Annotated in this window: 57 protein-coding genes (2 of these 57 only partly in view); 18 read left to right on the top strand and 39 right to left on the bottom strand. The window is 62.4% G+C overall.

Annotated elements, in window-relative coordinates; genetic code table 11:
* From NKH05_RS17610 to NKH05_RS17595, 4 genes are all read right to left on the bottom strand, one after another.
* Window positions 1-977, bottom strand: the 5' portion of a protein-coding gene (locus NKH05_RS17610; protein WP_023719534.1) for a type II and III secretion system protein family protein. 550 nt of this gene lie to the left of the window's left edge; 977 of the gene's 1527 nt are visible here — the first part of the coding sequence; the start codon lies at window positions 975-977; the stop codon falls past the left edge of the window.
* On the bottom strand, window positions 974-1789 hold the full coding sequence (gene cpaB / locus NKH05_RS17605) for a Flp pilus assembly protein CpaB (RefSeq protein WP_023719535.1): 816 nt from the start codon (window positions 1787-1789) through the stop codon (window positions 974-976). Before cpaB ends, NKH05_RS17610 begins: the two co-directional genes overlap by 4 nt.
* A gap of 191 nt (window positions 1790-1980) precedes the next feature.
* Window positions 1981-2499 carry an A24 family peptidase gene (locus NKH05_RS17600; protein WP_023719536.1) on the bottom strand — a complete coding sequence of 173 codons (519 nt, stop codon included), beginning with the start codon at window positions 2497-2499 and terminating at the stop codon, window positions 1981-1983.
* Window positions 2500-2648: 149 nt separating this feature from the next.
* Complete coding sequence (locus NKH05_RS17595; protein WP_023719537.1) at window positions 2649-2822, bottom strand: Flp family type IVb pilin; 174 nt, start codon at window positions 2820-2822, stop codon at window positions 2649-2651.
* Window positions 2823-3167: 345 nt separating this feature from the next.
* Here NKH05_RS17595 and NKH05_RS17590 point away from each other — a divergent pair, with 345 nt between their 5' ends.
* From NKH05_RS17590 to NKH05_RS17580, 3 genes are all read left to right on the top strand, one after another.
* Window positions 3168-3590 carry a pilus assembly protein N-terminal domain-containing protein gene (locus NKH05_RS17590; protein WP_023719538.1) on the top strand — a complete coding sequence of 141 codons (423 nt, stop codon included), beginning with the start codon at window positions 3168-3170 and terminating at the stop codon, window positions 3588-3590.
* Between the two features lie 150 nt (window positions 3591-3740).
* Window positions 3741-4301: a TadE/TadG family type IV pilus assembly protein gene (locus NKH05_RS17585; RefSeq protein WP_031194173.1), complete on the top strand. Its 561-nt coding sequence runs from the start codon at window positions 3741-3743 to the stop codon at window positions 4299-4301.
* Between the two features lie 30 nt (window positions 4302-4331).
* Entirely contained in the window at window positions 4332-4952 is a 621-nt protein-coding gene (locus NKH05_RS17580) for a TadE/TadG family type IV pilus assembly protein (RefSeq protein WP_023719540.1), read from the top strand.
* Window positions 4953-4980: 28 nt separating this feature from the next.
* Here NKH05_RS17580 and NKH05_RS17575 read toward each other — a convergent pair whose 3' ends face one another.
* Window positions 4981-5907 (bottom strand): phosphate/phosphite/phosphonate ABC transporter substrate-binding protein, encoded by a 927-nt coding sequence (locus tag NKH05_RS17575; RefSeq protein WP_023719541.1) that lies wholly within the window; start codon window positions 5905-5907, stop codon window positions 4981-4983.
* A gap of 159 nt (window positions 5908-6066) precedes the next feature.
* On the opposite strand from NKH05_RS17575, the gene NKH05_RS17570 reads away from it, so the two are divergent.
* The 9 genes from NKH05_RS17570 to NKH05_RS17530 all read left to right on the top strand — a co-directional run bounded on the left by NKH05_RS17570 (window position 6067) and on the right by NKH05_RS17530 (window position 15616).
* Window positions 6067-7308 carry a phosphopentomutase gene (locus NKH05_RS17570; RefSeq protein ID WP_352483230.1) on the top strand — a complete coding sequence of 414 codons (1242 nt, stop codon included), beginning with the start codon at window positions 6067-6069 and terminating at the stop codon, window positions 7306-7308.
* Window positions 7301-8191, top strand: a complete 891-nt coding sequence (mutM, locus tag NKH05_RS17565) for a bifunctional DNA-formamidopyrimidine glycosylase/DNA-(apurinic or apyrimidinic site) lyase (protein ID WP_023719543.1) — start codon at window positions 7301-7303, stop codon at window positions 8189-8191. The genes NKH05_RS17570 and mutM overlap by 8 nt, the downstream gene beginning before the upstream one ends.
* Window positions 8192-8214: 23 nt before the next feature.
* A complete protein-coding gene (locus NKH05_RS17560; protein WP_023719544.1) occupies window positions 8215-8988 on the top strand; it encodes an enoyl-CoA hydratase in 774 nt (257 codons plus the stop codon).
* Window positions 8989-9148: 160 nt separating this feature from the next.
* Entirely contained in the window at window positions 9149-9415 is a 267-nt protein-coding gene (gene rpsT, locus NKH05_RS17555; RefSeq protein ID WP_023676922.1) for a 30S ribosomal protein S20, read from the top strand.
* An 838-nt stretch (window positions 9416-10253) separates the two neighbouring features.
* Window positions 10254-11801 carry a chromosomal replication initiator protein DnaA gene (gene dnaA / locus NKH05_RS17550; RefSeq protein WP_031194174.1) on the top strand — a complete coding sequence of 516 codons (1548 nt, stop codon included), beginning with the start codon at window positions 10254-10256 and terminating at the stop codon, window positions 11799-11801.
* A gap of 199 nt (window positions 11802-12000) precedes the next feature.
* Window positions 12001-13119 carry a DNA polymerase III subunit beta gene (gene dnaN / locus NKH05_RS17545; protein ID WP_023719546.1) on the top strand — a complete coding sequence of 373 codons (1119 nt, stop codon included), beginning with the start codon at window positions 12001-12003 and terminating at the stop codon, window positions 13117-13119.
* 25 nt (window positions 13120-13144) lie between these two features.
* Window positions 13145-14293, top strand: coding sequence for a DNA replication/repair protein RecF (gene recF / locus NKH05_RS17540; protein ID WP_353025804.1), 1149 nt, complete (start codon window positions 13145-13147; stop codon window positions 14291-14293).
* Window positions 14294-14369: 76 nt separating this feature from the next.
* Complete coding sequence (locus NKH05_RS17535) at window positions 14370-15131, top strand: molybdopterin-synthase adenylyltransferase MoeB (protein ID WP_353025803.1); 762 nt, start codon at window positions 14370-14372, stop codon at window positions 15129-15131.
* Window positions 15128-15616 carry a GNAT family N-acetyltransferase gene (locus tag NKH05_RS17530; protein WP_352549140.1) on the top strand — a complete coding sequence of 163 codons (489 nt, stop codon included), beginning with the start codon at window positions 15128-15130 and terminating at the stop codon, window positions 15614-15616. The genes NKH05_RS17535 and NKH05_RS17530 overlap by 4 nt, the downstream gene beginning before the upstream one ends.
* Window positions 15617-15680: 64 nt before the next feature.
* On the opposite strand, the gene NKH05_RS17525 is transcribed toward NKH05_RS17530, so the two are convergent.
* Window positions 15681-16682 carry a 2-hydroxyacid dehydrogenase gene (locus tag NKH05_RS17525; protein WP_023719550.1) on the bottom strand — a complete coding sequence of 334 codons (1002 nt, stop codon included), beginning with the start codon at window positions 16680-16682 and terminating at the stop codon, window positions 15681-15683.
* A gap of 157 nt (window positions 16683-16839) precedes the next feature.
* Between NKH05_RS17525 and NKH05_RS17520 the strand changes: the two genes are divergently transcribed.
* Window positions 16840-17397 (top strand): SH3 domain-containing protein, encoded by a 558-nt coding sequence (locus NKH05_RS17520; RefSeq protein WP_023719551.1) that lies wholly within the window; start codon window positions 16840-16842, stop codon window positions 17395-17397.
* Between the two features lie 82 nt (window positions 17398-17479).
* Here the strand turns inward: NKH05_RS17520 and NKH05_RS17515 are convergent, their stop codons facing one another.
* Window positions 17480-17839 carry a DUF4260 domain-containing protein gene (locus NKH05_RS17515; protein ID WP_023719552.1) on the bottom strand — a complete coding sequence of 120 codons (360 nt, stop codon included), beginning with the start codon at window positions 17837-17839 and terminating at the stop codon, window positions 17480-17482.
* Between the two features lie 10 nt (window positions 17840-17849).
* A complete protein-coding gene (gene irrA / locus NKH05_RS17510) occupies window positions 17850-18281 on the bottom strand; it encodes an iron response transcriptional regulator IrrA (protein WP_023676913.1) in 432 nt (143 codons plus the stop codon).
* A 240-nt stretch (window positions 18282-18521) separates the two neighbouring features.
* Between irrA and fabA the strand changes: the two genes are divergently transcribed.
* The 3 genes from fabA to fabI all read left to right on the top strand — a co-directional run bounded on the left by fabA (window position 18522) and on the right by fabI (window position 21208).
* The gene (gene fabA, locus NKH05_RS17505; protein WP_352483234.1) at window positions 18522-19040 is read left to right on the top strand and encodes a 3-hydroxyacyl-[acyl-carrier-protein] dehydratase FabA; all 519 of its coding nucleotides are present in this window, start codon (window positions 18522-18524) and stop codon (window positions 19038-19040) included.
* 121 nt (window positions 19041-19161) lie between these two features.
* Complete coding sequence (gene fabB, locus NKH05_RS17500) at window positions 19162-20382, top strand: beta-ketoacyl-ACP synthase I (protein ID WP_023719554.1); 1221 nt, start codon at window positions 19162-19164, stop codon at window positions 20380-20382.
* A gap of 13 nt (window positions 20383-20395) precedes the next feature.
* Window positions 20396-21208 carry an enoyl-ACP reductase FabI gene (gene fabI, locus NKH05_RS17495; RefSeq protein ID WP_023719555.1) on the top strand — a complete coding sequence of 271 codons (813 nt, stop codon included), beginning with the start codon at window positions 20396-20398 and terminating at the stop codon, window positions 21206-21208.
* 36 nt (window positions 21209-21244) lie between these two features.
* Here fabI and NKH05_RS17490 read toward each other — a convergent pair whose 3' ends face one another.
* From NKH05_RS17490 to rimP, 10 genes are all read right to left on the bottom strand, one after another.
* Window positions 21245-22258, bottom strand: coding sequence for a class I SAM-dependent methyltransferase (locus tag NKH05_RS17490; protein WP_352493775.1), 1014 nt, complete (start codon window positions 22256-22258; stop codon window positions 21245-21247).
* Between the two features lie 104 nt (window positions 22259-22362).
* Window positions 22363-24510: a polyribonucleotide nucleotidyltransferase gene (gene pnp / locus NKH05_RS17485; protein ID WP_023719557.1), complete on the bottom strand. Its 2148-nt coding sequence runs from the start codon at window positions 24508-24510 to the stop codon at window positions 22363-22365.
* 409 nt (window positions 24511-24919) lie between these two features.
* Complete coding sequence (gene rpsO / locus NKH05_RS17480) at window positions 24920-25231, bottom strand: 30S ribosomal protein S15 (protein WP_280940423.1); 312 nt, start codon at window positions 25229-25231, stop codon at window positions 24920-24922.
* A gap of 140 nt (window positions 25232-25371) precedes the next feature.
* Window positions 25372-26466 (bottom strand): magnesium/cobalt transporter CorA, encoded by a 1095-nt coding sequence (corA, locus tag NKH05_RS17475; RefSeq protein ID WP_023719558.1) that lies wholly within the window; start codon window positions 26464-26466, stop codon window positions 25372-25374.
* Window positions 26467-26612: 146 nt separating this feature from the next.
* Complete coding sequence (truB, locus tag NKH05_RS17470) at window positions 26613-27572, bottom strand: tRNA pseudouridine(55) synthase TruB (protein WP_353025802.1); 960 nt, start codon at window positions 27570-27572, stop codon at window positions 26613-26615.
* On the bottom strand, window positions 27572-27997 hold the full coding sequence (gene rbfA / locus NKH05_RS17465) for a 30S ribosome-binding factor RbfA (protein ID WP_292653998.1): 426 nt from the start codon (window positions 27995-27997) through the stop codon (window positions 27572-27574). Before rbfA ends, truB begins: the two co-directional genes overlap by 1 nt.
* Before the next feature lie 124 nt (window positions 27998-28121).
* On the bottom strand, window positions 28122-30689 hold the full coding sequence (gene infB, locus NKH05_RS17460; RefSeq protein ID WP_023719561.1) for a translation initiation factor IF-2: 2568 nt from the start codon (window positions 30687-30689) through the stop codon (window positions 28122-28124).
* Window positions 30686-31336, bottom strand: a complete 651-nt coding sequence (locus NKH05_RS17455; RefSeq protein WP_023719562.1) for an RNA-binding protein — start codon at window positions 31334-31336, stop codon at window positions 30686-30688. Before NKH05_RS17455 ends, infB begins: the two co-directional genes overlap by 4 nt.
* A 38-nt stretch (window positions 31337-31374) precedes the next feature.
* Window positions 31375-32970 carry a transcription termination factor NusA gene (nusA, locus tag NKH05_RS17450; protein WP_023719563.1) on the bottom strand — a complete coding sequence of 532 codons (1596 nt, stop codon included), beginning with the start codon at window positions 32968-32970 and terminating at the stop codon, window positions 31375-31377.
* Between the two features lie 46 nt (window positions 32971-33016).
* Window positions 33017-33649, bottom strand: a complete 633-nt coding sequence (rimP, locus tag NKH05_RS17445; RefSeq protein WP_023719564.1) for a ribosome maturation factor RimP — start codon at window positions 33647-33649, stop codon at window positions 33017-33019.
* Window positions 33650-33932: 283 nt separating this feature from the next.
* On the opposite strand from rimP, the gene NKH05_RS17440 reads away from it, so the two are divergent.
* Window positions 33933-34097, top strand: coding sequence for a hypothetical protein (locus NKH05_RS17440; protein ID WP_023719565.1), 165 nt, complete (start codon window positions 33933-33935; stop codon window positions 34095-34097).
* Between the two features lie 46 nt (window positions 34098-34143).
* On the opposite strand, the gene trmB is transcribed toward NKH05_RS17440, so the two are convergent.
* The 18 genes from trmB to NKH05_RS17350 all read right to left on the bottom strand — a co-directional run bounded on the left by trmB (window position 34144) and on the right by NKH05_RS17350 (window position 51401).
* The gene (gene trmB / locus NKH05_RS17435; RefSeq protein WP_352493771.1) at window positions 34144-34845 is read right to left on the bottom strand and encodes a tRNA (guanine(46)-N(7))-methyltransferase TrmB; all 702 of its coding nucleotides are present in this window, start codon (window positions 34843-34845) and stop codon (window positions 34144-34146) included.
* Window positions 34846-34856: 11 nt separating this feature from the next.
* Window positions 34857-36146 carry a methionine adenosyltransferase gene (metK, locus tag NKH05_RS17430; protein ID WP_023719567.1) on the bottom strand — a complete coding sequence of 430 codons (1290 nt, stop codon included), beginning with the start codon at window positions 36144-36146 and terminating at the stop codon, window positions 34857-34859.
* A 300-nt stretch (window positions 36147-36446) separates the two neighbouring features.
* Window positions 36447-36866: a helix-turn-helix domain-containing protein gene (locus NKH05_RS17425; RefSeq protein ID WP_023719568.1), complete on the bottom strand. Its 420-nt coding sequence runs from the start codon at window positions 36864-36866 to the stop codon at window positions 36447-36449.
* A gap of 137 nt (window positions 36867-37003) precedes the next feature.
* Window positions 37004-38590, bottom strand: a complete 1587-nt coding sequence (gene lnt, locus NKH05_RS17420; protein ID WP_352790818.1) for an apolipoprotein N-acyltransferase — start codon at window positions 38588-38590, stop codon at window positions 37004-37006.
* 93 nt (window positions 38591-38683) lie between these two features.
* Window positions 38684-39148, bottom strand: a complete 465-nt coding sequence (locus NKH05_RS17415; protein ID WP_352483240.1) for a VOC family protein — start codon at window positions 39146-39148, stop codon at window positions 38684-38686.
* A gap of 17 nt (window positions 39149-39165) precedes the next feature.
* A complete protein-coding gene (locus tag NKH05_RS17410; protein ID WP_352483241.1) occupies window positions 39166-40239 on the bottom strand; it encodes a hemolysin family protein in 1074 nt (357 codons plus the stop codon).
* A 28-nt stretch (window positions 40240-40267) separates the two neighbouring features.
* Window positions 40268-40765 (bottom strand): rRNA maturation RNase YbeY, encoded by a 498-nt coding sequence (gene ybeY / locus NKH05_RS17405; RefSeq protein WP_352483242.1) that lies wholly within the window; start codon window positions 40763-40765, stop codon window positions 40268-40270.
* Between the two features lie 17 nt (window positions 40766-40782).
* Window positions 40783-41775: a PhoH family protein gene (locus tag NKH05_RS17400; RefSeq protein ID WP_023719573.1), complete on the bottom strand. Its 993-nt coding sequence runs from the start codon at window positions 41773-41775 to the stop codon at window positions 40783-40785.
* A gap of 83 nt (window positions 41776-41858) precedes the next feature.
* Complete coding sequence (gene miaB / locus NKH05_RS17395) at window positions 41859-43268, bottom strand: tRNA (N6-isopentenyl adenosine(37)-C2)-methylthiotransferase MiaB (protein ID WP_352549156.1); 1410 nt, start codon at window positions 43266-43268, stop codon at window positions 41859-41861.
* Window positions 43269-43331: 63 nt separating this feature from the next.
* Entirely contained in the window at window positions 43332-44132 is an 801-nt protein-coding gene (gene olsA / locus NKH05_RS17390; RefSeq protein ID WP_353025801.1) for a lyso-ornithine lipid O-acyltransferase, read from the bottom strand.
* Window positions 44133-44153: 21 nt separating this feature from the next.
* Window positions 44154-44648 carry a ribosomal protein S18-alanine N-acetyltransferase gene (gene rimI / locus NKH05_RS17385; protein ID WP_023719576.1) on the bottom strand — a complete coding sequence of 165 codons (495 nt, stop codon included), beginning with the start codon at window positions 44646-44648 and terminating at the stop codon, window positions 44154-44156.
* Complete coding sequence (gene tsaB, locus NKH05_RS17380; protein WP_023719577.1) at window positions 44648-45325, bottom strand: tRNA (adenosine(37)-N6)-threonylcarbamoyltransferase complex dimerization subunit type 1 TsaB; 678 nt, start codon at window positions 45323-45325, stop codon at window positions 44648-44650. The genes rimI and tsaB overlap by 1 nt, the downstream gene beginning before the upstream one ends.
* A gap of 160 nt (window positions 45326-45485) precedes the next feature.
* The gene (locus NKH05_RS17375) at window positions 45486-46592 is read right to left on the bottom strand and encodes a DUF1513 domain-containing protein (RefSeq protein WP_023719578.1); all 1107 of its coding nucleotides are present in this window, start codon (window positions 46590-46592) and stop codon (window positions 45486-45488) included.
* Between the two features lie 2 nt (window positions 46593-46594).
* Complete coding sequence (locus NKH05_RS17370; RefSeq protein WP_023719579.1) at window positions 46595-47671, bottom strand: imelysin family protein; 1077 nt, start codon at window positions 47669-47671, stop codon at window positions 46595-46597.
* Window positions 47671-49194 carry a di-heme oxidoreductase family protein gene (locus NKH05_RS17365; RefSeq protein WP_502897175.1) on the bottom strand — a complete coding sequence of 508 codons (1524 nt, stop codon included), beginning with the start codon at window positions 49192-49194 and terminating at the stop codon, window positions 47671-47673. Before NKH05_RS17365 ends, NKH05_RS17370 begins: the two co-directional genes overlap by 1 nt.
* A 96-nt stretch (window positions 49195-49290) precedes the next feature.
* Window positions 49291-49776, bottom strand: coding sequence for a bacterioferritin (gene bfr, locus NKH05_RS17360; RefSeq protein WP_023719581.1), 486 nt, complete (start codon window positions 49774-49776; stop codon window positions 49291-49293).
* Window positions 49742-50053: a (2Fe-2S)-binding protein gene (locus NKH05_RS17355; RefSeq protein ID WP_084642720.1), complete on the bottom strand. Its 312-nt coding sequence runs from the start codon at window positions 50051-50053 to the stop codon at window positions 49742-49744. Before NKH05_RS17355 ends, bfr begins: the two co-directional genes overlap by 35 nt.
* Before the next feature lie 55 nt (window positions 50054-50108).
* The gene (locus tag NKH05_RS17350; RefSeq protein ID WP_502900363.1) at window positions 50109-51401 is read right to left on the bottom strand and encodes an imelysin family protein; all 1293 of its coding nucleotides are present in this window, start codon (window positions 51399-51401) and stop codon (window positions 50109-50111) included.
* A 423-nt stretch (window positions 51402-51824) separates the two neighbouring features.
* Between NKH05_RS17350 and NKH05_RS17345 the strand changes: the two genes are divergently transcribed.
* Window positions 51825-53078 (top strand): NAD(P)/FAD-dependent oxidoreductase, encoded by a 1254-nt coding sequence (locus tag NKH05_RS17345; RefSeq protein WP_352918025.1) that lies wholly within the window; start codon window positions 51825-51827, stop codon window positions 53076-53078.
* 1 nt (window position 53079) lies between these two features.
* Here NKH05_RS17345 and NKH05_RS17340 read toward each other — a convergent pair whose 3' ends face one another.
* The 3 genes from NKH05_RS17340 to NKH05_RS17330 form a co-directional block, all read right to left on the bottom strand.
* On the bottom strand, window positions 53080-54357 hold the full coding sequence (locus NKH05_RS17340) for a 4-aminobutyrate--2-oxoglutarate transaminase (RefSeq protein WP_352483248.1): 1278 nt from the start codon (window positions 54355-54357) through the stop codon (window positions 53080-53082).
* A gap of 142 nt (window positions 54358-54499) precedes the next feature.
* On the bottom strand, window positions 54500-55249 hold the full coding sequence (locus NKH05_RS17335) for an ABC transporter ATP-binding protein (protein ID WP_352483249.1): 750 nt from the start codon (window positions 55247-55249) through the stop codon (window positions 54500-54502).
* Window positions 55246-55902 carry the 3' portion of an ABC transporter ATP-binding protein gene (locus tag NKH05_RS17330; protein WP_352483250.1) on the bottom strand. It continues 177 nt past the right edge of the window, so the window shows 657 of its 834 coding nt (coding positions 178-834); its start codon lies off the right edge, out of view; the stop codon is at window positions 55246-55248. The genes NKH05_RS17335 and NKH05_RS17330 overlap by 4 nt, the downstream gene beginning before the upstream one ends.

The following is a 55902-nucleotide window of genomic DNA, read 5'->3' as shown; positions in this document are numbered from 1 at the left end:
CCTGTCTGGTTATCGTTGGAGACGGCTTCGGAAACGCCGGTCACCATGTTATATTCACCGCCGACCTTGAAGGTCGCCTTCTCGCCGGATACGGCCGTCAATGTTGGCTCGGCGAGAGTCTTCATGACGCCGGACTGTTCCATGGCGTTGATATAGGCCTGCAGCGTCGAGCTGCTGATAGAGAGGCCCGAGTTCGACAGCGACTTGCCTAAACCGGTGAAATTGTCGCTTAACGCGCTCCAGCTGATGCCGTTGCTGCTGCCGCTGCCGATCATGTTGACGCCGAGCTGCTTCATCACCGAGCGGCTGACTTCGGCAACCGTCACCTTGAGCGTCACCTGGTCGTCGCCGATAATCTGCAGCAGGTTGACGATCTTGCTGACGCGGCGCTCGGTGTCCGGATTGTTGATGTCGACGCCGGCATCGGCGGAGCCGCCGGCAGCGGTCTGCGAATATTGACCCGTGGTCGCTTCGCCGCCTGAGACGAAGATCTCCGCCAGGTCTTGCGCACGCTTGGCGTCCAGCGGAGTGTCAACGGTTCCGGTCAGAACGACATTGTCGTTCAGCAACTCGACCTTGATCTCCGATGACGGGATGAAGCGCTTGATATAGTCCTCCAGCCCGGCAACATCGCGTTCGACCGCCAGATCAAGGCTGACGATCTGTTCGCCATTCGGGCCAAAGACGAAGATGTTGGTCTCGCCGACCGCCTTTCCGAATAGATAGATGCGCCTGGCGGTGCGGGTCACCGCATCGGCTACCGCGGGGTTGGCAACGAGAATATCGTAGGCATCGCTCGGCAGGTCGATGACCACCGATTTGTTAAGCCCGAGCTTCACTCGCTGGGTGGCCGTCGAGGCTGTGACCCTGGCATTGTTCGCCGCATGGGCATCGAGAGTGCCATACGCATTCGTTCCAAGGAGAAACAGGCCGATCGCCGCAGCCAAGGTGACCGGCAGTTTGGTTTTTAGCTTCATTTCCTCGCCCCCACTTCGGAAACTTCGCCCGACTTGATCAACCGCACCGTTCCGCGCCGACCATTGCCGGAAACCAGGTAGTCGGCCTCCCCCACATTCTTGTCCTGGCTGTCCTTGATTGAGCGCAGTGCCAATGTCAGGCGATCCGCCATCTGCTGAGCGACGGTGATGATCTCGGACTGCTGCGGCGTCAGTTCCAGGGTGGCGGTCTGGCCGACCCTGGTCTTCTTGCCTTCCTCATCCTCCTGAATGGTCTGGTCGATCGCCAGGACGCGAATGTTCTTGAGGATAGTCTCGGTCGTGAAGCCCGGACTACCGCCATTGGCGGTATCGGCTCTGCGGGTCATGATGACGTCGACGAAATCGTTGGGAAGAATAAAGCCACCGGCCGAAGTGTCGGCCGAGATGCTTGTGGCGACAGCCCGCATGCCGGAGGGCAGGATCGACGACATGAAGCTTTGCCCCTCACCGATCAACTTCGAGCGCCGCAACGGCTCGCCGGCATACAGCGCCACGCGCGCGACGCCGCCCTTCAGCTTATCCAGCGCTTCAGGCTCGGCGGCGCGGGTGATGAAATTTGCGTTGATGCCGGCGGACGGCCATGACTCCCAGGAAATGTTGTTCTCTAGCGGACTGCCCATCGGAACATCGCCGGAAAGGACAAGCACGTCCTGCAGCGCGATCGCCGGCGCTTGGGGGCCGGAATCGACAACCGGAGGCGGCGGAGGCGCGACCATGTTCTTCGCGACATAGCCTGCACCTCCGGCCGCGGCTATCGCCACGCCTAGAATAATCAATCGGGATGCTGGCATCTGTCCGAACCTCGCCCTTGGCAAACCACCTGGCCAAGCCGGACTTTGCAGCGGCAATCGTCAAAACAAGGTTAATGTTATACTTACGATCGTGATTAATTTAACGTTTACATAAATTAGAGCGACCAAGCGCGGCCCGAAGGAAAGACGTCGCCAACTCGCCAGGCCCGGCGCAAACGGAGTAACGCAAATCAGCCCGCCAGCCTGGCGAGAGCCCAGGCCATTAACGGCGAGTCCGGATAGGTAAGCAGACCGCCAATGCCAAGCGCAATGCCGTACGGAACACCGGTCGCGTCATCGGCGAAATGGCGCAGGAACGGATTGTGGCTTGTGACGGCGGCAAGCAGCGATTTTCGATAGGCGAGAATGGCAAGCGTCAGCAAGCCGCCTATGAATGTCGAGGCGACGAGATATTCGATGAGATGGACATTCAGTCCCATCCACATGGCAGTGGCGGCCAGGAGCTTCGCGTCGCCGCCGCCCATGCCGCCAAGCGCGAACAGGCCGAACGTCACCGCGAGAACCAAGCCGGCGGCGGCGAAATGCCAGCCATAGGTGGCCCAATCCATGCCGGTCAAAGGCGCTACCAAGGCGAAGACAACCACAAGCAGCACAGGCACGCGATTGGCGATCGTCATCGACAGCATGTCGGAGATCGCGGCAAAAAGCATGCAGAACGGAAAGACGACGAAGATCACGGCTTCAAGCATGGACGAACGCCTGTGGTCAAATTGTACCTGGCCTAACCTAGGCACATTCTATTAACGACTGATGAGACTTCAAAGTGTTTTGTTACTATAATGCAACAGGGGCCGCAACGGAGCGGCCCCTGTTCTTGAAAAGTGACTGGCCGCGTAGCTTAATTGACGCCGTTGACCTTGCTGGCGATCTTGTCGAACTTGGCGTTCAGCGCGTTGCCGAGCGAGCCGGCGCCAACCATGATGGCGAGCGCGATGAGGGCGGCGATCAGACCGTATTCGATAGCGGTCGCGCCGGATTCGTCCTTCACAAAACGTGCGATGAGGTTAGACATTCGAGCTCCTACTCCAATTGTTACAGCACTTCCGTCAACTTCTCTTGATGGCTGATCGGATGCTGCGAATGTAAGCGGAAGCTGTTTCGATCGGCTTAATAAACAGGCTTACCGATTCCTTTCCCGCTTCGATGACATTGCGTAGTTAACCCAGGACTAAAATACCGGCCACTGGGTCCACAGGCTAACAAAGGGCGCAAAAGGCGCAATTCGGCAAAGAGGTTTGAGCCGTGCCTGCTAGCCCAATGCCGGTTCCGGCTTAATCCTGAACTCCAGCCGCTTAACGGTTGGTTCACCAATCTCGTTCATGTTCTGTTGAACAGTTTGTTGCCGGGGAGCGCCTCAATGGCCGGGCCGAGATCGTCATTTCCAATTGCCGTGGTTCTTGCCGCAGCGGCTTTCGCCGTTCCAGCCAAGGCAGGCGCCGGCATCGAGGTCACGATGAACCAGGCAAAGATCGTCAAATTGTCGCGCGCCGCCGATACGATTGTCGTCGGCAATCCGGCGATCGCTGACGCCTCCGTGCAGGACGCATCGACGATCGTACTGACCGGCAAGGGATTTGGCGTCACCAATCTTGTCGTCCTCGATCAGGAGGGCAACCCGATCGTCGATGAGCAAATAACGGTCGTGCGCCAGGCAGCGTCGTCGGTGCGCATCTATCGGCGTGCCGAAGTACAGACCATGTCCTGCGCGCCATATTGCGAAAGCTCGTACAAGAGCGATGCCGAGAAGGCCTCTGAGGCCGAGATGAGCGCCGGGCATTAGCTAGCCGACTTCTCCACCTTTGCGGGAACGCTTCGGTTATTGCCTGGTTAAGGCCTTTCCGCCGAATTTAACGGTCATTCCAACCGGACTTCAATCGGTTCCGACTAATGGTGGGATCCGATGCAGAACTGGAATCGGCGGGTAGAGGACATGAGCAAGGCAGGACGAGCAGGTTTTCCCGGAAGGTTTTTGGGCGACCGACGCGGAAGCACGGCGATCGAATTCGCCATGCTTGCAATTCCATTCGCGCTTCTTGTCTTCGCCATCCTGGAGAGCTGTATTTCATTTGCCGCACAAGAAGTGATGGCAAACGCCACAGACGACATCGCGCGCCAACTGCGTACCGGCCAATTAAGACCGGCCGATGTGTCCGGGACCAAGCTGCGGGATATGATCTGCACCAAGTTGGAGATCATGGTCGCCAAGACCTGTCCCGGATTGCTGGTGGATTTGCGCGAATATCCGACCTTCGCCGATGCGGCGCTGGCCGGTTTCAAGATCCAGGATGGCGACGTCGTGTTGACCAAGGGCACGAGCACACAGACCTTCACCGTCGCACCAGGCCTGGCAGAGTCGAGAAACATGCTGCGGGTTTTTTACAAATGGCCGGTGATGACCGACTTCATGGCCAAGTCGATGGCCAATCTGAAGGACGGCAAAACGCTGCATTTCGCTTCGATCACTTGGCAGAACGAGCCGTTCGACAACTGAACCACCTAGTCGCTTGAAAAGGGCAAAGCCATGATTCGTGCGGGGGCACAGCTGGGCATCGCAGAGATTTGTACAAGAGCAGTCCGGCTTTGCTCGGACCGCCGCGGTATTGCGGCTGTCGAGTTTGCCCTCATCGTGCCTGTCCTGTTGATCATGTACTTTATGACCATGGAAGCCTCGCAAGCCATCGAGACCAGCAAGAAGGTCAGCCGCATCGGCAGCATGGTAGCGGACCTTGTCACGCAGCAGCAGACCATCAAGGCGGCCGATCTCGATGCCATCATCGCGATCGGCAGTTCCACGCTTCAGCCCTATAATCGTTCGAAACCGAAGATCATCATTACGGCGATACAGGTCACGGACGAGACGACGCCGAAAGTCTTGGTCGTGTGGTCGCGCAAAGTAGTCGATGGTGTCTCTAGCGTCGACGCCATCAAGGATTCCGCCACAACGGTCCCGAGCGCGCTCAAGATCAAAGGCACTTTCCTCATTCGGGTCGAAAGCGATCTCGCCTACAAGCCAATCATCACCTGGTCGGCGGATGGCCAAAGCCGGTTCGGGTTGAGCTCGGCCTTCAATTCGATATCGATGGCGGAAACTTATTATCTACGGCCGCGAAGGAGCCCGACCATTCCGTGCAGCGATTGCTGACGCCTGAAGCCCGCTAACCGGGCTGTAGCTATTGCGTGCGGCCGCGGGCCGAGACCAGGTGCACGATGGCCGCAGCCAGCACATAATCCCTCGGACCGGCAACGGCGAACCCGCCGGAGTGTCTCGGCTCCAGAAGATCGTAAATGTCCGGCGCGGCTGATCTGAGATTGGTGAGAAAGACGGTGAGCCGGCGCTTGGCTTCGGGGTCCAGATCGCTGCGGACGGCGTGCGGACCATACCTCAGCAGGCCTGAGGTCCATACGACCTGAAGCGACGATTTCGAGAGCCCTGCGGCCTCGAGCCTCGCCACCGTGCCGCCAGGAGGATTTGGCCGTCCCTCTGCCACAGCCGGGATCCAGCCGAATATGGCATCGGCCTCGCCCTCGACCAGCATTGCTTCAGCTGCGGCAGCCGAATTGGCGTGGGTCAAAAACGGCGCATCTTCCGCCACGTTGACCCCGTCTGCAGCCAGCCCGGCAAGCGGCAACAAAGCACCACCGACGCTGTCGAAAGGCGCCATGACGACCCGATGGACTGCCATGGCCATCAGATCGGGAACCCTCCCGTCGCGCGTCAGCAGTACGGAGCGGATGCCGATGGCGCCGCCGGAATCGAGCGGCGCCGCGAGAGGTTCGACACATCCGCACCGTTCGGAGGCGGCGGCGTAGGCGGTTGCCGAATAGATTGCATATTCGATCCGCGCATTGGCCTGCGCCTCGATCAACGACGTATAGTCGCGGGCAACGACAAACTCCACCTTCATGCCGAGCGCTTTGGTATAGGCGTCGGTCAGCAGCGCCAGACCTGGAACGGTGTTGCCGGCGCCAGGCTCGGCGACGATACCGATACGGAACGTTCCGATATCATCGCGCCAATCGGCACGCGCCAGGTTCGCGCAAGATGCATCCAGCAGCAAGGCCAGTACGGCAGCGAATGCTTTCAGGGCAGGCCTCATGCGAGCTCCATGCCGCGCATTTCGATCGGCAGATCGACCATGCCGCGATTCGTTTCTCCCGGACCAGCACGCCAAGCCGTGCCGTTCGGGTTTCCGAATTGCCAACGGCAGCGCGGAACCCTATGTCTGAGTCAACACCCAGGCAATGATGAACCTTTGATGGCACGCGCCTCCCTTTTTGTCCTTGACTCCTTCGGCATCGGCGGCGCGGCCGACGCCGAACGCTATGGCGACACTGGCTCCAACACGTTCGCACACATCGCGCAGGCCTGCGCGGAAGGCCGCGCCGATCGCGGAGGCCTGCGTGGCGGACCGCTTCTTGTACCAAACATGCTATCGCTCGGCCTCGGCCATGCCGCGGCAACGGCGACGGGTTTCAGGTTCGAGAATGGCGGCAGCGTCGAGTTTGCCGCCGCCTTTCACGGCGCGGCACAGGAGGTTTCGAGCGGCAAGGACACGCCATCGGGCCATTGGGAAATAGCCGGCCTGCCGGTCCGTTTCGACTGGGGTTACTTCCCCGACACGATTCCCGCCTTTCCAGCCGAGTTGACCGAAGCAATGGTGCGTGAAGGGAAGGTGCCCGGCATTCTCGGCAATTGTCATGCCCCCGGCACCGAGATCATCGAACGGTTCGGCGAAGACCATATCCGCACCGGCAAGCCGATTTGCTACACCTCGGTCGACTCCGTCCTGCAGATCGCCGCGCATGAGGTTCATTTCGGCCTGGAACGGCTTTACGACTTCTGCAAGATAGTGCGCGGGCTGGTCGATCCGCTGAATATCGGGCGCGTCATCGCACGACCGTTTATCGGTGAAACCGCCGCCACGTTCGCGCGAACGCATAATCGTCGCGACTATGCCGTACCACCGCCGGAACCGACGCTGCTCGACCGGCTGACGGCGCGCGGCAGCCGGGTTATTGCAATCGGCAAGATCGGCGACATCTTCGCCCATCGGGGGATCTCGGAAGTCCGCAAGGCTGCCGGCAACATGGCGATGTTCGACAAAGCGCTTGGCGCCATGGAAGATGCCCGCGACGGCGACTTCGTCTTCGCGAACTTTGTCGACTTTGATACCGAGTTCGGACATCGGCGCGACGTCGCGGGGTATGCCGCCGCACTCGAAGCTTTCGACCGGCGCCTGCCGGAGGCATTCGCGCGGCTGAGGCCAGGCGATCTGCTCATTTTGACCGCCGATCACGGCAACGATCCGACGTGGCGCGGCACCGACCACACACGCGAGCGTATTCCGGTTATCGGCACACGGCCGGGTTTCAAAGGCGCGGACATTGGACTGAGGACGACATTTGCCGACATCGGCGAAACCGTGGCCGAACATCTCGGGCTGGCGCCCGGCCCATACGGCACCTCCTTCCATGCCACGATAAGCGGCCATGCCTGAGCTGCCGGAGGTCGAGACAGTCAGGCGCGGTCTGCAGCCGGTCCTTGAAGGTGCCCGCATCGTCGGTGTCGAGGCACGCCGGCCCGATTTGCGGTTTCCATTCCCCGAGAGATTTTCGGAGCGGCTGACCGGCAAGACGATTGCAGCGCTCGGCCGCCGCGCCAAATATCTGACGATGCACCTGGACAACGGCCCGGTGCTGATCTGCCATCTCGGCATGTCGGGTTCGTTTCGCGTCGAAACGGCCGACGAGAGTGCAACACCCGGCGCGTTCCACTATGAACGTTCGAAAAACACCGCTCACGATCACGTCGTCTTCGACATCACATCACCTGCCGGCGTCCGCTCTCGCGTGATCTTCAACGACCCGCGCCGCTTCGGGTTCATGCTGTTTTCGGAAGACGAGCCAGACATGCATCCGATGCTGGCGGGATTAGGTGTCGAGCCTACAGGCAATGCACTGGACGGCGCTCTGCTCGCTTCGCTGCTGAAAGGTCGCAAGTCACCGCTGAAGGCGGCACTTCTCGACCAACGGCTGATCGCCGGGCTAGGCAATATCTACGTCTCGGAAGCGCTTTGGCGGGCCGGCCTGTCACCGCTGCGCAAAGCGGGCACGCTCGCGAGAGCCGGCAAGAAAGCCAGAGAACAGAGCGAACGCCTGGCCGAAGCAATCCGCTCGGTCGTCGCCGACGCGATCGCCGCCGGCGGCTCGTCGTTGCGCGATTATATGCAGACCGATGGATCGCTGGGCTACTTCCAGCATTCCTTCGCGGTTTATGATCGCGAGGGCGAGGCCTGCTCCAAGCCTGGTTGTGGCGGACACATCGAGCGTATCGTGCAAAGCGGTCGCTCAACGTTCCACTGCCGGACCTGTCAGGCTTGAAACACAAGCGAGGAGGAGCAAGCATGGGCTATGAAACCATCATCGTCGAGACCCGCGGCAAGGTCGGGCTGATTACGCTGAACCGGCCGCAAGCGCTCAATGCGCTGAATTCACAAGTGCTGGCGGAACTGGTTGCGTCGGTGAACAGCATGGGCGCAAATGCCGACATCGGCGCTATGGTCATCACTGGTTCGGAAAAGGCTTTCGCCGCAGGTGCCGATATCAAGGAAATGCAGTCGATCTCCTATGTGGATGCCTATCTGCAGGATTTCTTCGTCGGCTGGGAAGAATTTACGCGGGCACGAAAGCCGATCATCGCGGCGGTGGCGGGCTACGCTCTGGGCGGCGGCTGCGAACTGGCGATGATGTGCGATTTCATCATCGCCGCCGATACCGCCAAGTTTGGCCAACCCGAGATCACGCTGGGTGTCATGCCCGGCATGGGCGGATCGCAGCGCCTGACCCGCTTCGTCGGCAAGTCGAAGGCGATGGATATGTGCCTGACGGGGCGAATGATGGACGCAGCCGAGGCCGAGCGTTCCGGCCTGGTCTCGCGCGTCGTGCCAGCCGGCGAGTTGATCGAGGAAGCGCTTAAGGCAGCGGCCAAGATCGCCGGTTTTTCCCTGCCATCGGTGATGATGGCGAAGGAGGCCGTCAACCGCGCCTATGAGACGACGCTCACCGAGGGCCTGCGGTTCGAGCGCCGGCTGTTTCATTCGCTGTTTGCGCTGGACGACCAGAAGGAAGGCATGGCGGCCTTCACCGGCAAGCGGAAGCCGAATTTCACGAACCGATGAGATGACGAAGGCACCGGCCAAAAAGAACGCGCCGCAGCGTTGACGCGCCGGAAAAGCTGAACTATAAGCCGCACCTACCGAGGCGGCCCTGTGGCTGCCCGTTTGTTTTTTGCGCCCCGCGGTATCCCGCAAGCGCCCACCAGATCAGAAGAGAGGCACCATGGCCAATACCTCCTCGGCCAAAAAGGCAACGCGCAAGATCGCCCGTCGCGCAGCGATCAACAAGAACCGTCGCTCCCGCGTCCGGACCTACATCCGCCAGGTCGAAGAGGCGCTCGCGGCCGGCGACAAGGCGGCCGCACAGGCTGCCTTCAAGGTGGCCGAGCCGGAATTGATGCGGGCCGCGACCAAGGGTGTCGTGCACAAGAACACGGCATCGCGCAAGGTGTCGCGGCTGGCCCAACGGGTCAAGGTGCTGTCGGCCTAATATACCTTTTCCTGCACTGCGCTTCTTCAAACCCGGCCGATCGCGCCGGGTTTTTTCGTTTGCCGGCAAGTACTTAAAAGAAAGCCCGCAAAACGGCGCTCCGCGTACATTTCAAAGTTCGAAATGCTTTGCCGGCATATACATGCCCGCTGATATTCGCAGCCTTCGAAACCGCCAATGCGAAAATTTCCGAGCGTCACAGATTACCGTTTCTTTTCAGCAGTTTACAGATGGTGATCCACAGCTTGTTCACATCGGCTGCGGTCGATAGGCGACAATTGGCTGTCAAGTGAATTATTTCAGAAAATTTCGCGTTGTGTGGCCTTTTTCATATTCGCCGGAAAAGGGTTTGAATCACAATGGCTTTGTCAAAATCAACTGTTGCGGCATGGCGTCCGAACCGTCCCTTGCTAGTCAGATTCCTTAAAAATCCGTTAGGGGTGGCCTTGCTCTATCCACAGCGATTTCGGTAATGTCTGTCCATCGAAGGGACGGGCCCTTGGCCCTTGACCAGCCTGAAACCGGCCAGCTCAAATTGGCAGAGTTTACAACGCGGATTCAACTCCGCGGACGGGGTTGGTTTGTCTTTTTGATACGGTAGGGGACTGGCGTAATTGTACATGGCAGGTCGACGGTGCGCCGGCGTTTTTCGCCGGACGGCATTTTATTGCCCTGACATGACCAAGGCGGATCGGCACTTCGGCGCCGGACCGATAACGAGGCGATTCATCAGCCGGCGGTGGCGATGGTGTCGCAGCGAAGACACGGTCGCCGGAAACATGGATGCAGGAGGCGCATCCCCGGCGGAAAACAGGTACAAGAGACAAGGAACTCGATCATGCAGAGCGGCGGCATCGAAAGGGAGCTTACGGGCGACCTCCCATTTCCTGGAACGTTAATCGGAAGGAACGACATGGCGGCTTCCAATGAAGCTGAACAGAAGTTCGATCGGGTCAAGGCCCAGCTGAAGGCGCGTCTGGGAACCGAGGTCTATTCGAGCTGGTTCGGGCGCATGAAGGTCGCTGAATCCTCCAAGGGCATTGTCCGCATCTCGGTGCCAACCGCATTCCTGCGTTCATGGATCAACGGCCACTACCTCGATCTCATCGCCGAGTTGTGGAAGCACGAGGATCCGGAGATCCTCAAGATCGAGATCGTCGTTCGCACCGCCACACGCCAGGGCCGCAACAGCGTCGAGCCGGAAGTGGCCCCGGCACGCAAGATGACCAGGCAGACGCAAACCGCTCTCTCTGCGGGCACGGCGAGCCCCAGCAGGGTCGAGCGGGTCCCGGCACCCCGCCCAGGAATGCCGGCAGAGACAGAGTTCCGGCACAATGTGCTCGGTTCGCCGCTCGATCCACGCTACACTTTCACCTCCTTCATCGAGGGACCATCGAACCGAGTGGCTTTTGCCGCTGCCAAGGCGGTCGCGGAATCACAGTCGAGCGCGGTGCGCTTCAATCCGCTCTTTCTTCACGCGACGGTTGGGCTGGGCAAGACGCATCTGTTGCAGGCGATCGCCGCAGAATCGCTGAAGCAGAACCCGAAATCGCGGGTCGTCTATCTGACGGCTGAATATTTCATGTGGCGGTTCGCCACCGCGATTCGCGACAACAACGCACTGACGCTGAAAGAACAGCTTCGCGACATCGACCTTCTCATCATCGACGACATGCAGTTCCTGCAGGGCAAGTCGATCCAGCATGAATTCTGCCATTTGATCAACATGCTGCTCGACAGCGCCAAGCAAGTGGTGGTCGCTGCCGACCGGCCGCCGTCGGAATTGGAGTCGCTGGAGCCGCGCGTCCGCTCGCGCCTCAACGGCGGCGTCGCGCTGGAAATGTCGGCCCCGGATTTCGCCATGCGCATCGGTATGCTCAAGCTCAGGCTTGCCACCGCCAAGCTCGACGATGTGTCGCTCGATATTTCCGAAGAGATCCTCAATCACGTTGCCCGCACGGTGACCGGCAGCGGGCGCGAGCTCGAAGGTGCCTTCAACCAGCTTTTGTTTCGCCAATCCTTCGAACCGCAGATCACCATCGACCGCATCGACGAGATCCTTGGCCACATCTATCGTTCCGGCGAGCCGAAGCGGGTGCGTATCGAGGACATTCAGCGCATCGTCGCACGCCATTACAACGTGTCGAAGACTGAACTTCTGTCCAACCGGCGCACACGCACCATCGTCAAGCCACGGCAGGTCGCCATGTACCTGTCGAAGGTGATGACGCCGCGCTCGCTGCCGGAGATCGGGCGGCGTTTCGGCGGCCGTGACCATACGACGGTGCTGCATGCCGTGCGCAAGATCGAGGATCTTTCAGGCGTCGACAACACACTGGCGCAGGAACTCGAATTGCTGAGAAGGCTGATCAACGACCAGGCCTGACGGCGCGAAAAACGCCGGCTCGCGGACTTCGGCCTTTTTATCCCCAGAAAGCCCGTGCAGCCGGCCCGAACCGGTGGCGCGGGCTTGCGTTTGCCGGGTTTTTCCTGTCAGTTTACGCAGATTCTGAGCCTGTTCAGACCTTTCGCGGGGCGCCGCTTGCCGGAGACCCGTTCATTCATTCAAGCGAGCCTGTTTCGTCATGCGTGTTATCCTGGAACGGTCAAATCTCCTGAAGTCGCTCAACCATGTTCACCGCGTGGTCGAGCGGCGCAACACCATTCCGATCCTGTCGAACGTGCTGCTCAGCGCCGAGGGGGCCAGCCTTGAAATGAAGGCGACCGACCTCGACCTGGAGGTGACCGAAGCAACGCCGGCAAAGGTCGAGCGTGGCGGGGCGACGACGGTTCCGGCGCATCTGCTCTACGACATCGTGCGCAAGCTTGCCGACGGCGCGGAGGTGGCGCTGAAGACCGACGAAGACGGCAACGCCATGACGGTGACGTCGGGGCGCTCGAGCTTCCGCCTGCAGTGCCTGCCGCAGTCCGACTTTCCCGAGCTTTCAGCCGGGTCGTTCTCGCATATTTTCCGGCTCGATTCCCTCGGGCTAAAGGGCCTCATCGAGAAGACCCAGTTCGCCATCTCGACCGAGGAGACGCGCTATTATCTGAACGGCATCTATCTGCACACGCACGAGGCTGGCGGCAAGCTGAAGCTGCGCTCGGTCGCGACCGACGGCCATCGGCTGGCGCGCGCCGAGATCGACGCACCAGCGGGCTCCGAGGGCATGCCTGGCGTCATCATCCCGCGAAAGACGGTCAGCGAGTTGCAGAAGCTGGTCGACGACCCCGACATTGCGGTGACCACCGAGCTGTCGGACACCAAGATCCGTTTCACCATCGGCAGCGTCATCTTGACCTCCAAGCTGATCGACGGCACTTTCCCGGACTACCAGCGCGTCATTCCGACCGGCAACGACAAGAAGCTGATCATCGATCGTCAGAGTTTCGCCGCTGCCGTCGATCGCGTTTCGACCATTTCGTCCGAACGCGGCCGGGCTGTAAAGCTTTCGATCGCCGAAGGCCAGGTCACGCTTGCAGTCAACAATCCGGATTCAGGCAGCGCCACCGAAGAACTGGCAGCCGACTATTCGTCCGATCCGATCGAAATCGGCTTCAACGCCAAATACCTGCTCGACGTTGCCGCGCAACTGACCGGCACGGAGGCGAAGTTCATGCTGGCGGATGCCGGATCCCCGACACTGATCCACGACATGGCCGACGAGACCGCGCTCTACGTGTTGATGCCGATGCGGGTGTAGGGCCCGAACGAGGCCATCTGCTGTCGTGACCAGATTTGCAAACCCGCGGCAGACTTACATAAGTAAGCTTACACTTACGAATTTCCGCAATTATGCGGCGTTGGCAATCGACCTTGATCCCGGTGCTGTGGTTTTCTCCGGCGACAATGGCGCCGGCAAGACCAATCTGCTTGAAGCGATCTCGCTGTTCACGCCAGGCCGCGGCCTGCGCCGCGCACCCTATGCCGAGGTGGCGCGCGAAGGCGGCGACGGTGGCTTTGCGCTGCATGCCCGGCTTGACGGGCCGGACGGCCAGGTCGAGATCGGTACCGGGATTGCAGGCAGCGACAGCGAAGGCGGCAGGCGGGTGCGGATCAACGGCGCGGCGGCGCGCTCAGCCGAAGACATGCTGGAATGGCTGCGCGTGGTCTGGCTGACACCGGCCATGGACGGCCTGTTCCCCGGGCCAGCCGCCGACCGTCGGCGCTTCCTCGACCGACTGGTGCTGGCGATCGACCCCGGCCACGGCCAGCGCGCGCTTGACTACGAAAAGGCAATGCGCGGCCGCAACAGGCTGCTCGCCGACGGTTCGCGCGACGGTGCCTGGTTCGATGCCATCGAGATGCAAATGGCGGAGACCGGCGTGGCAATTGCCGCGGCGCGTGCCGAACTGGTGCGCCTGCTCGCCGCCATGATCGACCGTCTGCCCGGCGACGGACCGTTTCCGCAAGCCGACATCGGCATCTCGGGGGAACTGGAAGGCGAAGTCGGCATTTCGCCGGCCGTCGACGTCGAGGAACGGTTCCGTCGTGCGCTTGCCCAAGGGCGCGACCGTGACCGCACCGCCGGACGCACGCTCGACGGCCCGCACCGTTCCGATCTCGTGGTGCGCCACCGGCCCAAGGCAATGCCGGCCGAACTCTGCTCGACCGGCGAGCAGAAGGCGCTGCTGGTCGGCATTGTCTTGTCGCATGCACGGCTAACCGGCGAGATGTCGGGCATGACGCCGATCCTGCTGCTCGACGAGATCGCCGCCCATCTCGACGGCGGCCGGCGCGCGGCCTTGTTCTCGATCCTGGAGGAGCTGAACTGCCAGGCTTTCATGACCGGGACCGATGCCGCGTTGTTTGACAGCCTCAAGGGACGCGCGCAGTTCCTGACCGTCGATCACGGCAAGGTCAGGCCGACCATCTGAACTTCGTCCATGACGCATTTCTGAGCCGCATGCATTGACGCCTGACAAGTTTTTTCCTCCGTTATATGGTCCGGCGATGATCACAGCCGCCCTCACCGACGAAGAGCTCGAACGCTACGCCCGCCACATCGTGCTGCCCGAAATCGGCGGCGCCGGCCAGCAGCGGCTAAAGCGAGCGCGGGTGCTGGTCATCGGCGCCGGCGGGTTGGGAGCGCCGGTGCTCGAATATCTCGCCGCCGCAGGGATTGGCACACTCGGTATCGTCGACGACGACATCGTTTCGCTTTCCAACCTGCAACGACAAGTGATCCACGCCACGGGCGATGTCGGCATGGCGAAAACCGAAAGCGCCAAGGCGGCGATCATCCGCATCAATCCAAACGTCGTCGTGGAAGAGCACAATTTCAGGCTGACCGCGGACAACGCCCCTGCCCTCATCGCCGATTATGACATCGTCGTTGACGGCTCCGACAATTTCGAGACGCGCTACGCCGTGGCCGACGCCTGCGCCGCCGAAAGCCGGCCGCTCGTCCATGCCGCCGTTGGCCGCTTCGACGGCTCGGTCACGGTGCTGAAGCCGTTCGAAACCGGTCCGGACGGCACGTTGAACCCAAGCTACCGCGATCTTTTTCCCGAAGCGCCGCCGCCGGGACTGGTGCCGTCCTGCGCGGTGGCCGGCATTGTCGGCGCGCTGAGCGGGGTCATCGGCACGCTGCAAGCCATGGAGGCAATCAAGCTGATCACCGGGATTGGCGAGCCGCTGGTCGGGCGACTGCTGCTCTATGATGCACTGGCGGCACGCTTCGACACGATCCGCTACAAGCGAACTAGCCGGTGAGCCTGCCTGCCGACGTTTCCATTGTGCAGCTTGCGGCCGACTTCGATCGTTGGGACGAGGTCTTGGCACTGGTCATGCGCGCCTTCGCCTTCATGGAAGACGTTATTGATCCGCCGTCCTCGGCGCATCGGCTCACTGTCGAAAATCTTAGGGCTAAAGCGCTGGAGGAGACAGGATTCCTGGCGCTGAAGGAAAGCGAGATCGTCGGTTGCGTCTTCATCCTGGAGCGGGCAGACGACCTCTATGTCGGAAAGCTCGCGGTTGTGCCGGCTCTTCAGGGACAAGGCATCGGAAAGCGGCTGATGCAGGCTGTCGAAGATCTTGCCCGTAGCCACAACCGGGCCGCCATCGAGCTCCAGACCCGGGTCGAACTGACCGGAAACCACGCTGCCTTCGCCCGCCTCGGCTTTCGCGAAACCGAACGGACAGCGCACAAGGGCTACGACCGGCCGACCTCAATCACCATGCGCAAGGCGCTTTCGTAAGCCAACACTATCCAAAGACGAACGCGTGGTTGCCGCGGCAAGGCCATGCCGGCATGATGGCAGGTCACGCCCGCAGCGGCAGCACGCGGTCGGGCGGACGATGGCCATCGAAGAAGGCGCGGATGTTGATGATCACCTTCTCACCCATGTCGATGCGGCCTTCGAGCGTCGCCGAGCCCATATGCGGCAACAGCACGACCTTGCCTTTGTGGGCGAGCTTCAGAAGCTTGCTGTTCAGCGCCGGCTCGTGCTCGTAGACGTCGAGGCCGGCGCCGGCGATCTTGCCGTCATGGATGAGCTTGACCAGCGATTCCTCATCGATGATATCGCCGCGCGCGGTGTTGACTATGTAAGCGGACGGTTGCAGAAGCGCCAGCCGCCGCGCCGAAAGCAGGTGGAAGGTTGCCGGTGTCGATGGGCAATTGACCGAGATAATGTCCATACGGGCAAGCATCTGGTCGAGGCTTTCCCAATATGTGGCTTCCAACTCGTCCTCGATTGCCGGCAGCACGCGGTGGCGGTTGTGGTAGTGGATCGAGAGGCCAAAGGCCTTGGCGCGCCTGGCGACGGCGGTGCCGATGCGACCCATGCCGACAATGCCGAGCCGTTTGCCCCAGATGCGACGGCCGAGCATCCAGGTCGGCGACCAGCCCGCCCATTTCTTGTCCCCGGTCAGCACGTTGGCGCCTTCGGCCAGCCGTCGCGGCACGGCCAGCATCAGCGCCATGGTCATGTCGGCCGTATCTTCGGTCAGCACGTTCGGCGTATTGGTGACGGTGATGCCTTTCTTGGCCGCTGCCGCAACGTCGATCTTGTCGACGCCATTGCCGAAATTGGCGATCAGCTTGAGCTTGTCGCCGGCTTGGGCAATCAGCGCCGCGTCGATATTATCGGTCACGGTCGGCACCAGCACGTCAGCCTCCTTGACCGCCGCCACCAGTTCCGGCTGCGTCATCGGCCTGTCCTCGACATTCAACCGGGCGTCGAACAACTCGCGCATGCGGGTCTCGACCGGGTCGGGCAACTTGCGCGTGATGACGACGAGGGGCTTCTTTTTGCCTGCCATTGTTTCCTCGAACCCGATCTCGTTGAGACCTCTTTAACCAAGAACGGCGAAACTGAGAGCCGATCGCGGTACCGGTCATCCATGTAACAAGTGGTTCCGCCGAAGACAAAGAAAAAGGGGCGCGAAGGCCGATGGGCCGGCGCCGAAAGGAACGAAAGTGTCTGGTTTCGCGTCGCTCCGCCTGACCCTCAGTGCAGCATTCCTCGGCGCTCTCATCCATAGCCCACTGGTGATGGCGCAAAGTGCCGCGGCCCCCGCCCAGAGCGTCACGCTCGGACCAAGCGGCTTGCCGCTGCCGCGCTTCGTCAGCCTGAAATCCGGCCGCGTCAACTCGCGCGTCGGGCCGGGCGTCAACTATTCCGTCGATTGGATGTACATGAAACCAGGCCTGCCGATGGAGATCATCCAGGAGTTCGATACATGGCGCCGCGTGCGCGATGCCGACGGCTCGGAAGGCTGGATCAATCAGTCGCTGCTTTCGGGCCGCCGCACGGCGATCGTCGCCCCCTGGCAGCGCGGCAAGGACGCCCGCATCAACCTCCTCGACGACCCGGCAAAAGATGCAAGCGTCATCGCGATCCTCGAACCGGGGGTGATGGGCACGATCAAGTCCTGCGATGGCCAATGGTGCGAAATGACCTTCGACGGCCATACCGGCTGGCTCGCCCAGTCGCTCGTCTGGGGCGCCTATCCCGGCGAAAAGGTCAAGAACTGACGCTTCCGAACCGGAGGTCAGGCCAGCGCTGCAAGCACCGGATCCGGCATTTTGTTTCGCTGTTCTTCAATTCGGGGATGATCTAGCCGCCGATGCGGCCGAGATGGGTATCCTGGAAACTGCTCGACAGCTTCAAGCCATAGCCCAGGGCGCGGTCGATGGCGATGTGGGCGATCCAGATCAGCGCAACGGATGTCGCCAATGCATTGTCAAAGACGCTGCCGAAAAGCGCCAGCAGAACGGGCAAGACCAGTATGTGCAAGGTGTTGTAGGCGACGGCCCCGACGCGCGGCCCGGCCATGTAACCCAGGATCGACAGGTCGGGCGCCAGGACGAGCACTGCAAATAGCCACCAGGAAGCACCGGCCATTGCATAGAAGACAAGAGCCGCCACCGCGACGGCGACCCATTCGAGCCGGAGCGTCAAATCCAGGAAATTCATAAGGCGCCGGTCAGTCGCAGCGTTTCGGACGCAGTCTCACCACGATATCGACATTGGCGATCTCCATGCCTTCCGGCGGTTCCGGCAGGTTGGAAACCGTCACCGGGCCGCTGTCGATATCGAAGATCCTGTTTTCGCCCTCGATATAGAAATGATGGTGATCGGAGGTGTTGGTGTCGAAATAGGTCTTCGATCCCTCGACGGCAAGGATGCGCAAAAGGCCAGCCTGGGTGAACTGGTGCAGAGCATTGTAGACGGTGGCCAGAGACACCGGCACGCCGGCGGCAAGCGCTTCCTCGTGCAGTTCCTCGGCCGAAAGGTGGCGGTCGCCCTTGGCGAAAAGCAGATCGGCCAGCGCGATACGCTGGCGTGTCGGCCTGAGACCGGCTTCGCGAACCCGCTTGTCCACAGCGACATTATCCTTCCGGCAACCCAGATCCATCTATCCGTCGCGCCCACAGTTCCGTCTCAGACACGTCCAAAATGGCAGAAATAGAGCATCTGCCGAAATTGGACGTGTCCTGACATATATTCTGTCGGCCGAATGCGATCAATAGCGCGCATTGACCCGGGCAGACGGGCAGGTTAAGCGCAAACGCCGGTTTCCGGCCTGAAACAGATTGTGTTAGGAAACCACCAGCATGGGCGCCTATCGCCCGGGACGATCACGGGGACGAGATTGATGGCGGGTTCGAAATCCAGCTACGGTTACGAGGAATTGCTTGCCTGCGCCCGCGGCGAGCTGTTCGGACCGGGAAATGCGCAACTGCCCTATCCGCCGATGCTGATGTTCGACCGCATCACCGAGATCAGCGAAACCGGCGGTGCGTTCGACAAGGGTTTCATCCGCGCAGAATTCGATATCAAGCCGGATTTGTGGTTTTTCGCCTGCCATTTCATCGGCAATCCGATCATGCCGGGATGCCTGGGCCTGGACGCCATGTGGCAGTTGACGGGTTTCTACCTTGGATGGCTCGGCGAACCAGGCAAGGGAATGGCGCTGTCGACAGGTGAGGTGAGATTCAAAGGCATGGTCACGCCTTCGGTCAAGAAGGTGGAGTATGGCGTCGACTTCAAGCGAGTGATGCGCGGTCGGCTTGTGCTTGGCATCGCCGATGGCTGGCTGAAGGCAGATGGCGAGCCCATATATGCGGCAACGGATCTGAAGGTCGGTCTGTCCAAGCAATCGGCCGCCGGCTGAGCGAAGACCAACAGTGCCACGTCTTGGACATCTAAAGGACGCTGTAGCACTTTAATTTGCGCATGGTTCCGTTCCGGAAACTTAATCAGGTTTCGGAGGTCCGTGCTGGAAGGAGTTGCGAATGAGACGGGTCGTAGTCACAGGTCTCGGCATCGTGTCGTCGATCGGCAACAATGCCAACGAGGTGCAGGCCTCCTTGCATGATGCCAGGTCCGGCATCAGCTTTTCCGACTCTTTCGCCGAGCATGGCTTCCGTTGCCGGGTGTGGGGAGCGCCGACGCTGGATCCGTCGGGAATGATCGACCGTCGCGCCATGCGCTTCCTGTCGCAAGGTGCTGCTTGGAACCATGTCGCGATGGACCAGGCGATCGCAGACGCCGGCCTCGACGAGACCGACATCACCAACGAGCGCACCGGCATCGTAATGGGCTCCGGCGGACCGTCGACCCGTGCAATCGTCGAAGCGGCCGAGACGACGATCAAAAACGGCAGCCCCAAGCGGATCGGCCCGTTCGCGGTGCCAAAAGCGATGTCGTCGACCGCTTCAGCGACGCTTGCCACTTGGTTCAAGATCCACGGCGTCAACTATTCGATCTCATCGGCCTGCTCGACGTCAGCGCATTGCATCGGCAATGGCTACGAGCTGATCCAGTGGGGGAAGCAGGACATCGTCTTCGCCGGCGGTCATGAGGATCTCGACTGGACGATGTCGGATCTGTTCGATGCCATGGGCGCCATGTCGTCCAAGTTCAACGACAGGGCATCAGTCGCCTCGCGCGCCTACGACGTCGATCGCGACGGTTTCGTCATTGCCGGCGGCGCCGGCGTGCTGATTCTTGAAGAGCTCGAGCATGCCAAGGCACGCGGCGCCAAGATCTATGCCGAGATCGTCGGCTATGGCGCCACCTCCGACGGCTACGACATGGTGGCGCCGTCGGGCGAAGGCGCGGCTCGCTGCATGAAGCAGGCGCTCGCAACGGTGTCCTCGCCGGTCGACTATATTAATACGCACGGCACTTCGACGCCGGTCGGCGACTCCAAGGAAATGGGCGCCATCCGCGAGGTGTTCGGCGAGAAGATGCCTTTCATCACGTCGACCAAATCGCTGACCGGTCATTCGCTGGGTGCGGCCGGCGTGCAGGAATCGATCTACTCGATCCTGATGATGCAAGGCGGCTTTATCGGCGAGAGCGCCCACATTGACAACCTCGATCCGGAATTCGAAGGCATGCCGATCGTGCGCAAGCGCATCGACGAAGCCAGGATCGACACCGTTTTGTCCAATTCGTTCGGTTTCGGTGGCACCAACGCTACGCTGATTTTCCAGCGCTATTCCGCATAAGGATTTGCCGACCATGGACGGATTGATGAAGGGCAAGCGCGGGCTTGTCATGGGCGTCGCCAACGATCATTCGATCGCCTGGGGCATCGCCCGCAAACTGTCCGAACATGGCGCGGATCTCGCCTTCACCTATCAGGGTGAGGCCTTCGGGCGCCGCGTCAAGCCGCTCGCCGAGAAACTGGGCGCATCGCTGGTGGTACCTTGCGACGTCGAGGACAGCGCATCGGTCGCCGCGACTTTCGAGACTTTGGGCAAGGCGTGGGGCGGGCTGGATTTCGTCGTCCATGCCATCGGCTTTTCCGACAAGAACGAGCTGAAAGGCCTCTACGCCGACACCAGCCGCGACAACTTCATCCGCACCATGGTGATCTCCTGCTACTCCTTCACCGAGGTCGCCCGTCACGCCGCCACGTTGATGAAGGATAGCGGTTCGATGATCACGCTGACCTATGCCGGTTCGGTCCGCGTCATGCCGAACTACAACGTCATGGGCGTCGCCAAGGCCGGGCTGGAGGCCAGCGTCCGCTATCTAGCCAACGACTACGGCCCGCGCGGCATCAGGGTGAACGGCATATCGGCTGGACCGGTGCGGACGCTTGCCGGCGCCGGGATTTCCGACGCACGCCACATGTTCTCCTACCAGCAGCGCAACTCGCCGCTACGCCGCACGGTGACAATCGACGAAGTCGGCGGCTCAGCGCTCTATCTGCTGTCCGATCTGTCCTCCGGCGTCACCGGCGAAATCCACTATGTCGATTCCGGCTATCACATCGTGTCCATGCCGACGCTTGACGAGTTGAAGCAAACCGACGGCGGGCGGGAATAGCGCGAGCGACGTGTCGCCGGCTTGCCCCGCAGCGTTTCAGCGTCGCGCCGAGAAGACCTTGAACATGCCGTCGCGGGCGAGCTCCGCATGGCTGGAGAAGGCGGCCGCCAGCACCGGTTCGTAGGGAAGCTGACGGTTCGCCACCATGAACAGCCGGCCGCCCGGCTTCAGCGCCTTGCCTGCCGCGCGGATCATGCCGGCACCGATTTCGGGCTCAGTCGCCCGGCTGCGGTGAAAGGGCGGGTTCATGGCGATCACATCGTAGCGGTGCTCGACCGGCTCGCTCAAAAGATCTATCCAGAAGAAACGTGGCTCCAGGCCTGTGTTGCCGACATTGACCTTCGCCGCCTCCAGCGCCTCGAAATCCGCTTCGTAAAGGTCAAGCGCCGATATGCCGGGTGAGCGGGCGGCGACCTCGGCGGCGACATAGCCCCAACCGGCACAGAAATCCGCAACGCTGCCACGCAGATCGTTGGGCAGATTTTCGACCAGCAGCTTCGATCCGGCATCGATCTTGTCGAACGAAAACATGCCTGGGGCCGTGCGGAAGCGGTCCTCGACCACCAAGTCCGGATTGGCGGCGCGAAGCGTTGCCGCGGCAACGGTATCGGCCGGCCGGCGAAACCAGAAGGCAATGCCGTGATGCTTCGGCAGGTGGCCTTCGGGCGGCACAAGGGCGCCGACATGCTTGCGCAGGCTGGCGATACCATCGTCCTTACCGCCGGCGACGACGATCAACCCGCCTGATGCCACGTGCTCGATCGCTTCTGCGACGCGCACCTCGTTTTGTCCGCGATGGCGGCCAGCGAGCACTAGCGCCGCGTCGAAAGCCTTGCCTTCCACTTGCGGCGTGACGGTGAAGCCGGACGCCTGCAAGGCGCGAAAATGCGGCCTGAAGCCTTGGACGAGATGAAGCTTGGCATCGAAGCCTTCGAGCAAGCGAAAGCCGGGCTCGGCACCGAGAAAAAGAATACGTTCATCCTTTCGCGGCAGGGAAACGGTCCCGGCCTCGAAAGGATGGAAAAGCGTCTTCAGCGGCTCGGCGGACATTCACCACTCTTGAACTGCAAGGCTGTTGTTGAAATGCAAACGGGCGCGACCTTCCGGCGCGCCCGCTTCGATTGCTTTATGCGTTCGACGGAACGCAACCCCGCTTAGGCGGCGTTTTCTTCGCCTTCGCTCTTCTTATCGCGGGCGATTTCCTTGCCGGTGGCCTGGTCGACGACCTTCATCGACAGGCGGACCTTGCCGCGCTCGTCGAAGCCCATCAGCTTGACCCAGACCTTGTCGCCTTCCTTGACCACATCGGAGGTCTTGGCGACGCGATCATTGGCGAGCTGCGAGATGTGGACGAGGCCGTCACGCGGACCGAAGAAGTTGACGAAAGCGCCGAAGTCGGCGGTCTTGACGACCGTGCCTTCGTAGATTTCACCGACTTCCGGCTCGGCGACGATGGTGTGGATCCACTTCTTCGCCGCCTCGATTTCCTTGGCGTTGGCCGAAGCGATCTTGACCGTGCCGTCATCCTCGATGTTGATCTTGGCGCCGGTCTTTTCGACGATCTCGCGGATGACCTTGCCGCCCGAGCCGATCACGTCGCGGATCTTGTCGGTCGGGATGTGCATGACCTCGATGCGCGGCGCGAACTCGCCGAGCTCGGCACGCGCGCCGGACAGCGCATGGGCCATTTCGCCGAGAATGTGCTGACGGCCATCCTTGGCCTGGTCGAGGGCGATCTTCATGATCTCTTCGGTGATGCCCTCGATCTTGATGTCCATCTGCAGCGAGGTGATGCCGTAGGCGGTGCCGGCAACCTTGAAATCCATGTCGCCGAGGTGGTCCTCGTCGCCGAGGATATCGGAGAGCACGGCGAAGCGCTCGCCTTCCTTGATCAGGCCCATCGCAATGCCGGCGACCGGCTTGGCCAGCGGCACACCGGCATCCATCAGCGCCAGCGAGGTGCCGCAGACGGTAGCCATCGAGGACGAGCCGTTGGACTCGGTGATCTCCGAAACGACGCGCAACGTATAGGGGAACTGGTCGGCGGTCGGCAGCATCGGCCGGATGGCGCGCCAGGCGAGCTTGCCGTGGCCGATTTCGCGGCGGCCGGGCGAACCCATACGGCCCGTTTCACCGACCGAATAGGGAGGGAAATTGTAGTGCAGGAGGAACTTCTCCTTGTACATGCCGGTCAGCGAATCGACATACTGCTCGTCCTCGCCGGTGCCGAGCGTGGCGACGACCAGCGCCTGGGTCTCGCCGCGAGTGAACAGCGCCGAGCCGTGTGTGCGCGGCAGGACGCCGACTTCCGAGACGATCTTGCGGACCGTCTTCAGGTCGCGGCCGTCGATGCGCGAGCCGGTGTCGAGGATGTTCCAGCGCACGACCTTGGCCTGGAGTTCCTTGAACACGGTGCCGATCTGTTCGGACGTGTATTTGGCCTCTTCGCCTTCTGCCGGCGCAAACGCGGCCTTGACCTTCGCCTTGACGGCGTCGACGGCGGCATAGCGCTTCTGCTTGTCGGTGATCTTGTAGGCATCGCGAAGCTCGCCTTCGACGATCTTGAGCATCTCGGCTTCAAGCGCGGAATAGTCCGGCGCGGTGAAATCGCGCGGGTCCTTGGCGGCGACTTCGGCCAGCTTGATGATCGCGTCGATCACCGGCTGGAAGCCCCTGTGGCCGAACATGACGGCGCCGAGCATCAGATCCTCGCCGAGTTCCTTGGCTTCGGACTCGACCATCAGCACGGCGTCGGCGGTGCCGGCGACGACCAGGTCGAGCTTCGATTCCTGCATCTCGTCGACATGCGGGTTGAGCACGTATTCGCCGTTAATGTAGCCAACGCGGGCGCCACCAACCGGGCCCATGAACGGCACGCCGGACAAGGTCAGTGCGGCGGAGGTGGCGACGATCGACAGGATGTCCGGATCATTTTCGAGATCGTGCTGGACGACGGTGACAACGATCTGGGTGTCGTTCTTGTAGCCTTCGGCGAAGAGCGGGCGGATCGGGCGGTCAATCAGGCGGGAAACCAGCGTTTCCTTCTCGCTCGGACGGCCTTCACGCTTGAAATAGCCACCCGGGATCTTGCCGGCGGCGTAAGTCTTTTCCTGGTAGTTGACCGTCAGGGGAAAGAAATCGAGGCCGGGCTTCGGCTCTTTCATCGAGACGACGGTGGCGAGAACCTTGGTTTCGCCATAGGTGGCCAGCACCGCGCCGTCAGCCTGACGTGCGATCTTGCCGGTTTCGAGAATGAGCGGACGGCCGCCCCATTCGATTTCCACTTTGTGGTAATTGAACATATCTTGTCCTTCGTATGCGGAAAGGGCCGCGCCGTTGCAGCGTGCGCGGATGCCCCTTTCCCTTGGCTTCCTTTCTCGGGCAGCCACGGGCAAGACAACGGGAAGCTCGGCTATTCGGCGCATTTGCCGCGCGAGCGTCCTGCAATCCTGCCCCATGACCGTCCATGGGCGGTTTCGAGTGGCCCTCTGCTGTTTCGAAACCGGGTTGGCCAATCGATCCGACTGGCCTTGCGCGTGAACCCGAAAACCAGGTTTTCGGAAAGTATCCTGCGCAAATCTAAAACTTCAGAGCGTCCTTTGCGCATCCAAACCGGTGCGCGGCGCTCTGCTTTCTTCATTGGAGCCTTGGATGATCCGATGCTCCAATGCGCGACCGGCGGGCTCTCGAAAGAACCCGCCGGTCAATTCGTCAACGGCGCAGACCGAGCTTCTCGATCAGCGTCTGATAGCGCGCGTCGTCCTTGCGCTTGAGATAATCAAGCAGGCTGCGGCGCTGGGAAACGAGAGCGAGCAGGCCACGGCGGGAATGGTTATCCTTCTTGTGGTCCTTGAAATGATCGGTCAGGTTCTTGATGCGCTCGGAAAGGATCGCCACCTGGACTTCCGGAGACCCGGTATCGCCCTTGGCGGTTGCGAATTCGCCCATCAATTCCTTCTTGCGTTCGGCAGTAATCGACATCGTGTTTTTCCTTGTCTGTTTGAGGAAACGGGACGCCCTCAGCCGGGATGTCGTCCAGCAGGGGCCGGTGCAAGCAACGCGTCAAAGCGCGAAGCTGCGGCGCATATAGTGCAATTCCGACAAAAAGGCCAGCCCAATTCACAAGCCGGCTTTTTGCTGCATAAACGGGCACTTCCGCATGGTCAGAGCCATTTCTTCCATTTGAAGTATGCGTAGAGCCCGACCGCAACAATCGCCATGAAGACGAGCGACAGGGGATAGCCGTAATAGGCTTTCAGCTCCGGCATGTTCCAGGGCGAGGTGTCGGGGTCGAAATTCATGCCCCATACGCCGACGAGAAAGGTGAGCGGCATGAAGATCACCGAGACGATGGTCAAATAGCTGATGACGTCGTTGGTGCGCGCCTGGCTGAGCGACAGGTGCATCTCGATCAGGCCGGTCAGCATATCGCGCTGGGTTTCGACCAGTTCGATCAATCGCAGCGAATGATCCAGCGTGTCGTTCAGGAATAATTTGGTTTCGGCCTTCACATAAGAGACGTCGTTGCGGATCATGGTCGCCAGCGCGTCGCGCATCGGCCAAAGCACGCCCTTCAGCACATTGGCGTCGCGCCGCAATTCGTGAAGCTGCCGCATCTGGTGCTTGTGCGCCTGGTTCAGCATCTGGTCCTCGATGCTGTCGACCAATTCGCCGGCAGCCTCGATCGGCGGGAAATAGCTGTCGACGATGGCGTCGATCAAAGCATAGGCGAGATAGTCGGCGCCGCGCGAGCGCAAGCGGTTGGGCACCGAGCTCGCGATCCGCTTGCGCACGGGATCGAACGGGTCGCCTTCGCGCTCCTGGAAGGTGACGACGAAGTTCTTGCCGAAGAAGACGGCGATCTGTTCGTAACGATGGGCGGTGACATCGTCGATCATCCTGACGACGACAAAGGCATGGTCCTCGAAGAAATCCACCTTGGGCCGCTGACCGGTGTTGACGACATCTTCCAGCGCCAGCGGATGCAGGTTGAAGATCCCGCCGATCTCCTCGATCAGCTGGATGTTGGCGAGGCCGGTGCAGTCGAGCCAGATGATCGGCCAATTGTGGCAATGAGTGTTGACGTCGTCGATGCTGGCATTGTCGATCGTCTTGAACTTCTCAGGCGAGATCAATGTCAGCCTGAGCTCGGAGCGGCGCGCCGCCGGGTCGGCGATCAGCGTGCCCGGCGAAGCCCCGACCGGTGGCCGCCGTGTTTTGAGCGCCGCTCGCTTGTTGACCGTGTCAGCCTTTGCCATGTGCCCCCTCGAGTGCAGCGTCGAACGGCACTACAGCACAGCGCATCTTTTCGGACGACAAACGACGCCGTAGCCCTGTTGATTTAGCGCATGATCCTTTCCCAAAATAGAATCCGGTTTGGAGATCATGCGCCGGGCGACAGCTGTTACCCGACAAAGACCCGCTTTGGCTTGAACATGCCTTGCTCGATGGCGCCGATGGCGACCAGCTTGCCGCGCGCGGTGGCGCAGGCCTCCTCAGCTTCTACCGGCGCGTCACGGCCGCGAATGATGACCGGATTGCCGAGGCGGATTTTGGTTGCCGCATCGTCGCTGATCGCAACCTGCGGCAAGCATTCGAGCGCCGCGGCGGTGTCGACCAGAAGTGCATCGATGGCACCGAAGTCGATCGGCGCGTCCGCTGCTTGCGAAGCGTCCTCGCTCTGTTCGCCGAAGCGGGCGGCCTCCAGCTCGGCCAAGGTGACGAAATCTTCCTGCGTGAACGGCTCGACCTCGACCCGCCGCAGCTCGGCGATGTGACCAAAACAGCCAAGGTCGCGCCCCATGTCGCGCGCCAGCGAGCGGACATAGGTGCCCTTGCCGCATTCGACCTCGAAGATGGTGCGATCGGCCATGTGCTCGACCAGGTCGAGCCGGCCGATCTCGACCTCGCGTGCCGGAATGTCGACCGTCTCGCCGTCGCGGGCAAGGTCGTAGGCGCGCTCGCCGGCGATCTTGATCGCTGAGAATTGCGGCGGTGTCTGCATGATCACGCCGGTATATTTCGAAAGCAGCGCCAGCACTTCGGATTCCGCCGGACGGAGGTCTGAGCTTTTGGTCGCCGCGCCTTCGAGGTCGTCGGTCGAACGCTCCTCGCCCCAGGCGACGGTGAAGCGGTAGACCTTGGCGCCGTCCTGGACGTAAGGCACAGTCTTCGTCGCCTCGCCAAGCGCGATCGGCAGCATGCCCGACGCCAGCGGGTCGAGCGTGCCGGCATGGCCGGCCTTTTCCGCCTGGAACAGCCATTTGATCTTGCAGACGGCTTCGGTCGAGCCCATGCCGACCGGCTTGTCCAGTACCAGCCAGCCCGAGATCGGCCGGCCCTTCTTCTTGCCGCGGCGCGCCACTATTCGCTATCCTTCCGGTCGTCTTTGTCTTTGTCGTCGGCGCTGAGATCGCGCGCCACTTCGGGCGAGTGCAGCAATTCGTTGATCTTCTGGAAATTGTCGTAGCTGGTATCGAGCCGGAAGCGGAATTCCGGCATGTACTTCATCTGCCGAAGGGCGCCGGAGACGCGGCCGCGGACGAACTTCGCATGCTTGTTGAGCGCTTCGACCACCGCACCGGCATCCTTGGCGCCGAGCGGCGAGACGAAGGCGGTGGCGATCTTCAGATCGGGCGACATGCGCACTTCGGAGACCGAGACCACTGTGTTCTCGATCAGCGGATCGAGGATCTCGCCGCGCTGCAAGGTTTCGGATAGCGCATGGCGCACCTGCTCGCCGACGCGCAGCATGCGCTGGGATGGGCCTGACGGGGTCGAACGGGGCATTTTCCTCGGTCCTGAAATCGTGAAGCGCGGGATGGAACCGCGCCGCATGTCTCATATGGTTTGGGCGGCGGCCTTTCGACCACCGCCCGGTCTCAATAGATGCTCGAACTCAAGACGCTCGAACTCAGAGCGTCCTGGTTACCATCTCGACGCGGAAGCACTCGATGACGTCACCGACGCGCATGTCCTCGTAGTTCTGGAAGGCCATGCCGCATTCCTGACCGCCCGGAACTTCCGAAACCTCGTCCTTGAAGCGCTTCAGGGTCTTCAGCGTGCCTTCGTGGATGACGACGTTGTCGCGGATCAGGCGCACGCCCGCACCACGCTCGACCTTGCCTTCGGTGACACGGCAGCCGGCGATCTTGCCGACCTTGGTGATGTCGAAGATCTCGAGGATCTCGGCATTGCCGATGAAGGTCTCGCGACGCTCCGGTGATAGCAGGCCGGAGAGCGCCGCCTTAACGTCATCGACGAGATTGTAGATGATCGAATAGTAGCGGATCTCGATGCCTGCCGCAGCCGCGGCCGCACGCGCCTGCACATTGGCACGAACGTTGAAGCCGATGATCGCAGCCCCCGAGGTCTCCGCCAGCGACACGTCGCTTTCGGTGATGCCGCCGGCGCCCGCATGGACGATGCGGGCGCGCACCTCGTCGGTGCCGAGATTGTCGAGCGCCGCGTTGATCGCCTCGATCGAGCCCTGCACGTCGCCCTTGATGACCAGCGGGAATTCCTTCAATCCGCTGGTCTGCAATTGCGACATCATCTGTTCAAGCGAGCCGCGCTGGCCGGCATGCCTGGCCACCGCCTTCTCGCGCGCCAGACGTTGGCGATATTCGGTGATCTCGCGGGCGCGGGCTTCGTTGTTGACAACGGCGAAGCGGTCGCCGGCCAGCGGCGTACCTTGCAGACCGAGGACTTCCACCGGCATTGCCGGCGGCGCTTCCTTGACCTGATCGCCGCGATCGTTGACCAGCGCGCGCACCCGGCCCCACTCGTTGCCGGCGACGAGAATGTCGCCCGGCATCAGCGTGCCGGTCTGCACCAGCACGGTTGCGACTGGGCCGCGGCCCTTGTCGAGCTGGGCTTCGATGACAACGCCTTCGGCGGTGCGGTCCGGATTGGCCTTCAGGTCGAGGATTTCGGCCTGCAGCAGGATCGCTTCGAGCAACTTGTCGAGATTGATGCCCTTGGTCGCCGACACCTCGACATCCAGCACCTCGCCGCCCATGGATTCGACGAACACCTCATGGCGCAGCAGTTCCGAGCGCACCTTCTGCGGGTCGGCGTCGTGCTTGTCGATCTTGTTGATCGCCACGATGATCGGAACGCCGGCCGCCTTGGCGTGGTTGATCGATTCGATCGTCTGCGGCATCACGCTGTCGTCGGCCGCCACCACCAGGATGGCGATATCGGTCGCCTGGGCACCGCGGGCACGCATCGCCGTGAAGGCGGCGTGGCCGGGCGTGTCGATGAAGGTAATCTTGTTACCGTTCTTCTCGACCTGATAGGCGCCGATATGCTGCGTAATGCCACCGGCTTCGCCGGACACCACGTTGGCATTTCGGATGGCATCGAGCAACGAGGTCTTGCCGTGATCGACATGGCCCATGATGGTTACCACCGGCGGACGCGGCTGCAGGTCCTCGGGACGATCGGCGATGTTGAACAAGCCCTCTTCGATGTCGGACTCGGCGACGCGGCGGACCGTGTGGCCAAATTCGGTCGCGACGAGTTCGGCCGTGTCGGCGTCGATGACGTCGCCAGGCTTCAGGATCTGGCCCTGCTTCATGAAGAACTTGACCACGTCGACAGCGCGCTCGGACATGCGCTGCGCCAGCTCCTGGATGGTGATGGTTTCGGGCAGGATCACTTCACGCATGACTTTCTCGCGTGGCTCATTATGCAACGCGCGCTTGAATTTCTCCTGACGGCGGCGCATCGACGACAGCGAGCGGGCGCGCGCATCCTCGTCGGAAAGCGCCGAATTCAGCGTCAGCTTGCCGCGGCGGCGGTCTTCCTCGCCCTTGGTCGGTTTGGCCGGACGCGCCACTTCGGGCGTGACCAGACGGCGCACTGGTGCGCCGGCACCGGTCCGCTTCGGCTTGACCTCTTCCTCGTCATCGACTGTCGCCAGTTCGGCGGCCAGCGGCGCACGGCGGCGTGCCTCTTCCTCGGCACGGCGGCGGGATTCAGCCTCGGCTTGCAGCCGTGCCTCTTCCTCGGCCTGACGGCGAGCCGATTCCTCGCGCTCGCGGCGGCGGCGCTCCTCGTCCTCGCTGCGGCGCTTGGCCTCCTCGATGGCGCGTTGGCGATCCTCGACGTCACGGACCTTCGAGCCCTCGAGAGCCCGGCGGCGTGCTTCCATTTCCTGGCGCGACAACTCGTTCAGCACCATGCCGCCGCGTTCGACCGGCGGCGGAGGCGGCGGCGCCTTGGGGGCTTCCTGCACGGCAGGCGCTGCCGCGACCGGCTTCGGCGTGAAGACGGACACAGGCGCTGCCGCCGGCTCCGGCTTGTCGCCGGGCAGCGAGAACTTGCGCTTCTTGGTCTCGACAACCACCGATTTGGTGCGGCCGTGCGAGAAGTTCTGGCGCACCGTGCCCTGTTCCATACCGGGGCGCTTCAGCGTCAAGGTCTTCTTCGGCGTAACACTCAGCGTCTTGTCGTCGCCCGATTTCGTATCGCTCATTCCATATCCTCTGCGGCATCATCTTCGTCAGCAACGGCCGCAAGCATTGCCAGATCGTCCGGGGAACCGCCCCGATATCGGTCGAGCGCAACCATGCGCTTCTGGACCGCCCTGCCCGCGTCTCCCGCGAGAACGGCAGCATGTATCACATTTGTACCCCCCAATGCCAAGCTCAACTCGGCCTCGGAGAAAAGTTTGTAAGCGCGGATCGCAGGCCCGCCGAGGTGGACGGTTGCCCGTCGCGCCTGGCTTATCTTGCGGACGCCATCGTCGGAAGCCTCGGTCGCGTGGAGCACGAAAAGTGCAAGTCCGCCGCGCACGGCGCTCTCGACCTTGGTCGCTCCGAGCGCTATGGCGCCCGCCTTGCGGGCCAGGCCAAGCATGCCCAGAGCGGACCTGGAAAGCAGCGCGTCGACCATGCCGCCAAGATCGGCTGGCACGGTCACCTGCGCCTTAAAAGCACGGGCAAACAGGTTTTTCGCCGCTGCCTTGTCTATATGTAGGCGGTCGGCGGTCACCCAGCAACCGCGGCCGGGCAGGTTTCTCTTGATGTCCGGAACGACGGCCGAATCCGGGCCGACGACGAAACGGATCAGCTCATCCGGTTCGGCTTGCCTGCGGGTGACGATGCAGGTGCGATCGTTCATCTCGTCCAAGGGCGGGTTCGGTGCGATGCGGTTTCACCTCACGCACCGACGGTTTCGTCAGCCGGCACGCCCTCGGCGGCAAGCTCGTCTTCGGTGATCCAGCCAGCCTTCAGGCGAGCGGCCAAGACCATTTGCTCGGCATCGGCGCGCGACACGCCGTGGTTGGCGAGCACACCCGGGAATACCTTCGTCTCGCCGTCCTTGCGTTCCTTCCAGCCGGTCAGGTCGTCGGCGGCGTAGCCGGCGAAATCCTCGATCGTCTTCACGCCGTCCTCGCCGAGCGTCACCATCATGGCGGTGGTGATGCCGGGAATCTCGCGCAGCTCGTCCTTAACGCCGAGCGCCTTGCGCTTCTCGTCATGCTCGGCTTCGATCTTCTCCAGATATTCGCGGGCGCGGGTCTGGATCTCCGAAGCCGTGTCCTCGTCGAAGCCGTCGATCGACGCGATTTCGCCGGAATCGACATACGCGACCTCCTCGACGCTGGTGAAGCCTTCGGAAGCGAGCACCTGGCCGACCATCTCGTCGACGTCGAGGGCTTCCATGAACAGCGACGACCGTTCAACGAATTCCTTCTGGCGCCGTTCGCTCTCTTCCTGCTCGGTCAGGATGTCGATATCCCAGCCGGTGAGCTGCGAGGCAAGACGGACGTTCTGGCCGCGGCGACCGATGGCCAGCGACAGCTGGTCGTCGGGGACGACGACCTCGATGCGCTCGGCATCCTCGTCGAGCACGACCTTGGCGACTTCCGCCGGCTGCAATGCATTGACGATGAAGGACGCGGCCGAGGGCGACCACGGAATGATGTCGATCTTCTCGCCCTGCAATTCGCCGACGACCGCCTGGACGCGGCTGCCGCGCATGCCGACGCAGGCACCGACCGGATCGATGGAGCTGTCACGGGAGATGACAGCGATCTTGGCGCGCGAACCCGGATCGCGGGCGACCGACTTGATCTCGATGATACCGTCGTAGATTTCCGGCACTTCCATGGTGAACAGTTTCGCCATGAACTGCGGATGGGTGCGCGACAGGAATATCTGCGGGCCGCGTTGTTCGCGGCGCACGTCATAGACGTAGGCGCGGACGCGATCGCCATATTTATAGTTTTCGCGCGGGATCAGCTCGTCCCGGCGGATAATCGCCTCGCCGCGGCCGAGATCGACGATGACGTTGCCGTATTCGACACGCTTGACGGTGCCGTTGACGATCTCGCCGATACGGTCCTTGTACTCGTCATATTGCCGGTCGCGCTCGGCCTCGCGCACCTTCTGCACGATGACCTGCTTGGCCGACTGGGCGGCGATGCGGCCGAAATCCATCGGCGGCAGCTGTTCGGCGATGAAATCGCCGAGCTGGGCGTCCGGATTGCGCTCGCGCGCCGAGGAAATGGCAATCTGCGTCGCGTAGTCGTCGACCTTCTCGACCACTTCCATCAGCCGCTGCAGCTTCATCTCGCCGGTATTCGGATTGATATCGGCCCGGATATTGGTTTCCTGGCCGTAGCGCGAGCGCGCGGCCTTCTGGATCGCATCGGCCATAGCGGCGATGACGATCGACTTGTCGATCGACTTTTCACGCGCGACCGCATCGGCGATCTGCAGCAGTTCAAGCCTGTTGGCGCTTACAACCATCTTCTTTCTCCCGAGCTTGTTGCCGACCTTACGGCCGGCAGCCCAATCACATTTCCTGTTCGGTTTCGTCTTCCGCACCCTCTGGTGCGTCTTCGGGTTCGCCGCGGCGTTTTCTGGCTTCCTTGCGCGCCCGGTTATCCTTCGACAGCGCATCGCGGATAAGATCATCGGTCAGAACCAGCCGCGCTTCGGCAATCGCATCGTAGGGAACACGCACCGTCGGCTCCTCGCCGTAAGCGGCCTTGTCGCGCTCGATCAGCACACCGTCCGCGTCGCTTTCGGCGATCTTGCCCTTGAAGCGCTTGCGGTCGGCGACGAGAACCGACGTTTCCATCTTCACCAGATGGCCGGTCCAGGCTGCAAAGTCCGATTTGCGGACCAGCGGCCTGTCGATGCCCGGCGACGACACTTCGAGATGATAAGCCTTCTCGATCGGATCATCGACATCGAGCGCCGGCGATACTGCCCGGCTGACCTCTTCACAATCCTCGACAGTCATCGTGCCGTCCTCGCGCTCGGCCATGATCTGCAGCGTCAGCCCGTTCTGGCCCGACAGATGCACACGTACCAAGCGGAAACCGATGGCGCGCAGTACCGGCTGAACGATCAGCGCGATGCGCGCATCGATGCCGCTTTCGCGGATGATGCGGTCGTCGCCTTCGCTTGCCGTCACTGTCATTCGGTCCCTGTCGTTCGATTCCTGCTTGGCCGGCAGGTAATAAAAAAGAGCGGGACCGGGTGGACCCACTCTTCGTCATACCGACCAAGAATTTGAAGCTGATATAGACGATCGTGGCCGTCGTTTCAAGCCCGTCGTGCATGACGGCAAGGCTCCGAGTCCGCAGCGCTGCGCCAAATGCATGGCGCCCATGCAGTAATCCTCCTTTGAGCACCGGCAACGCACGACTATCTATGTTGCATTGCACAATTGGAGCGCTCACTACGCTTGGAAGGATCCGATCATGAACAATCGTGGATTTTTTTCAGCCATAGGCGACTTTTTTAGCGTGTTTGGCAGCGCCGTAGCAGCGTCGCGTGCTGTGGAAAACGGTCGCAAGCCGCGTGCGAATGATCTGCGCAATCTGGGCATGGAGCCGGCAGCCTTCGATAAAATCCGCCGCTTCTAAGCCAAGTGAACAGGAGAGCCTTCGGCCGCTCAGCTCGGACTTCCTGCTATTTCCGCACAAAGGTGAGATAGGCGGGCCGTCGGCCCTCGCGAATGGCCTTGGCCTCATAGCGCGTCCCCGGCCAGCCATCATAGGGCCGACGCCAGTCGGCTGCTTCGTTTGCCTGCCACGTGAAGGCGCCATGCGCCCGGCAATGCAGCAGCGTCCAGTTCACATAGCTGTCGATGTCTGACGCAAAGTGGAACTTTCCGCCGTGCTTCAAGACGCGCGCGAAGCGGTCGAGATTGACCGGGCTGACGAAGCGCCGCTTCCAGTGCTTCTTCTTCGGCCACGGATCCGGGTAGAGAAGGTCGATGCCGTCAAGCGAAGCCTGCGGCAGCCAGTCAAGCAGGCGTGTGGCGTCGTCGTCATAGACGCGCAGATTAGCAAGCGGCCGCTCCCGGACCGCCATCATCATCTTGGCCATGCCGTTGACGAAAGGCTCGACGCCGATAAAGCCGGTCGCCTGGCTGGCCGTGGCACGGTGCAGAAGATGTTCGCCGCCGCCAAAACCGATTTCGAGCTGGACAGCGGAAACTTCGGCTTCGAAAAGGCTGCGCAGATCGGCCGGCGGTTCAACCGTCAGATCGAGCCTGTAGGCGGCGAAGCCGCTCTCCAGCGCCGCCGCCTGCTGCGGTCGGATGGTCTTGCCGCGCCGGCGACCGAAAAACGCCTCGGTCGCACGGCTTGGCCGGTCCTTCGGGTCCATAGGCGCCGTTGTTAGGCGGCGACTGCTTCGGCGACCGGTTCGGCGAGAGCGTCCTTGAGCGCCTTGGCGAGATCGGTCTTCTCCCAGGAGAAGGATCCGTCGCGGCCGGCCTTGCGGCCAAAATGGCCGTAGGACGACGTCTTGGCATAGATCGGCTTGTTGAGATCGAGGTGGCGGCGGATGCCGGACGGCGATAGGTCCATCACAGTGCGCAGTGCACGCTCGAGCTTTGCCTCGTCGACCTTGCCGGTGCCGTGGAGGTCGACGTAGATCGACAGCGGCTGGGCGACACCGATCGCATAGGAAAGCTGGATAGTGCAGCGATCGGCAAGCTTCGCGGCAACCACGTTCTTGGCGAGATAGCGCGCCGCATAGGCGGCCGAGCGGTCGACCTTGGTGGTGTCCTTGCCGGAGAAGGCGCCGCCGCCATGGGGCGCAGCCCCACCATAGGTGTCGACGATGATCTTGCGGCCGGTCAGGCCGGCGTCGCCGTCAGGTCCGCCGATGACGAACTTGCCAGTCGGGTTGATGTACCAATTGCAATTGTCGGCGATCTTCAGGTCGCCTAGTGCTTCGCGGATATAGGGCTCGACGACGTTGCGCACCTTCTTCGAATCCCACGTCTCATCGAGATGTTGGGTCGACAGCACGATCTGCGTCACTTCCGCCGCTTTGCCGTCGACATAGCGGACTGTCACCTGGCTCTTGGCATCCGGCCCGAGCCTGCCGGCATCACCGCTGCCCTCATGGCGCGCAGCGGCCAGCAATTCGAGGATCTTGTGGCTGTAATAGATCGGCGCCGGCATCAGGTCCGGCGTTTCGCGGCAGGCATAGCCAAACATGATGCCCTGATCGCCGGCTCCTTCCTCGCCTTGCCGGTCGGAAGCGTTGTCGACGCCTTGGCCGATATCCGGCGATTGGCCGTGCAGCAGGACCTCGATCTTGGCCGTCTTCCAGTGGAAGCCGGCCTGCTCGTAGCCGATTTCGCGGATTGCCTTGCGTGCGACCGACTTGAACTTGGCCGGGTTGACAATCGGATGGCCGGCCGCATCCTTCAGGACGTTGCCCTCCTTGTCCTTCTTGAGCAGCGTCTCGGGGACGCGCACTTCACCGGCGATGACAACGCGATTGGTCGTCGCGAGCGTCTCGCAGGCGACGCGGACTTTCCACGGGTCCATGCCGGTCTTTCTGGCCTCGCGGTAGACGAGATCGACAATCTCGTCGGAGATACGATCGCAGACCTTGTCGGGATGGCCCTCGGCAACGGATTCCGAGGTGAAGAAATAATTGTGCCGCGTCACGGGTGTCCCCTCTTGAAAAAATATCGGCAGGCCGCCGATTTTGGCGCGCCAGTTGTTAACGGTGCCGGGCGCCGCTCGTCAAGTCGTGCAGCCGTTCTAGCATGAATTTTGACGTTATTATCTTTGCGTCCAGAAGACGGCGGCAGGGCGCACTACCCTCATCTCTTGCACTCACAGGCTGAAGAGAACGGTTTCGTGGAAGCATGTCGAGCAAAATCGATCCGCGCGTCGGCGCATCTGCGGAATGCACATCCCACGGTGCACTCAGCCACGAGAAATTGCATGCCCGGCTACGGCCAGTCAATCGACCTCGTCGACGGAGAGCGACTTCACAAGCTCGATGATCTTGCGACGCACTTTCACGTCGGCGATCTTGACGAAGGCGCGGTTCAGCTGGAGGCCTTCCGGGCTGCCGCAGAATTCGACGGCGGAGGTCATCGACGCATCCTCGGCAAATCCACGGTTGCCCACGGCCTCCTGACCGGGCGCATCCTCGAAAAAGAAGGCGACGGGAACGCCGAGTATCGAGGCGATTGCCTGCAAACGACTGGCGCCGACGCGATTGGTGCCTTTTTCGTACTTTTGGATCTGCTGGAACGTTATGCCGAGGTTTTCGCCCAGTTTTTCCTGACTCATTCCCAGCATATTGCGGCGAAGCCGGATGCGGCTTCCGACGTGGATGTCGATCGGATTCGGCTTTTTCTTGTTTTCTTCTGTCATTTTTTCCTCGCCGAATTTTTCCGGCTTTTTCTATTTTGCTGCCCAAACGACGCCGCGGCCCGTGCCCCAACAGAACGACCTTATCGACTTCGAGAATTTTCAGGCGCTTACAGTATGAGTTTCTAATGTGTCGGCTGTCAATTCGCCCGTAGCCTTTGCCTTACGTTCAAAATGCATGCCGCAACGGCAAGCAAAAACATGATCAGCATTCCGTTAATGCGTCGTTGGCCGGAGGAAACGATGGCTTGGTTGGAGATCGGCACACGCACATCGATGGCGCCGCGTGCGTCGATAGCCAGCGCGTCGACGATGCGTCCTCGCGGGTCGACAACGGCCGAAATGCCGTTATTGGCCGCGCGCAACAGGGGCACCCCATTCTCCACCGCCCGGATCTGCGCCTGCCTGAAGTGCTGGTACGGCCCTGGCGTGTCGCCGAACCAGGCGTCATTGGTGACGTTCACAATAAGCTCGGCTGACGTGGCGTCAACCGCGACCAGATCGGGAAAGATGACCTCATAGCAAATAAACGGCAGCGCCCGGATGCCGCCGGGCAGCGTGATCGGGTGCCGCTCATTGCCGGCCGCGAAGGTCATTGGGCCGGCGACAAGCTGCTCAAGCCCAAAGCGGCCGAGCAGATCGGCGAAAGGCAGGTATTCACCAAACGGTACCAGATGAACCTTGTCGACGGCATCGACGATTTCGCCCCTTTCGTCGATCGCCACGACCGAGTTGTAGTAACGGCTTCCGGTCGCCGAGCCGCCTTCCTCGCGAACGACGCCGGCGACCAGCATCTGGCCATCGCCGAGCATCTCTCCGATGGCAGGCAAGGCATCCGGACGTTCGGTGAACAGAAACGGCACGGAGGTCTCCGGCCACAGGATCAACTGCGGCCTGTCATGGCCGGGTTCCGGCGCTTTGGCCGAAAGCCCCATCATGGTGGCGAAGATGCGGTCACGCACCGAGGCATCCCATTTTTCCGTGAGGTCGACGGCAGGCTGCACGATACGGACGTCGAGGCTGCGGGCGGCCGGCTTTTCGGGGGCGGCGAGCCTGATATAGCCGAAGCCGGCATGGGCAACGACCAGAACGACAAGCAATGCCACGCCGAGGCGAAGATGCCGGCGCGCCGCAAGCAGGGCCGGCAGTGCAAAGACGAAGACTGCAAGCGCATTCATGCCGATCATGCCGGTCACCGACACGCTCTGCATCAGCAAAGGCACCGGCATCGCCGCATAGCCGACGGCATTCCAGGGAAAGCCGGTGAACAGGAAGCCGCGCAACCATTCCGCCAGCGCAAAGCCGAAGGCGAGCGCGGCGATGCGGCCGATGTCATTGCTCCACAACAGCCGGGCAACCACGGCGGCGAAGCCATAGAAGAAGGCCAGCGCGAGGGGGATGCCAACCACCGCGAACGGCAAGGCCCAGGCGAAGCTGTCGGCCTCGACCAGAAGCGCCGAGCCAACCCACCACAGACCGGCAAGAAAGTAGCCGAAACCGAACCACCAGCCGATGGCGAAAGCCGGCAGCAAGCGTCGCAGAACACCGTCCGAGGCTTCGCCGGTCGCGCCATCGAGAAGCCACACCAGCAGCGGGAACGAAACGAAACAGACGGCGAAGAAATCGTAAGGCGCCTGAGCGAGAACCGCCAGCGCGCCGGCAAGAAACGCCACCAGCGCGCGCCGCCAGCCCCAAAGCAGAATTATCCGGCCGGCCTGGCGCTCCATCTATGCTTCCGAGTCGTGCGAATCAGGAAGCAAGATTTATCAGGCCGCGGCCTTGGCTCCAAACCGGATAAGAGCGAACAAGTCCGCTCATAGCTATCGATGCCAGCCTTCGATCTTCAGTCCGCCCAGCCGCTCAGCCTCTTCGCGTGGGACGGAGCGGACAGTCTGGGAAAAGGTCCAGACATGGCCTTCAGGATCGCGCGCCCTGTACTGCCGTTCACCGTAGTCGGCAGGCTCCTCGACGATCTCGGCTCCCGCCGCCCTTGCACGATCACAGTGGGCATCTATCCCGTCCTTGAGGCGCGCATAGACCGACTGCGTGTTCTTGCCTGCAACTGAAGCCGGGCTGGCTATATGGTCGGCCCATTCGGAATCGATGATGATATAGCCGTCGCCGAACCGCATCTCGGAATGGACGAGCCTGCCATCGGTATCGCTGACCACCATGCTCGGCTCGAAGCCGAAAGCCTTTTCAAGCCATGTCAATGCGGCCCGCGGATCCTGGTAGAAGACGCCGGAGCCCAGTGTCGAGTGCTTGAACGGGTCCTCAATCGGCATCGAGCGAGCCGCGTCCTTCAAGCCTGCTCGGTGCGGGCGGCGCGGCGGCGGCGCTCGCCCTTCAGGGTTTCGACTATGCGCACGCGCTTGACGCGGCGTGGGTCGGCGTCGAGCACATGGAACTCGAAGCCGGGTATGGCCTGCACCACTTCGCCGCGCGCCGGCACCCGGCCAAGCGTGTTGAAGATCATGCCGCCGATCGTGTCGACATATTCGCCGTGCTCGCCGGCGGCGAAATCCTCGCCGATCATCTTGGCGACATCGTCGATCTCGGCCTTGCCGTCGACGATGAAGACGCCTTCGCCGGCCTGGGTGATCATCGGCTCGTCGTCGTCGTGCTCGTCCTCGATGTCGCCGACCACCATCTCGACGATATCCTCGAGCGAGACGAGACCGTCGGTGCCGCCATATTCGTCGATGACCAGCGCCATCTGGGTCCGTGTCGTCTGCATCCGCCCCATCAGGTCGGAGGCGAGCATCGACGGCGGCACGAACAGCACCGGTCGGATCAGGTTGAGATCGCCGATGGTGCGCGCCAGATCGACCTGGGCGAGATCGAGAACCGTTGCGACCGCGGTTTTCCTGGTCGTCCTGCCCTTTCGGACGCGGGCGACCTTGGTGATGTGCGCCAGCACGTCGCGGATATGGACCATGCCGCGCGGGTCGTCGAGCGTCTCCGAATAGACCGGCATGCGGGAATGGCCGGACTGTTCGAAGAGCCCCAGAAGATCACCCAGCTTCGTGGTGATCTCGACCGCCTCGATGTCGGCGCGCGGCACCATGACGTCCTCGACGCGCACTTCGCGCAGACGCAGGATATTGTTGAGCATGGCGCGTTCGCCGGGCGAGAAGGATTCCGCATCGCTCGCCGTTTCGGCAAGCGCACCGGCAATCTCCTCGCGCAGGCTGGTGCCGTTGCGGTGCCTGAAAAGCCCGAGCACGCGATCGAACAGGGAAGGACCGGCAGGCGATGCCTCGCTGGCGAAGCTGCCGGTCGTGGTACTCGGACTCGAGCCCTCTTCCGTCGTTTCGGAAGGCTTGATCGCACTGCCGGCATCGGGGCGGGCGGCAGTCTCTGGTTTGTCGTTCATCATCGTCCGGTCAATTGATCTTTTGTAATTACGTGTAGGGATCGGGAATGGCAAGCCTCGCAAGTGCTGCGCGCTCTGTCGCTTCCATCAGTTCCGCTTCGGCGTCGGTTTCGTGATCGTAGCCCAGCAAATGCAGCAGGCCATGGATAACGAGATGGGAGATATGGTCCTCGACCGGCTTGTCTTCCAGTGCCGCCTCGCGCGCGACCGTCTCGGCGGCCAGCACGATGTCGCCGAGCATCGGCGGCAGCGGCCCGCCCCGGGCAAACGGAAAAGCCGGAAAAGACAGGACGTTGGTCGGCTTGTCCTTGCCGCGCCAGCCGGCATTGAGCGTGCGGATATGGGCATCGTCGGAAAAGAGGATGCTGAGCTCGGAACGCCCGTCCGCACCGGTTTCGGCAAAGGCGGCCGAGACGGCATGGTCGACCAGCCGCGTCAGCGTCGTCTCGGCGGGCCAATCTCCGGCCTCGATCGCGATATCGATCTCGACGGGAAGCGGCCCCCCCGCCTTTTGCTCCTCAGCCATGCGGCCGCATAATCATATCAGCCTTCGACACCCAAGCCCCTGGCCAGCTTGCCGTCGCGGTCGTAGGCCTTGACGATCTCGGCGACCAGCGGATGCCTGACGACGTCGCCTTCGTTGAAGCGGACCGTCACCATGCCGGTGACGCCGTCGAGGATTCTCAGCGCCTCGACCAGGCCGGACTTGGTGTTTGGCGGCAGATCGATCTGGGTCGGATCGCCGGTGACGATCATGCGCGAGTTCTCGCCGAGCCGGGTCAGGAACATCTTCATCTGCATGGGCGTGGTGTTCTGCGCCTCGTCGAGGATGACGGCAGCGTGCGCCAGCGTACGGCCGCGCATGAACGCCAGCGGCGCGATCTCGATGACCTCGGCGGCAATCGCCCGCTCGACCTTGTCGGCCGGCATCATGTCGTAGAGCGCGTCATAGAGCGGCCGCAGATAAGGATCGACCTTCTCCTTCATGTCACCCGGCAGAAAGCCAAGCCGTTCGCCGGCCTCGACCGCGGGGCGCGACAGCACGATGCGTTCGACCATGCCGCGTTCGAGCAGCATTGCCGCATGCGCCACCGCCAGATAGGTCTTTCCGGTGCCGGCCGGGCCGATGCCGAAGACGAGTTCCGACCGCTCCAGCGCGCGCATATAGGCGTCCTGGTTCAGCGAGCGGGCATAGATCGTCTTCTTGCGTGTCGATATCTGGGCGGCAGACACCTTGCCCTTGCGCTCCAGTGTCGGCAGCGTCAGTTGGTCGTCGGCGGCGATCGCCATGCGCACAGCGCCGTCGACATCGGACTGGCCGATATCGGTGCCTTTCTGCAGAATTCCGTAAAGATTGTCCAAGGCGCGGCGTGCCTGCTCGGCCGCCGAGGAAGAGCCTTTGATGGTCAATTGATTGCCGCGCGAGCGGATGTCGACGCCGAGCTTCTGCTCGAGTCTGGCCAGATTCTCGTCGAATTGGCCGTAAAGGGCGCTGGCAAGCTTGTTGTTGTCGAAAGTCAGTACGATGTGCGCCATATCCGAGGCCCCCGAGGGTAGGTTCTGGGGCAGGTTCTTCACTTCAGCAGCGCTCAACCGTCTCTCCTCATCTGCCGAGACCTTCAGGCCAATTCGGCGAACAGGCTGTTGTAGCCCGTCTTCGTGATTCGTACCTGGATAATGTCACCGATTTCGCCGGCCATTTCATCAACAATAACCGGCTGCAGCCAGGGCGAGCGGCCAACCTTCTGACCGGCCTGGCGGCCCGGCTTTTCGATCAGCGTGTCGATGGTCCTGCCGATCAGGCTTGCGCCGAAATCCTGCTGCTGTTTCAGCAGTAGCGCCTGCAGCCGCTGCAGGCGCTCGTCCTTGACGGCCTCCGGCACGTGATCACTCATCTCGGCGCCCGGCGTGCCGGGGCGCAGCGAATATTTGAACGAAAAGGCCGAGGCATAGTTGACGTCTTGGACCAACTGCATGGTCGCCTCGAAATCGGCTTCCGTCTCGCCGGGAAAGCCGACGATAAAATCGCCCGACAGCGCAATGTCGTTCCGTGCGGCACGGATGCGGTCGATCAACGTCAGATAGTCCTTGGCCATATGTCTGCGGTTCATCGCCTTGAGTATGCGGTCGGAGCCGGATTGCACCGGTAAATGTAGATAGGGCATCAGCGTAGGCAAATCACGATGGGCGGCGATCAATTCATCGTCCATGTCGCGCGGATGACTGGTTGTGTAGCGCAGACGCGCCAGGCCCGGAATCTCGGCCAGCCTGAACAGCAGCCGGCCAAGGCCCCATTCTGCGCCGTTTTCACCTCTTCCATGCCAGGCATTGACGTTCTGGCCGAGCAGCGTCACCTCGCGCACGCCGGCATCCGCCAGGCGCTCGGCCTCGGCGACGATCTGTGCCACCGGCCGCGAGACTTCCGAGCCGCGTGTGTAGGGCACGACACAGAAGGTGCAGAACTTGTCGCAGCCTTCCTGAACGGTCAAGAACGCCGTCACGCCGCGCCTGATCAGTTCGGCGCGCTTCGGCTGCGGCAGATGCTCGAACTTGTCCTCGACGGCATAGTCGGTCTCGACGATCTTTTCGCCGCTCCGCGCCCTCGCCAGCACACCGGGCAGCCGGTGGTAGGTCTGCGGGCCGATGACCAGATCGACGGCCGGCGAGCGGCGGATGATCTCGGCACCCTCGGCCTGCGCCACGCAGCCGGCGACGCCGACCAGCATTTCGCGCCCGGCCTTAGCACGTTCCGCCTTCAACTCACGGATGCGCCCAAGTTCCGAATAGACTTTTTCCGCCGCTTTCTCGCGGATGTGGCAGGTGTTGAGCAGCACCAGATCGGCCTCGCCGATAGCGTCTGTCGCGGCATAGCCGTCGGCCGCCAGCGCATCGGTCATGCGCTGCGAATCGTAGACGTTCATCTGGCAGCCATAGGTCTTGACGAAGACCTTTCTGGTCGCGGCAGGCAGAACGACTAGGTTTTCGGCGGCAGCGCCGATGTCGTCGCGTTCTATCGTGTTCAATTCCATTTCGCGGCTTCTAGCGCCTTTCCCTGACAAAAAACAGACGAATCTGGCCGGAACCTGCGCGGCTTACCGGCTTGGGCGCGGTTCGGCGAGAGCCGCTTGTACCATCTCGCGCACCTGGCGTTCCATCTGCTTTGCCGTTTCCTTGCGGCTGGAGCCCTTGGAGAAAGCAATCGCCTCGCCAAAATGCACCTCGACGTCGAGGGCGCCCTCGGCCATCAGCACCTTCAGATGCGGCATCAGCTCTTCATCGCCGATCCAGGCGGCAACCGGCCGATGCCGGCGGCCGAGCGGCACGCCATGCAGGCGCGTATAGACGATCGCCACCGGCTGGATGAAGACCTGTTCGGCCGCCCCTTCCGCAATCGCCATTGTAGCGGCGCCGAACAGCGTACTCTTGAACGGCAGGATCATGTTGCCGTCGCCGGTCGAGCCTTCGGCAAACAGCACCATGGCGTCGCCCTTAGCCATGCGGCCGGCGATCTCGCTCGCCTGGTCGCCCGACGAACGTTTGCGGTCACGTTCGATGAAGACAGTGCGCTGCAGCTTCGACAGCATGCCGATCAACGGCCAGCCGGCCATGTCGGCCCTGGCGATGAACGTCACGTCGACCATCGACCCCAGTACCATGATGTCGGTCCAGGAGATGTGGTTGGCGGCAATCAGCAATGGGCGCTGGCCGGACAGCGCCCCCTTGACATGGATGCGCAGCCCCAGCGCCCTGACGATCATCCTGTGCCAGATCTTCAGGATGAAGGTCTCGCGCCAGAGCCCGGTCCTCATCGACAGGACCTGCAGCGGCACAAGCACCAATGAGCCGACGACAACCAGCCCCAGCGCCAGGAAAATCCTGATTTTTCCGATCATCCGCACCACCCCGGCGTTTGGCTAGCGAAGATCACGGCGCATGACAAGCGCGCCGGTCGGGCCGTGTTCCGGCGATTTGTAATAGTTGGCGCGCTTGCCGACCTCGCGGAAGCCAAGCCGCCGATAGAGCGCGATCGCAGCGACGTTGGTCTCGTCGACCTCGAGGAAAAGTGCCTCGGCGCGCTGTGCGTGCAATTCGCGCAGCACCGCATCCATCAATTGCCAGCCGAGCCCCCGGCGCCGATGCGAGCGTGCCACCGCGACCGTCAGGACCTCCCCCTCGCCGGCCGCCAGCCGCGCCAGCACGAAGCCGACCGGCGGCTTGGCGCCCTGTCCGGTCTCGCGCGCGGCATAGCCGAACACGGTGTCCTGCTCGAGCAGTGCGGCGAATTCGTCGTCGGTCCACGGCCGCGCGAAATCCTCGCGATGCAGCACCGACATGGCCGCGCTGTCGGCAATTGTCAGCGGCTCGAGCGCATAGTCCCTGCGGCGCGGCTGGAGGAACGGAATGCGCATCAGTTTTTTTGCCTCGATAAAACAAAGCCGGCCTGCGGCTTGGCGTCGGCGCCGCGCAGATAGAGCGGTTTCGGCTTTTCGCCCTCGCCCTTGGCTGCGGCCCGATGGGCATAGACGGCGATGTCGGCGGTGGCCGCCGTCCCGCCGAGATCGAAGCTGCGTCCGGCCGCCGCGGCAATTTGGGTTGCCGCCGTGCCCGCCAGAACCGGAGAGATGTCGGTCGCCATGGCTGCGGCTTGCGAGAGCGTGGTCACAGCCGGACCATAGATCAGAACCGACCTCTCATCGTAAAGCGCCGCATGGATCTCCTCGCGGCCTGCATCGAGCGCGGCGAGCACGGCGCGGCGGGGAAATATCGCTGCGGCCTCTGCGGCCAACGCCTCCAGAGTCGTCACGCCGATCGCGGGGATTTTCAGCGCCAGCGCAAGGCCGCGCGCCGCCGAGACGCCGACGCGCAGACCGGTGAAGGAGCCCGGACCGGTCGCAACGGCAATGGCGCCGAGGCCGGTAAAGTCCGTTCCGGCCGCCTTCAACGCCCCTTCGATGACACCCATCAGATGCTCGGCATGACCCTTGCCGAGATCGAGCACCGAACGGCCGAGTTCTTTCCCGGCCGCCGCGTCGTAGACGCAGGCGGCGCAGAGATTGGCGGCACAGTCGATGGCAAGCAACTTCATGAAGCGCCCGGTTGAGACAGTTTCGAAAGCAGCCTCCCTCTGCCCGCCAGGGCTGATCCCCGCAAGGGGAATATCCACAAATCTTCAGGCGACTTGCTTGGAGTGTGGGTCCAAGAAGGTAAGTTTCGACGAACGCAACTGCCACAAACCGTTGCCAGGATTAGCCGATCTGCTCGATACGCAGCACGTGATTGTCCCAGACATAGTCCGGCTCGGAACGGATCGTGCCACCGCCCTCGACAATTTCGCCGGCGCCCGTCGTCGCCATGAAGCTTTTCCCATCGGGCGCCACGCCACAGACCTCGACCAGCGCCTTGGTAGCGACGATGCGGCTGCTGGCGGTGTCGATCACGGCAAGCGAATTCCCTTCAGGCGAAGACACGGCGATGGTGCCGGCGGCAGGGTTGGCGGCGACCGAGCCGATATAGTTCCTGAAGCCGGAGAGCACGTCTTGCGACATGTCGAGCAATTGCAAGTCCTTGCCGCGCGGCGCGCGGCCGACCAGCGGGGGACGATCGGTACCCGGCCCCCTGTATTGACAGCCGAACCAGACGGTGCCGGACCGGTCGGCATCCATATGGCGGATCGACAGTTGGTGCAGCGCCGGCGGCAATTCGTGCTTTTCGGTGAGATCGCCGGTAAGGCGGTCGACCAGAACATAGGACGGCTTCATCGTTGCGATATTGAGCTCTGCGCGGCCATAATCCGGATGCGTCTCGATGCCGCCATTAGCCACAGCAATCGTCCTGCCATTGGAAAGCAGCAAAAGCTCGTGTGGGCCCATGCCGTAGGTCGGGAACTCGCCGATGCGCTTGAATTTCGCATGCGCGTCATAGACGCCGACCACGCCGGCGGCATTGTCGAAATCGTTCTCGGTGGCGTAGAGCAGCGTGCCGTCGGCCGAGAACACGCCATGGCCGAAAAAATGTCGGCCGGCAACGCTGGCAATGGTCTGCGGTTCATCGCGGCCGGTATGGTCGAAGACGACAGCAAAGGTCCCCGGCTGCCTGGCAAACACCACCGACCGCTTCGACACCGGGTCGAAAGTAACGTCGTGGCCCCGATCGGGCAGATCGATCGTGTGCAACAACTTGCCGGCCTCGGACAGGACGGCCGCGCCATAGCTGCCGTCGCGCTTGACGAAAGCGGTGGCGAAGACCGCGTCGGCGTCGAGTGTCTTTGCCCAGGCCGACGGCGCCATCGCCGCTACGAAACCAGCGCCTGCGGCCCTCAGGAAATCGCGCCGATCGATCAGCGGCGTCCTCATGATCAGTCGCCGTCCAGTGACGAGAACCCGGCGGTCAGGCCAAATTCGGCGGTCAGCCTGGTTCCGATCAGGGTCGTCAGGCTGGATGTCACCAGCGAGAAATAATCGAGCTTGCGGCGCAGCGCCGGATCGGCAAGTGCCTTGTCGATCGGACCCCTGATCGCCTTGGCCGCCTCGATCCCGTTGGTGAGCTGGATGTGAACCGATTCCGCCATCCAGCGCGCATCGGGCGGCAGCGCGTCGCCAAGCTGCGAGGCCTGGAACAGCGCGTCCATGCCCGCCAGGTTCCCGGTCAGCGAGCGGGCGGTGTTTTGCGAGCGCCAATAGATCGCCTGTTTCGGTTTGTCGGCCTCCGGCTTGGCGCCCAGGAAGCCTTTCAGGCGCACGTCGCGCACCATTTTCAGCTCGTTGATGAAGACGCCGACCAGTTCGGTCACCGCTTCGGTGCCGCCGTGATAGAGCGCGTTCTGCGGACCCGGATTGGCCCAGAGCGCGGCAAAACCGTCGGGCTTGGTCCAGGCATCGCTGACCTCGCCGGCGATTGCCTCGATATTGCCGGCAATGGCCGCACCGTAGGCGCAGCGATAGGCGGCGTCCCTGCCGGCCAATTGATCGGCGCCGTCACCATGGAGCACGAATTCCAGTGCGCCGAGCCCTTGCATGGCGACGCTCTTTGTCGCCAGCTGGGCCGGATCGGCGGCTGTCGGATCCTTGCCGGCAAGTGCTGCCTGCACCTGCTTCAGGCCGATGCTCTTGCGGTCCGGCCAAAACAGCATGCGCTCAAGCCGGTTGTTTTCGGAGATCGGCCCGAAACGGATGATTTCCACCACCGACCAGGCATCCACGACACCCGAGAATTCGGCGCGTGCCGCATCGAGATTGTCTTGCGAGGGCGCCTGGCAAAGCGCGTGCATGATCTTCGCCAAGCTGTCCGCATGGTCATGCAGCCTGGCATAGGCCGGGCGGACGAAGCCGTCGGTCGCCCGCTGGATCACATCCGAAGCCTTCACCGCCGCGGATGCTGGCAGCGCACCGTTGAGGACCAGCAGAGCGAGCGCAAGCGCAAGACGCTTCGGCATCAGAGCGACTCCAGAAATTTGATCAGCGCATCGCGATCGGCCGCATCAGCGGCGGCAAAGCGGTCACGCGCCTTCTGGCCCTCGCCGCCATGCCACAGGATCGCCTCGGCCAGGCTGCGCGCGCGCCCGTCATGCAGGAAGAAGGTGTTGCCGCTGACGGTCTGGGTGAGCCCGATGCCCCACAGCGGCGGCGTGCGCCATTCGCTTCCCGTGGCCTCGCCCACCGCCTGCCCGTCGGCAAGGCCTGGTCCCATGTCGTGCAGCAGGAAATCGGAATACGGCCAGATCAGCTGGAAGGCCTGCGCCTTATTCGGGGTGCCGCGACGGGTGACGAATTTCGGCGTATGGCAGGAGATGCAGCCCATATCGTAGAACAGTTTTTTGCCGGCGAGCACGTCCGGTCTGTCGAGACCGCGCCGGGCCGGCACGGCAAGGTTTTGCGAATAGAAGGTAACGAGGTCCATGATCGGCGGCGGCGCTTCGACCGGACCGAGGCGCTCCTGCACGCCGTTAGGCAGGGCAAGGCAGGTCTTTTCTCCGGAGGTGCAATCGCCCCAGTGCTTCGGCACCTCGGGCGTCGAAATGCCGATATCACCGGCAAAAGCGTCCGCCGATTGCTGGCGGATCGATGCCGCCTGCGCCTTCCAGCCGAAACGGCCGAGCGTCAGTTCACCGCTGCTGCCGTCACGTATTATGTTGGGCCTGCCGGAAATCCCGTCACCATCGCGGTCGGCCGCATCGGCACGCGCAAGGATGTCGGCAGGAGCGATCTGCTCGACCAGGCCGAGGCCGATCATCGGCGGCGTCATGCGCGGCGACAGCGTGGTGTGCGGGTCGAGCGGCCCGTAGGCGAGGCCCTCGACCGAATAGCTCGGCTTGCGCAGCGACACCGTGCTGCCATCCGCCAATTTCACCTTCTCGTCCTGATAGTCGACATGCATCCTGCCCTCGCCCTGCAGGCCGGGTACCGCCAATTCCTGCAATTGCGTGCCATAGACCGGGTCGGGGAAGTTGAGCACCTTGTGATCGGCGAGCGCGGCTTCCTCCTCCTCGGTACTGGCTTGCCTTGCCAGGCGCAGGAACATCGAGGTGGTGCCGCTGTCGCCTTGGGGCGGATGGCCGCGGCCGTCCTTCAGATGACAGTTCTGGCAGGCGCGCTCATTGAACAGCGGACCGAGCCCATCCGAGGCCTGTGTCGAGGATGGCGAGGACACCCAGTTCTTGCGGAAGATGGCGTTGCCGAGCTTGAAGGTGCCCTCTTCCTCGAAGCTGATGTTGGCAGAGGATTGCGAGAAGGCGTCCTTGTTGACGTCCTTCTTCGAGGTGCCGGCGCCGCCCTGCATTAGCTCGAATTGCTCGGGCTTGGAGAAATCGCTGGTCGGCCTGGTAATGGCGATGACGCGCGCCAGATCCTTCGGCGTCAGATCGGTGCGGCTGGTAGCAAGGCCCGCCGGTTGCGGCGCTCCGGCCAGCGCCGAGGCTGTGAGCGTCGCCACCACGGCAAGAAAAGCGCCGCGAACCATTCCGTATCGCGGTTTCTTCTGAGGCGGCAGGCCGCAATGCTCGGCCGGCCGCAAGCGGCGCATGAAATCTAGGGGGCGCCGCATTCCTGCATGTCCTTATTCCGCCTCGTCGGCCGATGCCGCGTTGAGCTGGCCGTATTTTTCCTCGCCGATCGAGGCCAGCAGATCGAGTTGCGTCTCGAGGAAGTCGATGTGACCTTCCTCGTCAGTCAGCAATTCCTCGAACAGCTTCATCGTCACGTAGTCGCCTGCCTCGTTGCAGATCTCGCGCGACCGCTTGTAGGCAGTGCGCGCGTCATATTCGCCGGCAAGATCGGATTCGAGCACTTCCTTGACATTCTGCCCGATGCGCAACGGCGCCACGGACTGCAGGTTCGGATGGCCCTCGAGGAAAATGATGCGCGCCACGAGCCGGTCGGCATGGTGCATTTCCTCGATCGATTCGGCGCGTTCCTTCTTCGCCAGCTTGGCGTATCCCCAGTCTTCCAGCAGCCGGAAATGCACCCAGTACTGATTGACCGCTCCAAGTTCCAGAAACAGAGCCTCGTTAAGCCGCTCTATGATCTGCTGTTCGCCTTTCATGGGTTCTGCTCCCGTATTGGACGCGCAGGCCTCTGACGCGATCCAGGTGTGAAACGATGTCCACGCCGCTCGCCGCCGAGCGGGTGTGGTAATTTTCGGTGACCCGAATGATCGTTTCGACCACATTTGGGAAGCAGCCGCAACAGCGACCGCGCTTGTGCATGGCATGATAGACCTTCGCCGGCACGATAAGCTGCCAAGGGTCCTCATCCAGCAGTTCGACGATCGTCTGCTCTATCTCCTTTTCGGTGATGATGTTGCAATGGCAGATCAGCATTTGGCGCTCTGGCTGACGGCGCTCATTGCACCGCGTGGCTGGTGGTTTCGATAGTTTACTGGAACACCTTGTCCGGTGAATCGAGGCTGTCCGAGCCCTCGAAGGCTATGGCATTGAGCTTCAGGGTACCGACGGCGCGTTCGATCGACTTGGTCTGATCGACCAGCGCCTCGATCGCCGCCTGCACGGTGGCATTGCCTTCCGTGTTGCCCTCTCCGATCTGCTGGTCATAGGCCTCGCCGGCAAGCGCCCGCGCCTTGATGGCCTCCATCTTGGCGACGGTGACATCCAGTTTGTCCGATAATTCCTTGTCGATCGCCGGATCGGCCGCCTTGACCATGTCGGCCACCGACGGGCCCTCGACGACAGTGCCGTCAAGCCGCGTGTAGCTGCCGCGATAGGCGGCGCGGATGCCGACGGCGTCATTGAGATGGGAGTTGTAAGTGTTGTCGGAGAAACAATCGTGCTCCTCTTCCGGATCGTGCAGCAAGAGGCCGAGCTTCATCCGCTCGCCGGCGAGCTCGCCATAGGACAGCGAGCCCATGCCGGTGAAGATGGTCGAAATGGCGGCGTTCGGCTCGCCATCGACAAGGTTCTTGCGGGCGGCGCCGCCTTCCTTCCAGTCGTAGACCATGTCCTTGAGATCGGAAACCAGAAGGTCGCTCGCCGATTTCAGGTACTGCCCGCGACGGTCGCAATTGCCGCCGGTGCAATTGGCAAGATCGTAATCGGTGTAGGGCCGCTCGCCGGCGCCAGGACCGGTGCCGTGCAGGTCCTGGCCCCATAGCAGGAATTCGATGGCGTGATAGCCGGTCGCCACATTGGCCTCGATGCCGCCGGCTTCCTGCAGGGTGCCGGAGAGGAACTCCGGCGTCAGATTGGTAGCGTCGACCTTCTTGCCGTTGATCTCGATCGACTTGTTGGCGATCACATTGGCGGTATAGAGCGCGTTGGCGTCCGACTCGGTGCCGTAGCCCTTGGCGACATAGTCGATCAAGCCCTCGTCGAGCGGCCAGGAGTTCACCTTGCCTTCCCAGTCATCGACGATCGCATTGCCGAAGCGATAGACCTCGGTCTGCTGATAGGGAACGCGCGATGCCTTCCAGGCCTCGCGGGCGGCGTTCAGCGTTTCGGCCGATGGCTTGGCGAGCAGTGCATCGACAGCCTTGTCGAGCGCCTCGGCCGTGATCAGCGAATCCTCGTATTTGGCGAGCGCAATGTCGGAATAGGTCTTGATGACCGCCTTAGCATCGGTTTGCGCCTTGGCCGGCAGCACGAACACCGCCGCCGTGAGCATCGCGGTGGCGCCGATCGCCGCAAGCCTGCCGCCATACCGCGCCGTGATCATCGTTCTCATGACTGTCTCTCCTCGGGAATCAATGAAATGCCGGCGCCGCGGCGGGCAGTTGCCAGCGGGCAAAGAAGGGTCGCGCCATCGCGCGGTTCGCGGAAGAAAGACACCGAAATGCCTCCAATCGAAAGGGTTCAAGGCCCAGACATCAAAGGGATGCGCTGACGCGCGAGCTTCCATAAAACGGCGAAGACGCGGGATGTCAACTGGTGGCGTAGAAAAAATTCAATTGAAACAATAGTTTAGAATTATTCTAAACTAGAACTGTCAACTTTAACACCGATCTATCAGGAATGCCGCCGCATGAAGCGATTGACAGGCGGCCGTTCCGGGTGCGACCCGGATCGGCACTCTTGCGGCGGCACCGGACAATCGCCACCTGGCGGGACGTCCTAGATTTGGATGAGGAATCGGGCTGTTATGAAGAACGGGGTTGTCATTGTCGGTGCGGGTCATGCGGGCGTGCAAGCGGCTGCCAGCCTGCGCGAAGAGGGCTATGACCGGCCGGTGATCCTGATCGGCGACGAAAACGAATTGCCCTACCACAAGCCGCCGCTGTCGAAGACCTTCATCAAGGATCAGCAAGCAAAGCCGCAGCCGTTGCGCGGCGAGGCTTTTTATACCGGCAGCGCCATAGACTACCGGCCAGGCCTCCGGATCGAGCGCCTCGATGTAGGCGGCCGCCGGCTGGAGATATCGGGCGGCGGCGTGCTGCCGTTCGAGCGGCTGGTCCTCGCCACCGGCGCGCGGCCGCGCCTGCTGCCGCTGCCGGGTTCGGAGCTTTCCGGCGTTGTGTCGCTGCGCTCGCTCGGCGATGCCCGCCTGATCCGCGAATTGAGCGCGCAAAGCGAGGAGGCCGTCATCCTGGGCGGCGGCTTCATCGGCCTGGAGATTGCCGCGACGCTCACCGCCGCCGGCCGCAAGGTCACGGTGGTCGAGGCGATCGACCGACTGCTCGGCCGCGCCGTGGCGCCGGTCATCGCCGGCCATGTGCGCAAGCGGCTGGAAGCCACCGGTGTGCGCGTCCTCACCGGCACCACCATCGAACGGCTGGAGGGCGAGAACGGCCGTGTTTCGGCTGCAATCACCTCGTCCGGCGAGAGATTGCCGGCACAGATGGTCGTCATCGGCATTGGCGTCGTGCCGAATGTCGAATTGGCCGAAGCCGCCGGTATTGCCATCGCGAACGGCATCCGCGTCGACCAGCAGATGCGCACGTCGGTGCCGGAAATCCTCGCCATCGGCGACGCCGCCTCCTACCGGCACTGGTTCACCGGCGGCGATGTGCGGCTGGAATCGGTGCAGAACGCCACAGACCAGGCGCGGCTCGCCGCGCGCACCATCATCGGCCATGCCGACAATTACTCGGCGGTGCCGTGGTTCTGGTCCGATATCGGCGACATGAAGCTGCAGATGGTCGGCCTGATTGCGGGCGGCGACAGCCATGTCGTGCTGGGCGACGTGGCCGAAAACAAATTCTCGATCTACCACTACGCCGCAAGCCGGCTGCTCGGCATCGAATCGGTCAACCGGCCCGGCGACCATATGCTTGGCCGCAAGATGCTCGGCGCCGGCTTTTCGCCGTCGCCGCAGATTGTCGCGACCGGGCCCGACGGGCTGAAGGCGGCGCTCGCCGCCTTCCAGCAGGCAGAGCCTGCAAGAGCGGCCGGATAGCTCAGGCGGCGCGAACTTCGCGGATCGAGCTTTCGAGGATGTCGAGCGCTTCGTTCATGACGGCGTCCTGGATGGTGATCGGCGCGAGGAAGCGGATGACGTTGCCGTAGACGCCGCAGGTCAGCAGGATCAGGCCCTTGTCGAGCGCCTTCAGCCGCACCGCATTGGCGAGTTCCGACGACGGCAGCCCCTTCGTCACATCGTTGAACTCGACCGCGTTCATGAAGCCGGGTCCTCGGATATCGACAATCTCAGGCGCTTCGTCGCGGATCGATTGTAGGCGCTGCTTCAGACGGTTGCCTAGCGTGTTGGCGCGGTCGCAGAGCTTCTCCTCATCGATGACGTCGAGCACCGCATGCGCCGCGGCGACGCCGATCGGGCTGCCGCCATAGGTGCCGCCGAGCCCGCCGGGGCTCGGCGCATCCATGATCTCGGCACGCCCGGTGACGGCCGCCAGCGGGAAGCCGCCGGCCAGGCTCTTGGCCATGGTGGTGATGTCGGCCGCCACCTCGTGGTGGTCCATGGCAAACATCTTGCCGGTGCGGGCAAAGCCGGTCTGCACTTCGTCGGCGATCAACAGCATGCCGTGCTGGTCGCAGATCTTGCGCAATGCGGTCATGAAGTCGCGCGGCGCCTCGTAGAAGCCGCCCTCACCCTGCACCGGCTCGACGATGATGGCGGCGACGCGGGCCGGATCGACATCGGCCTTGAACAGCCGGTCAAGCGCGGCCAGCGAATCGGCGACCGAGACGCCGTGCAGCGCCACCGGGAACGGCGCATGGAAGACGTCCGCCGGCATGGCGCCGAAGCCGACCTTGTAGGGCACGACCTTGCCGGTCAGCGCCATGCCCATGAAGGTGCGGCCGTGAAAGCCGCCGGAAAAGGCGATGACCGCCGGCCGGCCGGTGGCATTGCGGGCGATCTTGATCGCGTTCTCGACCGCCTCGGCGCCGGTGGTGACGAAAATCGTCTTCTTGTCGAACTTGCCGGGGAGCATGCCGTTCAGCCGTTCTGCCAGCCTGATATAGCTCTCATAAGGCACGACCTGGTAGCAGGTGTGGGTGAAACGGTCGAGCTGCGCCTTGACCGCTTCGATCACCCTAGGGTGACGGTGGCCGGTGTTGACGACAGCGATGCCGGACGAGAAATCGATATAGCGGCGGCCTTCGACGTCCCAGATCTCCGAATTTTCGGCGCGATCGGCATAGATCTGAGTGGTCATGCCGACGCCGCGGGAAATCGACTGGTTCTTGCGTTCGGAAATGGCTGAATTTGTCATCGTACCCCTCGCCGGGCCGGCGCCCGCTCTCGTTTGATGGCTGTTGAGACTCTTCTGGGCTTATTTCAGTTTTTCCTCAAGTTGGCACCGCCGCCGGGCGATTGGGCCTGCCGGTCGGCGTCAGCAACCGAACGCCCGTCGCTCATGCCGTCCTGACAAACCCCTCGCTGGCCCTCAGCAAATTGCGCGTATAATCCTTGGTGACACGGCGTTCGACAAGATCGTCCGCCGTCAGATTCTCCATCGCTTCGCCGTTCTGCATCACCATCAGCCGCTCGCACATGTGAGTGATGATAGCGAGGTCGTGGCTGACCATCAGGAAGGTCAGCTTGCGGCGCCGCCGGATCTCCTCCAACAGGTTCAGCACTTCGGCCTGCACCGAAGCGTCGAGCGCCGAGGTGGGTTCGTCGAGCAGCAGGATCGAGGGTTCGAGGATCAGGGCGCGCGCGATCGCCACGCGCTGGCGCTGTCCGCCCGACAATTGATGCGAATAACGGAAGCGGAATCCAGTGCCCAGGCCGACCTCGTCCAGCGCCCGCTGGATGCGCTTTTCACCGTCAGCGAAGCCGTGAATGGCGAGTGGCTCCTGCAGCAGGCGGTCGACGGTCTGGCGTGGGTGCAGCGAGCCGTACGGGTCCTGGAACACCATCTGCACCTCGCGATAAAACGCCTTGTCGCGGCGCGCGCCGAGCGTTTTGCCGTTGACGGTAATGGTGCCTGATGCGGCCGGCGCCAGGCCGGCGATTGCCCTGAGAAGGGTCGACTTGCCGGAGCCGGATTCGCCGACGAGGCCGAACGATTCACCGGATTGCACCTCGAGGCTGACGCCTTTCAGCGCGCGGAAGCGGTCGAACATCACCTCCAGCCTGTCGACGGAAAGGGCTGCCGTCATGCCGCCCACTCCGGCTTGCGGTCGAGCACCGGCAACGGGTGGCGGTCGGCGCCGATCTTGGGCATGCAGTTGAGCAGGCCGCGCGTATAGGGATGCTGGGCGCGGCCGAGCTCCGAGGCCTTGAGCTGTTCGACGACCTTGCCGGCATACATGACGATGACACGATCGCAGAAGGACGAGACCAGGCGCAGATCGTGCGAGATGAAGATCAGCCCCATGCCGCGCTCGCTGACCAGCCTGTCGAGGATGCCGAGCACGTCGAGCTGCACGGTGACGTCGAGTGCCGAGGTCGGCTCGTCGGCGATCATCATCTCCGGCCCGGCGATCAGCATCATGGCGATCATGGCGCGCTGGCCCATGCCGCCGGAAACCTCATGCGGATGCAGGTCGAAGACACGGGCCGGATCGCGGATCTGCACAGCCTCCAGCATGGCAAGCGCGCGCTCGCGGGCTTCGGCCTTGGAGACCTTCTCATGCGTGCGCAGCGTCTCGACGATCTGGCGGCCGATGCTCATCACCGGGTCCAGCGAATATTTCGGATCCTGCAGGATCATGGCGATACGCTTGCCGCGCAGCGCCCGGCGCTCGCGCGGCGAGGCGGCCAGCAGGTCGATGCCGTCGAAAGCGAGCGTCTTCGCGGTCACCTCGGCCTG

The organism is Mesorhizobium sp. M1399 (assembly GCF_040317735.1).
GTDB lineage: Bacteria > Pseudomonadota > Alphaproteobacteria > Rhizobiales > Rhizobiaceae > Mesorhizobium.
The sequence above is the reverse complement of the archived record's forward strand: the minus strand, read 5'-3'. Positions and strand labels throughout refer to the sequence as shown.

Bases quoted from the DNA above. Each gene is read 5' to 3' on its own strand.
- cpaB (WP_023719535.1), bottom strand. From the start codon at position 1,789: ATGCCAGCATCCCGATTGATTATTCTAGGCGTGGCGATAGCCGCGGCC.
- NKH05_RS17600 (WP_023719536.1), bottom strand. From the start codon at position 2,499: ATGCTTGAAGCCGTGATCTTCGTCGTCTTTCCGTTCTGCATGCTTTTT.
- NKH05_RS17595 (WP_023719537.1), bottom strand. From the start codon at position 2,822: ATGTCTAACCTCATCGCACGTTTTGTGAAGGACGAATCCGGCGCGACC.
- NKH05_RS17590 (WP_023719538.1), top strand. From the start codon at position 3,168: ATGGCCGGGCCGAGATCGTCATTTCCAATTGCCGTGGTTCTTGCCGCA.
- NKH05_RS17585 (WP_031194173.1), top strand. From the start codon at position 3,741: ATGAGCAAGGCAGGACGAGCAGGTTTTCCCGGAAGGTTTTTGGGCGAC.
- NKH05_RS17580 (WP_023719540.1), top strand. From the start codon at position 4,332: ATGATTCGTGCGGGGGCACAGCTGGGCATCGCAGAGATTTGTACAAGA.
- NKH05_RS17575 (WP_023719541.1), bottom strand. From the start codon at position 5,907: ATGAGGCCTGCCCTGAAAGCATTCGCTGCCGTACTGGCCTTGCTGCTG.
- NKH05_RS17570 (WP_352483230.1), top strand. From the start codon at position 6,067: ATGGCACGCGCCTCCCTTTTTGTCCTTGACTCCTTCGGCATCGGCGGC.
- mutM (WP_023719543.1), top strand. From the start codon at position 7,301: ATGCCTGAGCTGCCGGAGGTCGAGACAGTCAGGCGCGGTCTGCAGCCG.
- NKH05_RS17560 (WP_023719544.1), top strand. From the start codon at position 8,215: ATGGGCTATGAAACCATCATCGTCGAGACCCGCGGCAAGGTCGGGCTG.
- rpsT (WP_023676922.1), top strand. From the start codon at position 9,149: ATGGCCAATACCTCCTCGGCCAAAAAGGCAACGCGCAAGATCGCCCGT.
- dnaA (WP_031194174.1), top strand. From the start codon at position 10,254: ATGCAGAGCGGCGGCATCGAAAGGGAGCTTACGGGCGACCTCCCATTT.
- dnaN (WP_023719546.1), top strand. From the start codon at position 12,001: ATGCGTGTTATCCTGGAACGGTCAAATCTCCTGAAGTCGCTCAACCAT.
- NKH05_RS17535 (WP_353025803.1), top strand. From the start codon at position 14,370: ATGATCACAGCCGCCCTCACCGACGAAGAGCTCGAACGCTACGCCCGC.
- NKH05_RS17525 (WP_023719550.1), bottom strand. From the start codon at position 16,682: ATGGCAGGCAAAAAGAAGCCCCTCGTCGTCATCACGCGCAAGTTGCCC.
- NKH05_RS17515 (WP_023719552.1), bottom strand. From the start codon at position 17,839: ATGAATTTCCTGGATTTGACGCTCCGGCTCGAATGGGTCGCCGTCGCG.
- irrA (WP_023676913.1), bottom strand. From the start codon at position 18,281: ATGGATCTGGGTTGCCGGAAGGATAATGTCGCTGTGGACAAGCGGGTT.
- fabA (WP_352483234.1), top strand. From the start codon at position 18,522: ATGGCGGGTTCGAAATCCAGCTACGGTTACGAGGAATTGCTTGCCTGC.
- fabB (WP_023719554.1), top strand. From the start codon at position 19,162: ATGAGACGGGTCGTAGTCACAGGTCTCGGCATCGTGTCGTCGATCGGC.
- fabI (WP_023719555.1), top strand. From the start codon at position 20,396: ATGGACGGATTGATGAAGGGCAAGCGCGGGCTTGTCATGGGCGTCGCC.
- NKH05_RS17490 (WP_352493775.1), bottom strand. From the start codon at position 22,258: ATGTCCGCCGAGCCGCTGAAGACGCTTTTCCATCCTTTCGAGGCCGGG.
- pnp (WP_023719557.1), bottom strand. From the start codon at position 24,510: ATGTTCAATTACCACAAAGTGGAAATCGAATGGGGCGGCCGTCCGCTC.
- corA (WP_023719558.1), bottom strand. From the start codon at position 26,466: ATGGCAAAGGCTGACACGGTCAACAAGCGAGCGGCGCTCAAAACACGG.
- rbfA (WP_292653998.1), bottom strand. From the start codon at position 27,997: ATGCCCCGTTCGACCCCGTCAGGCCCATCCCAGCGCATGCTGCGCGTC.
- infB (WP_023719561.1), bottom strand. From the start codon at position 30,689: ATGAGCGATACGAAATCGGGCGACGACAAGACGCTGAGTGTTACGCCG.
- NKH05_RS17455 (WP_023719562.1), bottom strand. From the start codon at position 31,336: ATGAACGATCGCACCTGCATCGTCACCCGCAGGCAAGCCGAACCGGAT.
- nusA (WP_023719563.1), bottom strand. From the start codon at position 32,970: ATGGTTGTAAGCGCCAACAGGCTTGAACTGCTGCAGATCGCCGATGCG.
- rimP (WP_023719564.1), bottom strand. From the start codon at position 33,649: ATGACAGTGACGGCAAGCGAAGGCGACGACCGCATCATCCGCGAAAGC.
- NKH05_RS17440 (WP_023719565.1), top strand. From the start codon at position 33,933: ATGAACAATCGTGGATTTTTTTCAGCCATAGGCGACTTTTTTAGCGTG.
- trmB (WP_352493771.1), bottom strand. From the start codon at position 34,845: ATGGACCCGAAGGACCGGCCAAGCCGTGCGACCGAGGCGTTTTTCGGT.
- NKH05_RS17425 (WP_023719568.1), bottom strand. From the start codon at position 36,866: ATGACAGAAGAAAACAAGAAAAAGCCGAATCCGATCGACATCCACGTC.
- lnt (WP_352790818.1), bottom strand. From the start codon at position 38,590: ATGGAGCGCCAGGCCGGCCGGATAATTCTGCTTTGGGGCTGGCGGCGC.
- NKH05_RS17415 (WP_352483240.1), bottom strand. From the start codon at position 39,148: ATGCCGATTGAGGACCCGTTCAAGCACTCGACACTGGGCTCCGGCGTC.
- NKH05_RS17410 (WP_352483241.1), bottom strand. From the start codon at position 40,239: ATGAACGACAAACCAGAGACTGCCGCCCGCCCCGATGCCGGCAGTGCG.
- ybeY (WP_352483242.1), bottom strand. From the start codon at position 40,765: ATGGCTGAGGAGCAAAAGGCGGGGGGGCCGCTTCCCGTCGAGATCGAT.
- NKH05_RS17400 (WP_023719573.1), bottom strand. From the start codon at position 41,775: ATGGCGCACATCGTACTGACTTTCGACAACAACAAGCTTGCCAGCGCC.
- miaB (WP_352549156.1), bottom strand. From the start codon at position 43,268: ATGGAATTGAACACGATAGAACGCGACGACATCGGCGCTGCCGCCGAA.
- olsA (WP_353025801.1), bottom strand. From the start codon at position 44,132: ATGATCGGAAAAATCAGGATTTTCCTGGCGCTGGGGCTGGTTGTCGTC.
- rimI (WP_023719576.1), bottom strand. From the start codon at position 44,648: ATGCGCATTCCGTTCCTCCAGCCGCGCCGCAGGGACTATGCGCTCGAG.
- tsaB (WP_023719577.1), bottom strand. From the start codon at position 45,325: ATGAAGTTGCTTGCCATCGACTGTGCCGCCAATCTCTGCGCCGCCTGC.
- NKH05_RS17375 (WP_023719578.1), bottom strand. From the start codon at position 46,592: ATGAGGACGCCGCTGATCGATCGGCGCGATTTCCTGAGGGCCGCAGGC.
- NKH05_RS17370 (WP_023719579.1), bottom strand. From the start codon at position 47,671: ATGCCGAAGCGTCTTGCGCTTGCGCTCGCTCTGCTGGTCCTCAACGGT.
- NKH05_RS17365 (WP_502897175.1), bottom strand. From the start codon at position 49,194: ATGGTTCGCGGCGCTTTTCTTGCCGTGGTGGCGACGCTCACAGCCTCG.
- bfr (WP_023719581.1), bottom strand. From the start codon at position 49,776: ATGAAAGGCGAACAGCAGATCATAGAGCGGCTTAACGAGGCTCTGTTT.
- NKH05_RS17355 (WP_084642720.1), bottom strand. From the start codon at position 50,053: ATGCTGATCTGCCATTGCAACATCATCACCGAAAAGGAGATAGAGCAG.
- NKH05_RS17350 (WP_502900363.1), bottom strand. From the start codon at position 51,401: ATGATCACGGCGCGGTATGGCGGCAGGCTTGCGGCGATCGGCGCCACC.
- NKH05_RS17345 (WP_352918025.1), top strand. From the start codon at position 51,825: ATGAAGAACGGGGTTGTCATTGTCGGTGCGGGTCATGCGGGCGTGCAA.
- NKH05_RS17340 (WP_352483248.1), bottom strand. From the start codon at position 54,357: ATGACAAATTCAGCCATTTCCGAACGCAAGAACCAGTCGATTTCCCGC.
- NKH05_RS17335 (WP_352483249.1), bottom strand. From the start codon at position 55,249: ATGACGGCAGCCCTTTCCGTCGACAGGCTGGAGGTGATGTTCGACCGC.